Raw genomic sequence first — 56,415 nt, forward strand, 5'->3', positions numbered from 1 at the left:
CGGGGTCGTGGAACCCGGGGTCGTGGAACCCGGGGTCGTGGAACCCGGGGTCGTGGAACCCGGGGTCGTGGAACCCGGGGTCGTGGAACCCGGGGTCGTGGAACCCGGGGTGGTCGAGCCCGGGGTCGTGGAACCGGGCGTGGTGGAGCCCGGGGTTGTGGAGGTGGGGGTTGTGGTGTTCGGGGTGGTGGATGGGGTGTTGGGGATGAGCTGGGTGGGCGGGATTACCTGTGGGTCGGCCGGTGATTGGTGGGTTGATGGGTTGGTGGGGGTTGTGGTGGGGCGGCCGGTTGTGGTGGTCGGTGTCGTGTTTCCGGGGGTGGTGGGATCACCGGGCTTTGTGGTGATGTCCGGAGTCGTCGTACTCGGCGTAGTAGTCGCATCGGGCGTGGTCGCGTTGGGTGTCGTGGGGCGGTCGGGGATGGTTTGGGGGTCGATGTTGCTGGGGGCAACGGGATGGACGGGGCCGCCGTCGTGGATCGGGGCGGTGGGGCGGGGTGACTCGATGTTCGGGAGGTCGAGCTTCGGGGGCTTGGACAGGGGTACGCCGGGATCGAGGCGGACCGACTTCCCGAGCACCGGGATGTGCGAATACCCCTTCAGCACGTCACCGACGACCGGGATCTTCAGCCCGCCCTCGATCGCTCCCGTACGCAGCGTGTCCCGGAAGTCCAGGAACTTGTCCGCAGCATGCGCGGCGACCCGGATCGGCGGCACCTTGGCGGCCAGGCGGCTGACTCGGCCGAGCTTCGATGCGGCGCCGGCCAGTTTGGTCGGGCCGATCGGGATCAGGCCGACCACGCCCATGATCGAGCTGGCCTGGTTGCCGCTGGACCAGTCGTCCCCGATCGTGTCGAGGGTGTCGTCCCAGCGCGCGTCGAGGTCCTCGCTCATGCCCTCGGGAAGCAACTCACCGACGCCGGGAATCTTGTTCGCCAGCATCAGGATGTCGCCGCCCATCTCGGCCCAGGCGTCGAACATCTGGTGCATGTCGGCCGGCGGATGCCCGAAGGCCCCGTTGACGAGCTTGTCGTCCCACTCCCAGCCGGTCGACTGGATCAGCCACTGGATCCCCAGCATCGTGGTCAGGCCGTCGACGACCCCGAGCGCCATGTTGCCGACGTCCGCGATCCACGGTGCGTCGTAGACCTCCGGCGTACCCCACGGCGGCGGATCCGGATTCTCGTCCTTCACCATCGGCGGCTTCTTGTACTCGCCGAAACCGCCCCTGCTCCGCTCCTTGCGCTGGTAGCTGTCCGGCCACCAGCCGAGGCCGCCGATCAGTCCCTCGATCTTGTTCGCGTACTCCACCTGGATGTTCATCATCTGCTGGAGCAGGATCGCGGTGTCCTCGTGGTAGCTGTTCTCCTCCTGGACCCAGTTCTCCCAGCCCTGCCAGTCGTCGCCGTTCGCCTCGGCCTGCTTGCACTTCTGGATGAACCCGCGGGCCTTCGTGAGCAGCCGCTGGAGTTTGTCGTACGGCGGCTTGATCTCGTTCGCGAAGTCCTCCAGCGCCGTACCCATCGACTCGATGTCGGAGCCGAAGTCGTAGGCCAGGATGTACGCCGGTCGCAGCGAGGTGATCAGCGTCTGCGCCTCGGGCGCCTGGTAGCACCCGGACAGACCTTCGAACGAACTGTTCACGTCGTACCCGGTGGACCGGATCGCGGCGCCGACCTTCGTCAACTCGGCGCCGGTGAAGGCGAGTACGTCGGGAGTCGTCCCCGGGAAGAAATCCGGGACACCGTCAGGATTGAACATGTCCCCGCCTCACTCGACGTTGTGCCGTTGACGGGAGGCGTGCTCGGCGTTCGCCTTGGACTCGGCGGCGCGGCGCTTGCCGGGAGCATCGGTCGCGCCGCGCTGGGCGTTCAGCGCCATCTCCTGCTGACCGTTGATGTACGCCATGGTCGCGTCCTTGGCCCCGGTGAGGGACGCGTTGGTCTGATCGATGATGTCCATCCAGGCGTCCTGGTAATGCATCAGGACGTCAGCCACCGCCTGACCGACGAGCGTCGCCTGCGCCTGCCGGACCGCGCGCTCGGCGTAGTCGGCGTAGTTCTTGCCGACCGGCTCGAACCCCGCTGCCTTGTCCGCAGTGGTCTGCAGGACCGTGGCAACCTGGTTGACGTCGATGTCCCAGTCCATCTGACCATCCCTCGCTCCGGATTCCCGATGCTGTCGACGCTAGGGACGCAGGGGCGCACACCCCCTTTCAAAACGCTTTCAACGGCGTCGCGACGGGCCCTGCGAGTCAGGCGACGCGCTGGAGCGCCCGCTCCCGCCGCTCGGCGACCTTCGAGCCGGACTCCCGCCGCGCCATCCGACGCAGTACGACGGGTGCCAGCAGCAGCCCGCCGACCGCCCACACTCCCAGTACGCCGACTGTCTCGAGGTGCCGCCACGAGGCGCCGAGCTCGACCACGACCGTGCTGTCGGGCAGCAGCGCCGATCGCATGCCCAACCCCATCCAGTAGATCGGAGTGAGTTGGCCGATCCACTCCAGCCAGCTGGGCAATGCGGTGATCGGATAGAAGATGCCGGAGATCGCGATCAGCCCGAGCACCGGCAACTGGATCAGGCCCTGTGCGCGGGCGGTGGTGAAGATCGAGCCGAGGATCGCGCCGATCGGGAGCGTCGCGACCAGGCCGAGCAGCAGAACCCAGACGAGCGTCGGCCAGTGCGCCGAGCCGAGGGCGAGGCCGTCGACGATGAACAGCCCTGGGATCAACAGGATGGCCAGATCGGCGAGCAGGCCGCCGGCGACGGAGACGACCTTGCCGACGAGGTAGCCGAGCATCCCGTTCGGGGTGGCCTTGGCGCGCAGCAGCGTGCCGTCCTCGCGGTCGGCGGTGAGTTGCTGGCTCATGCTGACCATGCCCATCGCGGCGTTCATCCCGAGGATGCTCGGCAGAGCCAACGCGCCCAAGAGGAATCCGGTCGACCCGAAGTCGCGGTGCCGTAAGAAGAAGAGTGCGATGAGCATCAGCACCGGCCAGAGGAAGTGCGAGAACAGCTCGGCCCCGTTCGTGAACGACTGCCGCAACTCGATCACCCCACGCTCCCACCCGGCCCGAACAGCCGCCATCCGCGCCGCCCGCGCCCTGTAGTTCATCGCGTGACCTCCTGTCCTCGGACCAGCGCTAGATACGTGTCCTCGAGTGAGGCGCGGCGGACTTCGAGTTCGCGGACGGCGGCGCCGTACTGCGCGAAGAGTGCGCGGACGAACTCGGTCGAGTCGGGTGTCGACTTTCGGAAGCGCTGATTGTCAACAATCCAACGGACTTCGTCCTCCCCGGCGATCAGCGAGGTGAGCTCGGCCGTCGTACCGGCGGCGACGATCCGGCCGCTGGTCAGGATCAGGATGCGATCGGCGAGCTTGCCGGCCTCGTCGAGGTCGTGGGTGGTGAGCAGGATCGTGGTCTCCTGCTCAGCCGCGAGCCGCCGGACCAGGTCGTGGAACTCGTACCGGGCCTCCGGATCGAATCCCGCAGTCGGTTCATCCAGGAACAACACCTCCGGCCGCCCGACGATCCCGATCGCGACATCCAGCCGGCGCCGCTGCCCACCGGACAACGTCTTGATCTTCTGATCCGCGTGCTCGGCGAGACCAACCGTGTCGAGCAACTCGCTCGTATCCCAAGGCCGCTCGACCGTCGAGGTCGAGTACGGCGCGTAGTACGTGCCCAGATGATGCAGCAGTTCCCGCACGCGCCAGTTGCCGTGATCCCGCCATGACTGCAGCACGATCCCGAGCCGCGACCGCCATCGCTCATCGCCCTCGGCCGGATCCACCCCGAGCACCTCGACCTCACCGGCCGACCGCAACCGGAAACCCTCGAGGATCTCGATCGTCGTGCTCTTCCCCGCACCGTTCGGCCCGAGCAGCGCGACCACCTCACCCGCCCGGGCCTGGAACGACACGTCGTGCAGCACCTCGACATCGCCGTACCGCATTCGCAGCCCGTCCACCGTCAGAACCATGCGTCCCTCTCCTTCAGAATCCCTTGAAAGCTACGTTGCATTCATCAATCCTGGAATCTTGATCGCGACAGTGACCGTGTGAATCTCCACAAACTATGGCAATCTGTGCAATGAGACTGAGGAAGAACGCAACTCAGGTTGACAGACGTTGCAATGAGCTGCGGCTGAACGCACGAGAGGACCCGCGATGCCCGGAGGCAGGCTGAGCCACGAGGACCGCCTCGAGATCGCGTCCGGCTTGACCGCCGGCCTCGGGTACGCCGAGATCGCGCGGCAACTGGATCGCCCCACGTCGACGATCAGCCGCGAGGTCGCCCGCAACGGCGGCGCCCACGGCTACCGGGCCGACCACGCCCACTACGCGACCGCGTCCCGAGCCCGCCGCCGCAGGCCGACCGAGCCAACCCCCGACGAGCAGCCGGTCGGTCCGACCAAGGAGTACGTCGAGCGGTTCGCAACGATGATGGTCGAGGGCGGTCTACCGCGGATGGCATCCCGCGTACTCGCACTGCTCTATACGACCGACGCCCGCAGCCTGACCGCGGCGGAACTGGTCAGCGAGCTCCGCGTCAGCCCCGCGTCGGTCTCCAAGGCAATCGGCTACCTCGAACAGGTCGGCATGGTCCACCGCGAACCCGACCCGCGCCGTCGCCTGCAGCACTACGTCATCGCCGACGAGGTCTGGCTGAAGGCCTGGGAGGTGAGCTCCCGGACCAACTTCAACTGGGCCGAGACCGCAGCCGAAGGCGCCGACCTCCTCGGCCGCGACACCCCGGCCGGCGAACGCCTCACGCAGATGGCCGACTTCTTCCACCGGCTCGGCGAAGACATGTCCGGCGGCCTCGGCTCCGAGGTGATCCAGGACGCCGTCACGATCCTCGCCGCCCTCCGCCACGCAGCCGGCCCACTCACCGAAGATCAACTGGCCACCGCACTCGACTGGCCACTGATCCGCGTCACCGACGCGCTCACCTACACAACCGACAACACGCAACTCACGAGCCGCCAGCGAACCGCATTAAGACAGCAGCGAGCGAACCAGCCGACCCGTGATGAGCCCGTCAGCCAGACCTAGCTCCACCAGATCGTCGAAGATCCCCTGATCAGCAGCAGCCGCGCGGATCCCCGCGTCGAGCACCCGACCGGACCGCGTGAGCTGAGCCGTCAGCGCAGTATGCCGAAAATGCCGACCAAGCAAACGAGTCGTCCGACGACGGTACGGCGTACCCGCATCGCGACTGCCAGACCGCAGCGCATCCGCGACCGCACGCCCGGCGAGCAGGCCGGTCGCGACCGCGTAGTAGATGCCCTCGCCGGTCATCGGGTTGATCAACCCGGCAGCGTCCCCCGCCAGCATCACCGGCCCCGCGGCCGGACGCCAAGACCACCCCGACAACGGCAGGTGATGACCCCACCAGGACTCCCCACCGGCAGACGCACCCGGCAGCAACTCCTCCAAATGCCTCAACAACTCGGCGCGCGTCGGTCGCGGACGTTTGCTCGTCAACTGCTCGCCGTACCCGACGTTCGACCAGCCGTCCCCACGATCGAAGGACCACGCGTACGACGGTTGCCGCCCCGGCCCGTACGCGATCACCTGGCTCGCCGCCCGCGCTGCCGGCGTTGGCGCATACCCACGGATCGCCAACGCGACCGGACCAGGCTCGACCCCGAGATCCCGCCGTACGACGGAATGCGCGCCATCGGCACCGACGACGAACCGACCGTGGAGCTCCTCGTCCACCAGCACCGCCTGCGGCTGGACCGCGATCCCCCGGACCCGTCGCCGCACGAGCTGCGCCCCGGCAGCCTGGGCGGCTTCCGCGAGGCGTTGATCGAAGACGGTTCGCGGCACCACCCAGTTCGGCCGGGCCATGTCGCGATCCACTCCGACCTCACCACGAGTCAGCGCGAACCGCCGTACCGGCGTCCAGTCGTCGAGGATCCCGGTGACTCCGACTCCGGCGAGCAGATCGAGCACGTGCGGCGCGATCCCGTCACCACACGCCTTGTCCCGCGGGAAGTCGTGCCGGTCGAGCATCAGTACAGAGAGGCTGGGATCGGCCGCGAGCGCTCCGAGAGCGGCCGATGCCCCGGCCGGCCCGGCTCCGACGATCACCAGATCCCACACGGCCCCAGTGTTGCAGCGGTAGCGCAAACGCGACCTCGGACCGGGTGTCGAAGGCACTGTGGCGGGCTGCGCGGATCCCTAGCGTCAGTGGTGACTTCGAGGAGGACCGATGAAACTACTGATAGCACTGGCGCTCCTGGGCGCGACAACCAGCGCACCGGCAACCGCGCAAGCGAGCCCACCGACCAATGCAGACCCCACGATCCAGTGGCACCAGTGCCAGCTGAACGCGGCAGACACCGAGGGAGCCGCACTGGATCAGGCCGGCGCCGACTGCGGCGACCTGGCCGTGCCACTCGACTACAGCCGCCCGAACGGACCGAAGATCACCATCGCGATGTCGCGACTCAAGGCGACCGGCGATCGGATCGGCGCGATGGTGCTGAACGACGGCGGGCCCGGTGGTCCCGGGCTCAGCATGCCGCTGCGACTCCGGGAGACGATGAAGGCAGCCGGCCCGCGGTACGACCTGATCGGACTCGACCCGCGGTTCGTCGGCCGCAGTACGCCGATCGACTGCAAACTCCCGTTCGCCGGCTGGCCGTGGTCCGGCGGCACCGACCGTACGTCGTTCCTGCGAGTGACCCGGCAGCAAGCCGACTTCGCGGCCCGCTGCAACACCCACGCACGATCGGTGTTGCCGTACGTCAGCACGCGGAACACCGCCCGGGACATCGACCAGGTCCGCAGCGCACTCGGCGAGCAGAAGATCTCGTACCTGGGCTATTCCTATGGCTCCTATCTAGGTGCTGTCTATCTGCAGATGTTCCCGGGCCGCTCCGACCGCGTTCTCCTCGACGGTCCGGTGAACCCGGACACCTACGGCCCACGACTGCTCCAGCAGGTCGGCCCCGCGAACGAGGCGGCGTTGAGGGCCTGGGCGAGCTGGGCCGCCGCCCGGAACTCGACGTACCACCTGGGGGCGAGCACGCGGCAGGTGATGGCCACGGTCGACCGGATCTATCAGGTGGCCGCGAGCAAGGGGCTGAAGGTCGGCAAGTACACCCTCGACGACGGCTCCCTGCCGATGGTGATGTTCGGGCCGCTGGCCGACGACCGCGACCCGGCCCGGGCCGAGTACGCCGGCATCGTGCAAACGTTGCTCAAGGCCACCAAAGGACCGGCTGAGCCGGACGAGAACCTCGGTGCGTACCTCGAGGTGATGATGACCCCGGCCTGGTCACCGCTGGTCAGCGCCCAGACCGCGATCCTCTGCGCCGACGTCGCCGCCCCACGCGATCCGGAGGTGTACTGGCGCGACATCCAGGCGCATCGCAGGTCCGAACCGCACTTCGGGGCGCTGACCCGGATGATCTCACCCTGCGCCTTCTGGCCGACCCGGCCGCAGGAGCCCTCGACGAACATCGCGAACCACCAACGCGCCCTGATCGTCGGCGCCGACGGCGACCCCCGGCTGCTCTACGCCGGTGCCGCCCAACTCCTCGAGCGGCTGCCCGCAGCACGGCTCATCACGCTCACCAACACACGCAAGCACGGCATCTTCGGCGAGTACGGCAACAACTGCGTCGACGACAAGGTCGTCGCGTACCTGATCAGCGGCCGCCTGCCCGCGAAAAACCAGGTCTGTTAAGTCCCCGGGCGCTTGCCCGGTTTGTTGGTACGGCGGGAGCCCGCCCGGCGGGGACGTGGAGAGAGTAGGTCCGCGTGACCGCTCGACCGGTTCAAGGACTCGACCGGGCGGGCCTCGTCGAGATCGACCATCGGCGGGGGCGGCGGGACGAAGACGGGGATCGTCTCCTCGTCGTCCTCGATCGGAGATGGCGGCGGCTCGACCGGGTGGACCGGCTTGGCCCGGGCCGCCGACTCCTTGCTCGCTCGCGCGGCGGCCGCCGGGCGCGCCACCCTGACCGCGGCAACCGGGGCCCGGACCGGGCGGGGCGGCAACTTCGTCCGCAGGTCGAGTCCGAGCCCGGCGATCAGCCTGCGCGCGGCGGCGATCGACACCGCGACCGCGAACACCGTGCAGCCGGCGAACAGCACCGCTTGACCGCCGGCCGCCCAGTTCGACGGGTCGGTCCGGCGCATCGCGGCGATCATCGCCACCACGATCGCGTTGGTGACACCGAGGGCAATGGCCAGGCCGGCCGTACGGAGCAGCACTCGCTGCTCGAGCCCGACGTCATCCGCCGCCGCGACCAGGCCGGCGATCAGGCCGGCCAGCACGGGCACTGTATAGACCAGTGCGAGCGTCAGCCCCGGACTCGCGACGAGATAGAAGACGTCGAACACGAGGGCGGTGCCGCCCAGCGCGGCTCCGAAGCAGATCACCATCGGCGGGTACGACCGCACCACGGTGACCGCATCCGCGGGCACCGTCCGGATCATGCGCAAGGCCAACAGCAACGCTCGTCTCCTCATTCTCCCCCACATTGTGCAGTTCCCTCACACCGTGTGTGACAACCGGTTCAGGCGAGTCGTCACCTAGGTAGGCGGTCCGGGAACTTCAACGTCGTAACGGGCAATTTCGTCACCCATCGCGACCGAACGCCCCGTTCCAACAGGCGTTTGAGGCCGACACGATCACTACACGTAAGGGGGCGGACACAGAGGCCCTAAACGTGTACGATGCAAATGCAAGCCCAAATGCACGTGCATATGCCAAAGACGTACGGAAGGTGCAGCTGATGACTGCTGTCTACAACGGCATGCCCGGCGACTCGATCAGCGAGCTGATCTGGCGGAAGAGCCAGCGGAGTGGCCCCCAGGGCAACTGCGTCGAGGTTGCGAAGCTGCCGGACGGCGGCGTGGCGATGCGGAACTCGCGCCACACCGACGGCCCGGCCCTCGTCTTCACCAAGGCTGAGATCGAGGCGTTCCTCGGCGGTGTTCACGACGGGGAGTTCGACTACCTCGCCTGAACGCAACCCGGAAGCAGAGGCCCCTTCTCCAGGCGAGTGGTGAAGGGGCCTCTTCCTGTGTCCGGAGGTCTGCGGGGGACTGCGCTCGAGCGCAGTCCTGAAGGCGGGCGACAGGCGGTCGGTGGCTGGAAGCCGGCGTACTGACCGGCTCGGGACATAACAAAAGGCCGACCCTCGGAAGAGGGCCGGCCTTGGTGCTTGCCGGAGGGCGCGAACGAGCTACTGGACGGTGAGCGGCCAGAGCTGTTCGCTGGGCAGTTCGGAGGCCTTGCCGGTGGCCGCATTGTCCACGGTGATACGCAATCCGGTGAACTTCGGCGTCATCACCCGCTGGTACCGCGACGCACGGTCGGGTTCGGCGAGATATTCGGCGATCAGGTGGTCTCCCAGCCAGATCCGAACCATCTTTCTGCCTCCTACTGCTCTGTCGGTGGTCATGGAGCCAGGCTCACGATTGGGTCGCCATCCAGTTGGCGAACCCCCCGCAGCCAGCCCTCGAAGGCCCAACGCTGTTGCTCCGGGCAACGCGCAACCAGTTCCTGGATCTCCCGCTCGGTCAGCTCGTCGGGCGCGCGGCCGCCGGACCTCGTGGCGGTCTGCTCAACTGCATCACTTTCGTCGTTCATCGACTCGGGTTCCCCAACCAGTCATGCCAACGGGGAGGGCCGCTGACGGGTCTGTAGGACCGGCCTGCCGGATCACGCGATGTCACGTTTCGCGAGATTCAGCTCACCTTCTGTGCATGAATCAATCATGGCGTCGGCACGTTGCGAATGCAAGCGCCCGATGCACGTGCATCCGCACGTTTTCCATATCGAGACCCTCAGACGCCGGTTTCCGCCTGGGGACGGCCGGATCCAGGCCGCTCGAACGGCGTTCGTGGCACCGCGAGCGAGATATCATGTCCTGACAAATCAACCGGTCGGCAATCGGGTGGTGTTACGCTGCGTGATCGTTGGTGCGGATTCGCCGCGTCTTTGTAAGAACTTCGGCAGATTCCCTCTGCAACGTGCGATGATGTGCACCTGCGGGTGAGGTTGCCGCTTTTCAGACCGCTGGGGGCTGTGGGAGGTGAGTGTGTCCGAGTCGGGTGCGCAGAGCGGACCGACCGCGCTTCGCATCATCCTCGGAGCGCACCTTCGCAGGATGCGGGACGCGGCCGGGATCAGCCGGTCCGACGCGGGGTGGGAGATCCGTTCTTCGGAATCCAAGGTCAGCCGGATGGAGCTGGGCCGCGTCGGCTTCAAGGAGCGCGATGTCAGCGACCTCCTGACGCTGTACGGCCTCGACGACGGCGAGGAGCGCGAGCGGCTGCTGGCGCTGGCCCGCGAGGCGAACAACCCCGGCTGGTGGCACCGGTACGGCGACGTGCTGCCGAGCTGGTTCCACTCTTATCTGGGTCTCGAGGCAGCCGCCGCACTGATCCGTACTTATGAGCTCCAGTTCGTGCCCGGCCTGCTGCAGACCGAGGAGTACGTGCGCGCTGTCGTCCAGCTCGGTCGTGGTCTGATCCCGGCCGATGAGGTCGACCGCAGGGTCGCTCTGCGGGTGAGCCGCCAGGACGTGTTGACCCGGACGAACAACCCGGTCCGGCTCTGGGCGGTTGTGGACGAATCGGTGCTGCGCCGGCCGATCGGTGGCGTGAAGGCGATGATCCAGCAGCTCGATCGGCTGATCGACGCGACCCACGAGCCGAACATCACGCTCCAGGTGATGCGGTTCAACTCCGGCGGCCACGCGGCGACCGGCGGTGCGTACAGCATCCTGCGTTTCCCGGAGCAGGACCTGCCGGACGTCGTCTACATCGAGCACCTGACCAGCGCGCTGTACCTGGACAAGCTCGAGGACCTCGACCAGTACACGGCCACGATGGAGGCCCTGTGCGTCGCGGCCCCGCCGCCGAACCAGACCCGCGACATCCTGCTCAACATCCGCAAGGACTACGAGAGCGAGTAGTCAGCTGTTGTCGGCGAGCCAGGTGATCAGCGGCTTGGTGGCCTGCCAGTCGGCGCGGATCTGACCGGCCAACTCGGGCTTGTGGATGATCGGCTCGAATCCGTAGGACTTGCTCACCGTCAACGACTTGTGCCGGAGCAGCTCGATCCGCGGGTGCTCGGCGTCGTACCCGCGCGGGCTGGTCTTCAGCCGGTCGCCGCCGACGGTCCAGCCGGCCCGGGTGAGTTTGGCCAGCAGCTTCTCGAGTTGTTTGCCACGCCGGTCCTCGTCGATCGCGTTCCGGACCCGGGCCAGCCGCTCCGAACTCGCCTCGTAGAACCCGGCCGCCACCCGCACCCCCGGCGCCCCGATCTGTACGTACCACCCGGTCGAGGGCGCCACGTCGATGAACGCGCCCTGATGCGTCTTGTACGGCGTCTTGTCCTTGGCGAACCGGACGTCCCGGTACGGCCGGAAGAGCTTCGCCGGACCGAACTCCGCCTCGAGCTCGCCCAGCAGCGCGGACATCGGGATCCGGACCGACTCCTCGTAGACGTGCTTGTGCTCCGTCCAGAAGGACTTGGTGTTGTCCATTTCGAGATCGTCGTAGAAATCCAGCGCGGCGGCGGGAAAACCGGTAAAACTCATGCGGCAACGATAGTTCCCCTACCGAACGGATCTTCATGCGCGCCATTCAGGTCACCGAGTTCGGCGGTCCCGAGGTCCTGGTCCCGGCCGAGCTCGACGCTCCGGTCGCCGGACCGGGCCAGCTCCTGGTCGAGGTCAGCGCGGCCGGCGTGAACTTCGCCGACACGCATCGCACCGACGGCTCGTACCGCGGCGGCGTCACCCTCCCCTTCGTCCCCGGCGTCGAGATCGTCGGCCGGACCGAGGACGGTCGCCGGGTGCTCTCCCCCATCTTCGCGACCGGAGGTGGCTACGCCGAGTACGCCGTCGCGCCGGTGGACCGGGTGGTCGACGTACCGGATGGGGTGAGTGATGGGCAGGCGCTCGCGTTGCTGATCCAGGGGCTGACGGCGTGGCACGTACTGCGGAACAGTGCGCGGCTCGCGCCGGGTGAGACCGTGCTGGTGAATGCGGCCGCGGGTGGCGTCGGGTCGTTGGCGGTTCAGCTCGCCAAGCACTTCGATGCGGGCCAGGTGATCGCCACCGCGTCGACGCCGGCGAAGCGTGAGCTGGCGTTGGAGCTCGGTGCTGATGTTGCGGTTGACAACGATCCGGACGGGTACGTCGATCGGATCCGGGCCGTGAGCAACGATCGCGGGGTGGACGTCGTACTGGATTCGACCGGTGGGGCGACGATGCTGGCTGGGCTCGAGTGCCTGGCCGGGTTCGGGCGGTTGGTCAACTACGGGAACGCCGGCCGGGAAGGTCGGCCGTCGGTAGATCCCAGTGCACTTGCCGAGCGCAACCTTTCGGTCGCGGGCTTCTGGTTGGTCCCGGCAATGGACCTGCCGGGCGGGTACGCCGAACCGTTGACCGAGCTGCTCGCGTTGACCGCGGCGAAGGAGCTCCGTCCGTTGGTCGGCGCGGAGTATCCGCTCGAGGACGCGCGCCGGTCGCACGAGGATCTGCTCGCCCGCCGGAGCACCGGCAAGCTGGTGCTCAAGATCTGAGCGAGCTGAAGAACGCGCGGATGTCGGCGACCAGGACTTCCGGTTGTTCGAGGGCGGCGAAGTGGCCGCCGTCGGGGTGGGAGGTCCAGCGGACGATGTTGTCGGTGCGGTCGACGATGTGGCGGAGCGGGATGAAGTTCTCGTGGGCCAGGTCGAGCAGCGCGGTCGGTGTCGTGGACGGCTCGGTCGGCTGACCGGCGTACGGCGCGTGGGCGCGCTCGTAGTAGGCGCGCGCGGACGAGCCGGCGGTGCGGGTGAGCCAGTACAGCATCACGTTGGTGAGCAGGTGGTCGCGGTCGATCTCGGAGGCCGGATCGGACCACATCGCGAACTTCTCCGCGATCCAGGCCAGCTGCCCGACCGGTGAGTCGGTGAGCGCGTAGGCCAGTGTCTGCGGCCGCGTCGCCTGCAGATCGGCGTACCCTTGGCGGTCCTTCGACCAGGCCTCGAAGCGTCGCCACGACGCCCAGGTGCGGTCGCGCTCGGCCTGGTCGAGCGGCTCGAGCTCGGCCGCCGTCGGTTCCGAGGTGGCGCCCGCGCCGGGGATGAGGTTGAGGTGTACGCCGATCACGCGCTCCGGCTGGATCCGGCCGAGTTCACGGGAGATCGCCGCACCCCAGTCGCCGCCCTGTACGCCGTACCGCTCATAGCCCAGGCGCTCCATCAGGGTCGCCCACGCTCGCGCCATCCGGGTGAACTCCCAGCCGCGTTCGCGGGTCGGCCCGGAGAGCCCGAAGCCGGGGATGCTCGGGATGACCAGGTGGAACTGATCGTTCAGCGGGCCGGTGATCTTGCTGAACTCGACGATCGAGCCGGGCCAGCCGTGCGTGATGATCAGCGGCGTCGCGTCCGGGTTCGTCGACCGGAGACGCGCGAAGTGGACGTTCGCCCCGTCGATCGTGGTGGTGAACTGCGGCCACTCGTTGAGCTCCGCCTCGGCGGCCCGCCAGTCGTAGCCGTGACGCCAGTACTCGACCAGGTCCTGCAGGTACGCCAGCGGTACGCCGTACTCCCAGCCGGTGCCGGGGAGTTCGTCAGGCCAACGTACCCAGTCGAGCCGGGTGCGCAATTCGTCGAGTTCCGACTCGGGTACTTCCAGCCGGAAGGGTTCGATCGCCGCCACTCAGGCGCTGACCTTGTCGCGAACGACCTTGGCGTGAACCACCTTGACGGCCAGTGCGGCGAGCAGGCACAGCGCGCCCACGCCGATGAAGATCGTGACCAGCGTGCTCGAGCTGTTCAGCGCGTTGTCGCACGCCATCGGCGTGATGCCCGCGGCCGGCTGGAACGCGGAACCACAGTCGATCTTCGCCGCCGAGACCGACCGGAATCCGAGCAGCACTCCGGCCGCCACCAGCAGCGCTCCGGTGATGGCAAGGATCTTGTTCAGCATCGTCACGGCGTAACCGGCTCCGCTGATCGTGGGCATGCCGAGGGCATACCCCGTGAGCCCCGTTGCACTTCGTTCACTCCTGACGTCGTCGGACCACCCGCATCGAACTTACGGTCCGGTGCCGGATGATCCCCAGTCGGGCGGCGGGTCAGGACTGATTCTTCACATACTCCTTACTCAGGACATGACCCGCTGTGACGACGATCTCACATCGCGAGCAGGTTCAGCCAAGGCGTTCGTCGAGATGAACGGTGATCTCGTCACCCGGGTCCTTGCCGATCAGGTCCCGGAGGTCGCCCTTCACGGGCAGCTTGTGGGTGCCGTCGCCGAGCGCCATGAACGAGCTCTCGAACGGGTGCCCGTCCATCGTGCCGCGGACCTTGACCAGCCCACGGGTACCGAAGTACTCCGCCGAGCCCGGCATCTTCACGTAGGTCCAGCCGCCCTTGGCGTCGCTCTTCAGCAGCGGCGCGGTGAACGTCTTGTCCAGCTTTCCGGTCTTGTTGCTCACGGTGAGCTCCTCTCTACACGCCTAGGTAGAGACTGAACGGCGGCTTTCGACATCACTGGTCAAACTATTCTGAGCACGTGCAGATGACTATCCGCCGGGCCGGGCGGGACGACGTGGCGGCGGTGCTGGGGTTGCTCGACGGGGCGACGGAGTGGCTGGTCGCGCGCGGACGGACCGATCAGTGGGGTACCGAGCCGCATTCGACCAGCCCTCGGCGGGTCGCGCAGATCACCGGGTTCGCCGATGAGGAGGACGGGTTGTGGGTCGCGGAGGCGGACGGCCGGGTGGTCGGGGCGCTCGCCGTCGGAGCCGCGATGCCGTATGTGCCGGCGCCCGAGGAGCCCGAGTTGTATGTGCGGCTCTTGGTGACGGACCGTGCTTCCGCCGGTCAGAACCTCGGCGGTCTGCTGCTCGATCACGCGCGGAAGCTGGCGCGTGCGGCCGGGGTCGGGATGCTGCGCGTGGACTGCTTCGCGGGCGGCGACGGGGCGCTGGTCCGGTATTACGAGAAGCAGGGATTCACCCGGGACGTCGAGTTCGGCGTACCGCGGGCTAATGATTCGGACTGGCCGGGTCAGGTGCTCGTCCAGCGCCTGTGACATCGGCTATGACCGAGCGGTGCACGGTGCCGTGCGCGTCGCTGCAGTGGGCCGATCGTTCGTCGCCGGTGGCGTGGTCGACCTGGAGGGTCGAGTGCGTGAGGTGGTGACGGTCCGCGAGCAGGCCCTCGATCTTGACCCTGATCTGGTGGCAGTCGAGCCCTTCGGCGACCAGGATGTGCGCGGACGCGGCCGGCTCGCCGGAGGTGATCTCCCAGACGTGCAGGTCGTGGACCTCGATCACGCCGTCGATCGCGCACAGTTCGGCGCCGAGGGCCTGCGGGTCGATCGCGGTCGGCGCGGCCTCGAGGAAGATCCGGCCCGAGTCGCGGACGAGTGAGATCCCGGCCTTCAGCATCAGTACGGCGACCACGAGCGCGGCGATCGCGTCCGCCCGGGCGAAGCCGGTGAGCAGTACGACGAGACCGGCGATCGCGGTCGCGATGAACGCGAACAGGTCGTTGAGGATGTGCTGGAACGCACCCTCGACGTTGAGGCTCGAGCGGTTGGCCTTGCTGATCAGCCAGGTGGCGAACAGATTGACCACGATGCCGACGACACCGGTGATCAGGACCAGCGCACCCTTCACCTCCGGCGGGTCGATCATCCGGTTGACCGCTTCGTAGACGAAGTACGCCGCGAGGAGCAGCAGGGTGATGCCGTTCGCCTGGGCCGACAGGATCTCGACCCGCTTGAAGCCGTAGGTGAAGCCGCCGGCCGGTGGGCGGGCGGCAAGGCGGATCGCGATCAGCGCGAGCAGGATCGCGATCGCGTCGGTGAGCATGTGCGCGGCGTCGGTGATCAGCGCCAGCGAACCGGCCGCGACGCCGACGATCACCTCGGCGACCATGAAGCCGAGGATCAGCGCGAGCGCGCCGCCGAGCAACTTCCGGTCCGCGTCGGCACTCGTCTGGTGGCCATGCCCATGTCCATGCCCGTGCCCGTGGCTCATGACTCCGACCTCTCCGGGTGGATCGCGTCGGTGTGCTCGGTGTGGGCGACGGCGAGATCGAGCAGCATCCGCACATGTGCGTCGTCCAGGCGGTAGAACGCGTTCCGGCCATCACGGCGTACGGCGACCACTCGGTGGGCGCGCAGCAGCCGGAGCGCATGTGAGGTCGCGGACTCGCTCAGCCCGGTGATCGCGGCGAGGTCGCAGACACACAGTTCGCCGTCGAGCAGGGCGACCAACAGCTTCAGCCGCCGCGGATCCCCGAGCAGGCTGAACACGTCGGCCGTGTCGACGATGTCGTCGGCACCGGGCATCCTGGCGTTGACGCTCGCCACCCGCTCAGGATCAACCAGCCGCACGTTACATTCATCAACACCCTGCACATCTGCAGAACTGTTCATACGTCCACGGTAGTCGAGACCCCCTGCGCATCGCAATCACGGCTGGGAGTGGGCGGTCCACTTCTCCTCGATGCGCCCGTACTTCCAAATGGCCTGGGCGGTCAGCCAGGTGAGGAGGAAGAGAGCGACGATCGCGTAGCCGACCGAGTTGAGGTCGACGGCGGCGATGGTGGCGAGGGGGCCGTGGGTGATGTGCAGCTTATCGGTCAGGATCGAGTCGAGTTCGATGCTGCCGATCACCAGGGCGACGGCGACGGACAGGCCGGTGATGGTGATGTTGTAGTAGACCTTCCGGACCGGCTTCGCGAAGGCCCAGCCGTAGGCGAAGTTCATCAGGTAGCCGTCGATCGTGTCGAGCAGACTCATGCCGGCGGCGAACAGGATCGGCAGGGTGAGTACGGCGTACCAGGGCAGGCTGAACGCGGCGGCTCCACCGGCGAGCACCAGCAGGCTCACCTCGGTCGCGGTGTCGAAGCCGAGGCCGAAGAGCAGACCGATCGGGTACATCTGCCAGGGCTGCGTGACCGCCTTCGTCGCGCCGCGGAGGATCCGGTTGAGGAGGCCGCGGTTGTCCAGGTGCTGTTCGAGCGTGGCCTCGTCGTACTCGCCGGTGCGCATCCGGCGGAAGACCTTGATCACCGCTACCAGGATGACGAGGTTGAGGGCGGCGATCAGGTACAGGAAGATGCCGGAGACCGCCGTACCGATCAGGCCGGTGAGTTGCTGCAGGCGGGACGAGTCGTCGGCGACCTGGCCGGCGAGCGCGCGAACGCCGATCCCGAGCAGGAAGCACAGCCCGAACACGACCGTCGAGTGCCCGAGCGAGAACCAGAACCCGACCGACAACGGCCGCCGCCCGTCCGTCATCAGCTTCCGGGTCGTGTTGTCGATCGCGGCGATGTGATCCGCGTCGAACGCATGCCGCATCCCCAGCGTGTACGCCGTCACCCCGAGCCCGACCCCGAACACCCCGGCCGACCCGAGCAGATAATGCCGAGGGGCCACGATCAGCCCCAGGACTCCCCACCCGACCACATGCAACAGCAGCACGAACGCCGCCATCCCCCAGACCGAACCCCACTCCCGCCCACTCAACCCAACATGCCTCACGATCCGCCAGTAAACGCCCACCCCTCCCCCACATGCAACCCAGTCGCAGGAGGCGTCTCCACGACCTCGCGGTGCGGGGACGGTCGTCAGGCGAGGCCGTGGCGGTAGGCGTAGGCGACTGCTTGGGCTCGGTCTCGGAGGTTGGCTTTGGCGAAGAGGTGGTTGATGTGGGTTTTGACGGTGGCTTCGCTGACGACGAGGTGGCGGGCTATCTCGGTGTTGGAGAGGCCGTCGGCGATCAGGCGGAGGACCTCGATCTCACGTGGGGTCAGGCCGGTGTCGGTCGGGTCGGCGGGCTTGGGGGCGGCGGCGCCTTCGATCAGGCGGCGTTGTACGTCGGCGTCGAGGATGGACTGACCTGCGGCCGCCGCCTGCAGGGCTCGGCCGATCGACTCGGCGTCCGCGTCCTTCGTCAGGAAGCCGCGCGCACCGGCCCGCAGTGCGGACAGGACCGAGTCGTCATCGCTGTACGTCGTGAGTACGACGACTTCCGTCCGCGGGTGGTCCGCGCGGACCCGGCGGGTCGCCTCCACCCCGTCGCAGTTCGGCATCCGGAGATCGACCAGCAGGACGTCCGGGTTGTGCTCGGCAACCAACCGGACGGCCTCCTCACCATCCGCCCCGGCCGCGACCACGTCGATCCCGGGCAGCAACTTGAGCAACGTGACGAGCCCGTCCCGCACCACCCGCTGGTCGTCCGCGACGACCACCCGCACCGCACTCATCCCGGCACCTTCAGTTCGACTCGCCAGCCCTCCGCGGTCGGGCCGGCTTCCAGTGAGCCGCCGACGAGGTCGGCCCGTTCGCGCATTCCGAGCAGACCATAGCCGCCAGGTGTGGCCCGGCCCGGACGCCTCCCCGGCCGGTCCTCGATCGCGAGCCGGACGTCGTCGGCGTACGAAAGCTTTACGCAAACCGGAGCACCCGGCGCGTGCTTCCGCGTGTTCACCAACGCCTCCTGCAGGGTCCGGTACAGCGTGCTCATCACGTCCGCCGACAACTCCCGCTCCGCACCAATCACCTCGAAGTCCGCGGCAGCCCCACTCTCCACCCGGTACGCCGTGACCAGATCGCTCAACGCCCGTACGTCGGGAACCGCATCCTCCCGCAACGCCGCCACAGCCCGCCTGGCCTCGGCCAGCCCTTCCGCTGCCAACCCCTGCGCCCGAGTCACCTGCTCGATCGCCTCCTCCGAAGCACCATCCCGCACCAGCATCAGCCGCGCACCCTGCAGACTCAACGACAGTCCGGCCAAGGAATGCGCCAGTACGTCGTGAACGTCGCGAGCGATCCGGGCCCGCTCAGCCAAGGCCGCAGCGCGACCGTGCTCCTCGATCACCGCCTGCTTCCGGGCCAACGAGACCTCGAGCTCGTCGAGTTGGTCCTCCCGGTTGCGCCGGTTCAGCGCGGCCAGCGTTAACGCCACGACCCCGAACGCGGACCCGAGCGCACCGGCGAACGACCGCGTGTTCACGTAGATCGGCACACTCGCACCAACCACACCGACCGCGACCACGACGTACTGCAGCCAGCCCGGCCGGTGATACCGGACCGCGGCGCGCGTCACCCAGAACGGCAGCACGATCAGCACGCTGCCGGGCAGCGCCCACCACAGCACGGAACCCGCGACCGCGAACGCGAGCAGTCCATACGTCGCCCTCCCCAGCGGCTCGCCGTATCGCAGTGGGAGCAGCGAGAGGTTGCTGAGGACAACGATCAGGCCGAGGACGAGGAGGACCGGATACGGCAGCCGGCGCAGGTCGTCGTCGCCGGCCACCAGGACCAGCGTGATGATCGTGAGGAGGGTTGGGATCGAACGCAGCAGGAAGCCGGGCACGGAGGTCCGTACCCGGCTGTCGAGCGTCCGACTCATACCGTCATCATGCCCGCTCGGCGGCCAGCGGGATGTTCATCCCGAGCGCCCGGCGGTAGATCATCGCGTTCTGCGCGCCGATCGTGAGCCCGATGGTCAGCACGATCGAAGCGTGACTCAGGGCGCCGTGCGGCCAGATCGCCGCCGAGGCGAACGCGCCGCCGATCCGCAGGCCGATCGTGATCAGCCAGAGCGCGAGCGTGGCGCCGGTGCCCTTCTGGTACAGCCCGTCCGGGGTTTGGCTCAGTCGCACGCTGGTGCCCCGGGCCAGGCCGAGGCCGACCAGGATCACGCAGTCCAGCACGAGGAACGCGAGCTCCCCGCTGGTGGCGGTGTGCACCGCAGACGACACCGACAGCAGCCCGATCAGCAACAGGATCGTCGGCATCAGCACCAGTTGCCGCTGCGACACCAGCGATCCGGTGACCTGCCGGCCGACGACCCGGAACAGCACCCACAGTCCTACCAAGATCCCGATCACGAGTCCGGCCGACATTTTCGTTCCTTTCCGAGGGTTTCGTTGTTGGTCACAACACTCCTCGGAAAGCGCCGCCGGAACGTCAGCCCGCAGTTCGCACCCAGGTGGAACCCGGGCCTCAACCCGTGGGTTGAGGCCCGGGTCCGATCAGGCCAGCGAGACCAGATCCAGGTACTCGTCGGACCACAGATCCTCGCTCGCGTCCGGCAGGATCAGCACCCGGTCGGGGCGCAAGGCCTCGATCGCGCCCTCGTCGTGGGTGACCATGACGATCGCGCCCGGGTAGCTGCCGACCGCGCCGAGAACCTCGTCCCGGGAGGCAGGGTCCAGGTTGTTGGTCGGCTCGTCCAGCAGCAGCACGTTGGCCCCGGAGTGGACCAGCCCGGCGAGTGCCAGGCGCGTCTTCTCCCCACCGGACAGCACGTGGGCCGGCTTCTCCGCGTCGTCACCGCTGAACAGAAACGAGCCGAGCACGTTCCGGACCTCGCCGTCGGTCAGGCCGGGCGCGACCGACGCCAGGTTCTGCCGGACGGTCCCGGCCAGGTCCAGGGTGTCGTGCTCCTGCGCGAAGTACCCGAGCCGTAGCCCGTACCCGGGCACGACCTCGCCCGCGTCCGGCTCCTCACGACCCGCGAGCAGCCGGAGCAGGGTGGTCTTGCCCGCACCGTTCAGCCCGAGGATGACGACCCGGCTGCCCCGGTCGATGGCCAGGTTGACGCCGTCCAGCACCTGCAGTCCGCCGTACGCCTTCTTCAGGCCGACGGCGGTCAGCGGGGTCTTGCCGGACGGCGCCGGCTCGGGCAGCCGGATCCGGGCCACGCGGGCGGAACGGCGTACCGGCTCGAGGTCGGAGAGCAGCTTGTCCGCCCGCCGCGCCATGTTGCGCGCGGCAACGGCCGTGGTGGCACCGGCCTGCATCTTCTGCGCCTGGGCGTGCAGGACCGCGGCCTTGCGCTCGGCCGTCTTGCGCTCCCGGGTACGGCGACGTTCGTCCGTCTCCAGCTGTTCGAGGTACTTCTTCCAGCCGGTGTTGTGGATGTCGATCGTGAGCCGCAGCGGGTCCAGGTGGAAGACCCGGTTGACCGTTGCCTTGAGCAACTCGCGGTCGTGGCTGATCACGATCAGGCCGCCGGGGTACGACAGCAGGAACGAGCGCAGCCACAGCACCGAGTCGGCGTCGAGGTGGTTGGTCGGCTCGTCGAGCAGCAGGGTGTCGTGCTGCGCGAACAGGATCCGGGCCAGCTCGACGCGACGGCGCTGCCCGCCGGACAGTTCGCCGACGGGCTGCTCGAGCGCGCGGGTGGGCAGGCCGACACCGGCCGCGAGCCGGGCCGCCTCCGCCTCGGCCGCGTACCCACCGCCGGCCTGGAACTCCGCGTCGGCACGGGCGTACGCCGCCATCGCCTTCTCCTGTGCTTCGCCGGTCGCGGTGCTCATCGCGGCCTCGGCCTGACGGAGCTTGCGTACGGCGACATCCAGGCCGCGCGCGGACAGGATGCGGGCGGTGACGGTGACGGCGGGATCGGCGGCGCGCGGGTCCTGCGGCAGGTAGCCGACGGAACCGGACACGGTGATCGACCCGGTGGCCGGGCGGTCCTCGCCGGCCAGGGTCTTCATCAGCGTGGTCTTACCGGCGCCGTTGCGGCCGATGAGCCCGATGCGGTCACCCGGGCTGACGTGGAAGGACAGATCGGTCAGCAGCAGCTGGGCGCCGACGCGAATATCTACACCGCGAACGGTGATCATGGTTACTCTCCGTGATAGCTAAAGGACACACTTCTGGCGCGGAAGCGGGTCCACAGCTAGACACAGAGGCAAGTAGCCATGCCTCCACGATAACGGGAGCCTGAAGAACCGTCAGCTGGTTTTCGCCGGCAGCTCGACGACGAAGCGGGCACCGCCGCCAGGGCGGGTGACGACCTGGATGGTGCCTTGGTGCCATTGGACGTGGCGGGCGACGATGGCCAGGCCCAGACCGACGCCGCGACCGCGGCCCGAGGTCTCACCGCGGCCGAAGCGCTCGAAGATCCGGGTGCGGTCCTCGACAGCAATTCCTGGACCGGCGTCGTCGACGGTGATGATGACGCCCAGCCCACCGGCTTCCACACCGACGCCCTTGCAACCACCGGCGTGGTCCTCGGCGTTCTCGACCAGGTTGGCGATGACCCGCTCGAGCCGGCGCTTGTCGGCTTGCAGCGTGAGACCCTCGGCGTCGGGCTCGACCGTGGTCAGCTCGCGTCCCGCCGTGGCATCGGCCGCGGCCCGGACCAGGTCGGCGATCCGGACGATCTCCCGGCTGCCCTGATCGCCACCGTCGTCGCGGGAGATCTCCAGCAGGTCGATCACCAGTCGCCGGAACCGATCCAGGTCGTACCCGAGCAGCTCGACCGGCTCCCGCACCGCCGCAGGCAGTTCGGCCCGGTGGTTCTGGATCAGCTGCATCGAGTTCAGCATCGTCATCAACGGCGTACGCAACTCATGGCTGACGTCTCCGGCGAACCGCGCGTCCGCCGCGACCCGACGCTCCAGGTCGGCCGCGGTCTGGTTGAACGACCGGGCCAACCCGCCCAGGTCGCGGTCGTTCTCGGCCTGCAGCCGCGCATCCAGCTTCCCGCGCGCGACCGCATCCGCCACTCGGGTCAGCTCGGCCAACGGCCGCAACGCCAGGGTGCTCGCCAGCCGGCCGACTGCCAACCCGATCAGCGCAGTCACGATCGCCGCCACGACCAGCGTGATCTTCAGCGTCACGAGCGTGCTGTTCAGCTTGGCGAGCGGATGCCACTCGAAGAACGCCTCCCCCGGCCGGGTCAGCGGTACGCCGACAGCGAGCACCTCCTGACCGTTGACCATGATCCGGCGGTGGTCGGTGCTGCCCGCCTTGACGTTGGCGACCAGGTCGGGCGGGAGATCGGACGGCTTCCCGGTCAGCGAGTACCACTCGCCCTGGAAGTACAGGATCGCCGCCGCCGAGTCGGTGGACGGCAGCGTGGCCAGCAGGCTCATCACGCTCACGTTCTCCTGCGGGATCGGGCTGCCGCACTCGACCCGCTCCCGCGCCGGCAGGCATGGCTCGGGCGCGCCGAAGATCCCGTAGTGCAAGGCGGCCGCGTTGTCCTGGGTCTCCACGATCGCGGACGACTCCCGCTGGTCGGTCAGATAGTTCGAGACCACGCCCCAGGTGACGAGTGCGAGCACCGTCGACAACCCGAGCGCCAGCAGGCCGTACGCGACCATGACGCGCCCGCGCAGGCCGAGCCTGAGTCCTTCGCCACCCCACCACCGCGGTCGCCGGCCCGGCAAATCAGCTCACCAATCGGTAGCCCAGACCGCGGGCGGTGACGAGGTGCTTCGGGCTGGCCGGGTCGTGCTCGATCTTCAGCCGGAGCCGGCGGATGTGGACGTCGACGATCCGGCTGTCACCGAAGTACCCGTACCCCCACACCTTCGACAGCAGCTGCTCGCGGCTGAGCACCTTGCCCTCGGCGCCGGCCAGCTCGGCGAGCAGCTTGAACTCGGTCCGGGTCAGCGGGAGCACCTCGCCGTCGCGGGTCACCTCGGCTCCCGGTACGTCGATCCGCAGGTCGCCGACCTCGATCAGATCGGGCTGCCGCGCGTTGGCCGGCTCGACCCGCCGCAGCAACGCCCGGATCCGGGCCGACAGCTCCTTGGCCACCAGCGGCTTCGTCACATAGTCGTCAGCACCCGCCTCCAGCCCGGCGACCACGTCGTGGCTGTCGGTCCGCGCGGTCACCATGATCACCGGTACGTCGCTGGTACGGCGGATCTCGCGGCAGACCGTGAATCCGTCCCGGTCCGGCAGCATCAGATCCAGCAGGACCACGTCCGGCTGGACCCGGCGCAGCGCGGCGAGCGCGTCGTACCCGTTGGCCGCTTCCGCGACCTGGTACCCCTCGTCTTCCAGGGCGAGGCGCAGTACCCGCCGGATCCGGGGCTCGTCATCGACCAACAGCAGGCTGTGTGCCACGGGACCAGTGTCGCTCACCACCGGGCCGGGTGCCGGTTACGCCTGTCATGAAGCTGTCATGTCGCCACGCGCCGACGGTGACAACCTCTTGACGCTTCGGTGACCCGGGTTCCGGCCGGAGCCGGAAGTCCTAGCTTCGGCGCTATCGAGTCCCGGAGGAGGACCAATGGCCAGAAGACGGCTGGCGGCAGTATCCCTTGCCGCCGTGGCGAGCGTCGTGCTCGCCGCTTGCAGCAACGGTGGTGGAACGACATCCGGATCCGGAGGCACCGCCGCCGAGCCGGTCACCGGCGGAACCCTGAACATGCTCGGGGCCGGCGATGTCGACTACATGGATCCCAACGTGAGCTACTACGCGACCGGCTACCTGAACCTGCGGCTGTGGAGCCGGCAGCTGTTCACGTATCCGGCCGATCCCGGCGGCAAGAACACCGCACCCGTCGCGGATCTCGCGACCGACATCCCGACCGCCGCGAACGATGGGGTCAGCGCGGACGGCAAGACGTACACGATCAAGATCCGCCCCGGCGCGAAGTGGGACACCTCCCCGGCCCGGCAGGTGACCGCCGCCGATGTGGTCCGCGGCGTCAAGCGCACGACGAACCCGGTCCAGCCGTTCGGCGGCATCCCGGACTTCGCCGACCTGATCGTCGGTTACAAGGCGTTCGCCGACGGCTTCAACAAGGCGCCGAAGACGGTCGCGGGCATCCAGGAGTACATCGAGAAGACGCCGCTGCCCGGGGTCGAGGCCAAGGACGACACCACCGTCGTCTTCCACCTGACCCATCCGGCCACGTACTTCGTCGACATGCTCACGATGCCGGCCTTCTCACCGGCTCCGGTCGAGGCGCTGAAGTACCTCCCGGCCAGCACCGAGCTCGGTAACCACTACCCGTCCGACGGCCCGTACAAGGTCGACTCGTGGGTGCCGACCAAGTCGGTCAACTACTCCCGCAACCCCGCCTGGGACGCCGCCACCGACCCGGTCCGCAAGGCGTACGTCGACAAGATCGTGGTCAACGAGACGGTCAGCCAGGACTCGATCCAGCAGCAGCTGCAGACCGGTACGCCGACCGCCGACATGGAGTGGGACGTCGCACCGCCGCCGTCGCAGCTACCCGCGCTGCAGGCGAAGAAGGACCCGAACCTGAACATCGGCGACACCGCGAGCACCAACCCGTACGTCATCTACAACACCGTCTCGCCGAACAACAACAAGGCACTGGCGAACCCGAAGGTGCGGCAGGCGCTCAGCTACGCGATCAACCGGGACCACGTCCTGCAGGTGCTCGGCGGCAAGACGCTGAACCCGCCGCTCACGCACGTCCTGCCCGATGTCATCACCGGCTCCAAGCAGATCGACCCGTACCCGTACGACCCGGACAAGGCCAAGCAGCTGCTCGCCGAGGCCGGGTATCCGAACCTGACGCTGAAGTTCCTCTACCGCAACGCGAGCGAGGGCAGCAGCAAGAGCTTCCAGACGATCCAGCAGGACCTGTCCAAGGCCGGCATCACGGTCACCGGCGTACCGTCGCCGAACGCGGACTTCTACGTGAAGTACCTGCAGGTGCCGGACGTCGCGAAACGCGGGGTCTGGGACCTGTCCCTGTCCAGCTGGGGCGCGGACTGGTACGGCAACGGGGCGCTGTCGTTCTTCAACCCGCTGTTCTCGGGTGAGCCGTCGTTCCCGCCGGTCGGCAGCAACTTCGGCCTCTACAACGACCCGGAGACCAACACGCTGATCCAGCAGGCGATCGCCGCACCGACGCAGGACGCGGCCACGGACCTGTGGGCCAAGGCCGACGCCCGGGTGATGGACCAGGCCGCCTTCTACCCGCTGACCAACAACAAGCAGGCCAACTACCACGCCGCCCAGGTCCACAACGCCGTCTACGTCCCGACGTTGCAGAACTTCGACCCGGCGAACGTGTGGCTCGACAAGGCCAAGCAGGGCGGCTGAGAACCTCATGGCCTTGCTTGAAGTAAGGGACCTCAAGGTCTCCTTCGACACCCCGGACGGCACCGTCCGTGCCGTCCGGGGGTTGTCGTTCGACGTGGAAGCCGGTCAGACCCTGGCGATCGTGGGCGAGTCCGGTTCCGGCAAGAGCGTCTCCACCCAGACCATCGTCGGGCTCACCCGCGGTGCCCAGGTCTCCGGTACGGCGTTCTTCGACGGAACGGACCTGATCACCGCCGACCAGTCGACGCTGCGGCGGTTGCGTGGCGCGCAGATCGGGATGATCTTCCAGGACCCGCTGTCCAGCCTGCACCCGCAGTACCGGATCGGCTGGCAGATCGTCGAGATGATCCGCGCCCACGATCGCGTGATCAGCAAGCAGGCGGCCCGGAAACGGGCCGCCGAGCTGCTCACCCTGGTCGGTATCCCGCGGGCGGCGGAACGGATCGACGACTATCCGCACCAGTTCTCCGGCGGGATGCGGCAACGGGTGATGATCGCGATGGCGATGGCACTCGACCCGGCGCTGCTGATCGCGGACGAGCCCACCACCGCCCTCGACGTGACCGTGCAGGCCCAGGTGCTGAACGTGATGCGCCGCCTGCAGGAGCAGTTCGGTACGGCGATCATCCTGATCACCCACGATCTCGGGGTGGTCGCGGAGATGGCCGACGAGGTGGTGGTGATGTACGCCGGCGCCGTGATGGAACGGGCTCCGCGTCGCGACATCTTCTACCGCAACCATCACCCTTATACACAAGGGCTGCTGGCCTCGCTCCCGGCGCGCAGCGGTGATCGGCTGACCCCGATCCCGGGCACGCCGCCGAGCCTGATCAGCCTGCCGGCCGGGTGCCCGTTCGCCGCCCGTTGCCCGCAGGTGTTCGACAAGTGCCGGACCGAGGCGCCGCCGTTGACCGACGTCGCCCGCGATCCCCGGCACCAGTCGGCCTGCTGGCTCCCGCATGAGCAAAGCGAGGCGATCGCGTCATGAGCGACGACGTACTGCTGAAGGTCGACAACGTTCGCAAGGAGTTTCCCACTGGCTCGAAGGAGGTGGTCCGCGCGGTCGACGGGGTCTCCCTCGAGGTCCGCAAGGGCGAGACGCTCGGCCTGGTCGGCGAGACCGGCTGCGGCAAGTCCACACTGGCCCGCTGCATGTCCCATCTGTACGACGTGACGTCGGGGTCGGTGTGGTTCGACGGGGCCGAGATCAGCACGCTGTCACGCCGGGCGATGCGCCCGATCCGGCGTGAGGTCCAGGTCATCTTCCAGGACCCGTACGGCTCGCTCAACCCGCGCCGCCGGGTCGGCTCGATCATCGGCGACCCGTTTGCGATCCACAACATCGCATCGGGGGCGGAGCGGAAGAAGAAGGTCCAGGAGCTGATGGAGCTGGTCGGGCTGAACCCCGAGCACTACAACCGGTTCCCGGCCGAGTTCTCCGGTGGCCAACGGCAACGGATCGGGGTGGCCCGGGCGCTGGCGTTGCGGCCGAAGCTGGTCATCTGTGACGAGCCGGTGTCCGCGCTGGATGTGTCGATCCAGGCCCAGATCATCAACCTGCTGGCGGATCTGCAGCACGAGTTCGACCTGACCTATGTGTTCATCTCGCACGACCTGTCCGTGGTCCGGCACGTGAGTGACCGGATCGCGGTGATGTACCTGGGCAAGATCGTCGAGCTCGCGCCGACAAGCGAGCTGTTCGGGGAGACCCGGCATCCGTACACGCGGGCGTTGCTGTCCGCGTTGCCGGTGGCCGATCCGGACACCGCCGACAGTCGCGAGCAGATCATCCTCGGCGGCGACATCCCGTCCGCGACGAACCCGCCGGAGGGGTGCAGGTTCCATACGCGATGCCCGAAGGCGCGAGCCGATTGCGCGTCCGGCGAACCACCACTCCAGCCAGTGCTGGAGGACACCGGCGATCACCGGACCGCCTGCTTCTACCCATTGACCCTGGGCGAGGACCTGTCCACCGCCGTACCCAACTTGAAGGCATCATGACCGCCGCCATCGAAATGATCGACGTAGTCGACGAGCCGCGGGCGATTGAGGGGCGTAGTCCGTTCGTACTGGCGTTGCGGCGGTTGCGGCGGGACAAGGTGGCGATGATCTCGCTGGCCGTGATCCTGCTGATCGTGCTGATGGCGATCTTCGCGCCGGTGTTCTCCGCCATCACGGGACACCCACCGAACGAGCAGTACCGGGACATCGGGCTGACCCCGGACGGCCTGCCCCGCGGGCCGAACGGGACGTTCTGGCTGGGCACCGACGACCTCGGCCGGGACATCCTGGTCCGGATCGCGTACGGCGCTCGCGTGTCACTGCTCGTGGGTGTCATCGCGACCGCGATCACCGTGGTGATCGGCGTCGTACTCGGGCTCGCGGCAGGGTTCCTCGGGGGGATCACTGACACGGTGCTCGCCCGGCTGATCGACGTGGTCCTGTCGGTGCCGTTCCTGCTGGTCGCGATCGCGCTGGTCTCGGTCACCGGGCCGAGCCTGACTGTGACCGTGCTGGTGATCGGCTGCTTCAGTTGGGCGTCGGTGGCCCGGATCGTCCGCGGGCAGGTGCTGACGTTGCGCGAACGCGAGTTCGTCGAGGCGGCCCGGTCGCTCGGCGCGGGTGACAGCCGGATCATGTTCGTCGACATCCTGCCGAACGTGCTCGCACCGGTGATCGTCTACACCACGCTGCTGGTCCCGGTGGTGATCGTGACCCAGGCGACGTTGTCGTTCCTCGGGCTCGGACTGCCGCCACCAACGGCCGACTGGGGCGGGATGATCAGCACGTCGCAGAACTACTACACGACCGCGTGGTGGTTCATCCTGTTCCCCGGTCTGGCGCTGCTGATCACGACCCTGGCGTTCAACCTGTTCGGCGACGGCGTCCGGGACGCCTTCGACCCACGAGCGGATCGGACCTAGTCATGGCACTCTTTCTCCTTCGCCGGTTCGGTCACGGCATCCTGGTCCTGTGGCTGATCACCATCGCGGTCTTCGCCCTGTTCTTCGTTGCCCCCAGCAACGTGGCGCAGACGCTGGCCGGCCGGCAGGCGACCCCCGAGACGATCGCCCTGATCCAGCACCGGCTCGGACTGGACCTGCCGGTCTGGAAGCAGTACCTGCACTTCGTCGAGAACGCGGTGAAAGGCAACCTCGGCTACGACTACTACCACCAGGTGCCGGTGACAACCATCATCGGTACGGCGCTGCCGATCACGGTCTCGCTCGCGATCGGAGCCGCCGTACTGTGGTTGCTCCTCGGGGTGTTCAACGGCGTGATCTCGGCAGTGCATCCGCGGTCGCTGGCTGACCGTGGGCTGACGCTGTTCTCGTTGTTCTTCTACTCGTTCCCGTCGTTCCTGCTCGGCTTGTTGCTGCTGTACTTCCTGTACTTCCGACTCACGCTGGCCGGGTACCACTGGTTCCCGGCAGGCGGGTATTCGGCGCTCACGGCCGGGGTCGGGCCGTGGTTCCAGCATCTGTTCCTGCCCTGGATCGCGCTGGCTTTGTTGCTGGCGGCAACGTATACCCGGTTGACCCGCGGTTCGATGCTCGACGTACTGGGCGAGGACTACATCAGGACCGCTCGGTCGAAGGGGATCCGGGAGAGCCGCGTGATCGTCCGGCACGGTCTGCGCAGCGCGCTCACGCCGGTGGTGACCCAGTTCGGGATCGACCTCGGCCAGCTGATCGGTGGCGTGGTCGTGATCGAGACCGTGTTCAGCCTGCCCGGGCTCGGCCAGACGGCCGTGGTCGCGATCAACCAGCAGGATCTGCCGGTGATCATCGGTATCGTGCTGTTCGCCTCCGCGGCGGTCGTGGTCGCGAACATCCTGGTCGACATCGCGTACGCCGTACTGGATCCGCGGGTCCGGCTCCACTAGATATGGGTAGTTCTTGCCGATGAGCGGCGATAGGCATCGCCGTACAAACAGAGGCATGGATGAATTACGTGAACTGATAGACGGCCCGGTCGTGTTGCCGGGCGACTCGGGCTGGGACGCCGCGCGGGGTGCGTGGCACCTGCTCATCGACCAGCAACCCGTCGCCGTGGTGCAGGCGTCCGGACTTGACGACATCGTCGCCACAGTCCGGTACGCCCGCGACCACGGTCTGGCGGTGACGACTCAGCCGACCGGGCACGGGGCATCGTCGGCCGTGAACGGGACGATCCTGCTCCGTACCGGTGCGCTCACCGCGATCGACGTCGACCTCGAGGCCGGTGTGGTTCGGGTCGGCGCCGGTGTGCAGTGGCGAGACTTGAACGAAGCGCTGACCGGCACCGGGCTGACCAGCCTGCCGGGCAGCAACGGCGACGTCACTGTCGTGGGCTACACGCTCGGCGGCGGGGTCGGCTGGTTCGGACGAAAGTACGGGCAGGCGGCCCAGCGGGTCCGTTGGGTCCGGCTCGTCACGGGCGCCGGCGAGGTCATCGACGTCACGCAGGAGTCGGACCCGGACCTGTTCTGGGCCGTGCGTGGTGGCGGCGGCGACTTCGGGATCGTCGTGGCGATGGAGCTCGAACTGCTGCCCGCCATGGAGATCCAGGGCGGCCGGATGATGTGGCCGATCGAGCACGCCCGCGACGTACTGCGTGCCTTCACCGAGATCTCGGCCACCGCGCCGGACGAGCTGTCGCTGTGGGCGTGGCTGCTGCACTTCCCGGATGTTCCGTTCGTGCCGGAACCCGTACGTGGCAAGTCGTTCGCGGCCGTCGACAGCACATTCCTCGGTACGCCGGACGACGCGGACAAACTGCTCGCTCCGCTCCGGGCGGTCGCCGCGCCGGTGTCGGACGACGTCGCGGCGATCCCGCTGAGCATGGTCGGCAAGATCGCCCAGGAGCCGGAGGACCCGACGCCAGGTTTGATCAAGAGCGTGCTGCTGTCGTCCTTCGACGACGCGGCGATCGACACGCTGCTGAAGGTCGGCGCAGCGGATTCGCCGCTGTTCATCTTCGAGGTGCGGCACCTGGGCGGCGCGTTCGCCCGGCCGGACGAGTCGCACGGTGCGGCCGGCGTGATCGAGGATCCGTACCTGTTCCTGTTCGGCGGCATCGTTGCGGACCCGGCGCTGGCGCCGGTCATCGGCGGCGCGATCGAGCACGTGCAGACGGCGATGGAGCCATGGATCAGCGGCCGGGTCCTGCCGAACTTCTCGGTCGGCGAACCGAACGCCCAGCTCTACCCCGCGGCGACGCAGACCCGGCTCGCGGAGATCAAGAGCCGGGTCGACCCGAACGGGGTGATCCGCAGCAACCACCCCGTCAGCGGCAATCAGCCGACCAGCAATCAGCCGGTCAGCACTCGGCCGGCCGGCTCTCAGCCGGTCAGCTGAAGGTCGAGGTCCCGGGCGATGGCGGCGGCCTGCCGCCTCGTCCGGGCGTTCAGGCGGGACAGGATCGCCGAGACGTGATGGTCGACGGTACGCACCGAGACCACCAGCTTCTCGGCGATCTCCGCGTTCGTCATGCCGTCCATCAGCAGCATCAGCACATCGACCTGCCGATCGGTCAGGCCGGCCGGGTTCTTCCGGGACCGGGCCTGCGCACCACGCGGGATCCGCTGCATCCCCAGCTCCTTCAGCCGGCGCCGCAGCATGCCGGCCGCCGGTGCGGCACCCAGCTCGAGCAGGATCTGCAAGCCTTCCAGCGTCGCCTCCCGGCTCATGGACAGCGCGAGGACGAGCGCTCGCTCGTACGGCGTGTCCTCCCAGGCGTCGAGCCCCTCCTCCAGGCAGCCGCCCCGCCAGCACACGTCGGCGAGCGACAGGTACCGGGCGAGCTCGCGGAAGGCCGGCTCGTCGAGCGTGTGCCCGCCGAGGCTCAGGCGGATCCGGTCCGAGATCTCCGGACGAGCATTGAGCCAGGCCCATTCGGCGTACGACGTTGCGGCGTACGCGAGACCGAGGACGGAACGCTGGGCCTGCGCACGCTGCCAGGCATCGGCCAGCAGGGACCGCGCCTCAGGGTCACCGCGCCGGGCGAGCACCCGGCCGAGGCTCGACGCGCTGAGGACCGACAGCATGCCCGGCTCGTCGACGGTGTCGATCAGCCAGCGCAGGTGCTGCTCGGCGCCGGCCAGGTCGCCCCGGCGCATCAGCAGCAAGGCCCGGTGCGTCTCCAGGTTGTACGTGTGCGAACCGAAGCCACGCTCCTGGGTGAACTCCAGCCCGGCCGCGATGGTCTCGGCCAGCTCGTCCCAGCGGCGGGCGCGGTACAGCATCTCGACTAAGTTCGTGTAGCCCCGCGCGACCGCTTCATGGTCGCCGGTAGCCAGTGCGGCGTCGATGCTGATCCGCAGGTTCTCCAGTCCGCCCGGCTTGCCGAGATCGCACCAGGCGAGGCCGATGTAGTTGAGGCACAACGCGGCGATATCGGTCCGCCCGGTCGCGACCGCGAGGGCATGCGCCTGCGCGAGGTCCGGTGCGGCTTGTTCCGGTGAACCGGTCAGAACCAGCATCATGCCCCGGCACGCGACCGCCGCCGGCCAGACCTCATCGTTGCCCTTAGCAACTTTGAAGGCGCGGTCGACCGCAGCGAGAGCCGCGTCGGTGGCGCCCGCGAGGTAGCAATGCCGCGACTGCTGCAGCAGTGCCTCCGTCAACGGCACGACCTCACCCAGGTGTTCGAACAGTTTCACGGCCTCTGCGCAGCGCGCGACCGCCTCCGGGAAACGGTGGGCGATGTGCAGCTCCCAGGCGAACCCGGCCAGCACCTCGGCCTGCTCGGCCGCCGGCAACCGGTCGACGTACGGGATCACCGCCTCGTACTGCGCGAGCGCCTGGCGGTGCGAGCCCGCCGCGGTCGCGTCGCGGGCGGCCCGGGGCGCGTACTCGACGACCGTGTCGACGTCACCGGCGCGTACCGCGTGGTGCACCAGCGGGTACAGCAGCCGCTCGTGCCCGTAGTCGAGGATCAGCTCCACGATGCGCTTGTTCAGCGCTCGCCGCTGGATCGCCGGCAGCGCTTGCTCGATCGCCCGCCGGGCCAGCTCGTGCCGGAACGCGACAGTGCCGTCGCGGGCCTCGAGGATGCCGCGGAGTTCGGCCCGGGTGATCGCCTCACTGTGGCCGGCCATCAAGATCTCGGCGTACCCGAGGCCGAGCGGCCGCGGGATCACGGAGAGCAACTCGACCGCACTGATGCTGTCGTGGTCCAACGTGTGCAGCCGGGCCAGCGTCGCGTCGACCACGGTCGCAGGTACGGCGTCAGCGGGACCCGCGAGCGCCTCCGTCACGAAGAACGGGTTCCCGTTCGTCAGCCGGTACAACTCGTCGGAATCCCAGCCGGCTTCGGCGGCCATCGACCGTACGGCGTCCTCCGACAACGCCGGGAGCGCGAGCCGATGGACGGTCACGTCGGACAGCGCACCGAGCAGGAGCCGGAGTGGATGCCGAGCATCGATCTCGTCATCACGGAAGGTGAGAACCACGACCAGCCGCAGCTGATCCACCCGCCGCGCCAGGTACCTGAGCAGATCCAGGGTGGCGTCGTCAGCCCAATGCACGTCCTCGATCACCAGCACGGTCGGCTTCGACCCGGCGAACTCCTGGATCACCGGCTCGTACAGATCCCGGTGATCGGCCAGGGCTCGCGCCAACGGCCCGTCGGACCCACGTACGGCGTCACGCAGCGGCTGGAGCGGCGGTGGCGCGAGCATGTCGTCACACGCACCCCGCAGGATCCGGACGGACGGACCGAGCCGACCGACCACTTCACGGACCACGCTGGTCTTCCCGATCCCCGCTTCGCCGGTCAGCAGTACGACGGACCCGCGGTCCGCGTGGACTGCAGTCTGGATGGCGCGGACCGCCCAATCTCGTTCATGTAATCGCATCAGTGAACCCCCGAGCTAGACACAAATGTCCCCGAACCAACTCTGCTGGGACCTGCTGTGGGAAGTGCTTGGGGTCAGCTCAGAAGCGCTGTGGTCTGCGGGCTCGGGGTGGTCTGGAGCTCGGTGGCGAGGAGCTCGGTCAGGGCCTTGTACTGGCGGACCGCGGCGGCGCGGTCGCCCTGGATCAGGTGCAGGGAGATGATCGCGCGGTGGGCCGATTCGAGCAGTGGGTCGTGGCTGACCGCCCGTTGGTAGAGGTCGATGCTCTCCTCGACCCGCCCGTCCGTGGCGCGGGCGTCCGCGAGGGCGAGCAGCGACCGCTCGAACGTCTGCCGGAGGGTCTCCCGGCGCTCGTCGATCCACGCGGCGCCGGCGACGTCGATCAGGTAGTCGCCCTGATAGATCGCGATCACCCGGGCCAGGTCCCCGGCCTCGGCGGCGCCCTCCAGGTCGGCCACGTCGTACGTGTGCTCGAGGGTCCGGTTGAACTCGTACCGTCCGCCGCGGAACGTGATCCAGTCCGAGCGCCCGAGCGTACGGCGGACCTGGTGCAGGCAGGTGTGGAAACTGTTCCGGAGCGTCTGGGCGGAGGCGTCCGGCCAGAGCTCGGCGCCGATCTGGTCCTTCGTGACCGGGCCGGACCCGAGCAGGTAGAAGAACAGCTCGCGGGGTTTCGCATAGCCCCAGGCCGCAGCGTCGAGCACCGTGTCGTTCCGGCGTACCTCCGAGGAGCCGAGGGCCTGGATGTGGAGTGACTCGATCCGGGTCTCCACGATCGTCAACGGCAGCGCGTTCCGGCGGACGTTGGGCTCGACCCCGGCGACCTTGTCGACGGTGAACACCTCGCCCTCGGTCCACGCCGTACGAAAGACCTCCGGCGTCAACGCTGCGCGGGCTGCGTCCAGGGTGGACGCGACCTCGGCTGCCTCGACGGCGGGGACCGGCGTGCCCAGCTTGGTCCGGATCGCGGCCGCGTGGCTCAACAGCCGCACGGCCTTGGCCTGATCGTCGGACAGTGCTGTGGTGGCGAGGGATTCGAGCAGGCTGGCCACCCGCCAGCGGTTGCCGGAGTTGAGGTGGAGCTGGAGGCTCTGGATGAGGAGGTCTGCAGACTCGGTCAGCCGACCTGCCTTGCGCGCCTCCAGGCCCAGTAGGTGCAGAGCCCAGGCCAACGTGACGGTCTGGTGCGCGGGCTCGGCCAGTTGGCGAGCTTGACCGAGGAGGATGTTCGCCGCCGCGGAGTCGCCGCGGTAATGCTCGACAGCGCCCAGCAGTGCAGTCGACCAGGCCAGCCCCTCCCCTGCGCCGTCCTGCTCGTAGCGGGCGCGGGCTTCCCGCAACAGCTCGTCCGCGTGGTCCAGCTCGCCGGCGAGCAGTTCACGCATGCCCAGGTAGTCGATGGCGCGGGAGAGCTTCCACTCGACACCCAGCTCCCGCCACAGCTCGATGCACCGCAGGCCGAGCCGCCGTGACTCGTCGTACTCGCCCCTGCGCATCGCGACGCCACCGAGCCAGTGCAACTCACGCGCCTCGGCGGTCGGATCGCCGGCGGCCTTCTGCGCGGTGAACAGGGCGCGCAGATGTGTGGCGGCCAACTCGGCGTCACCTTGCAGGTGGGCCAGTGTGCCGAGTGCCATCTGCGCATCGGCTCGCAGCTCGGCGGGGACCGGACCGGGTAACGCCAGTACGCGTTCCAGCATGTCCCGCGCGTCCTGGTACCAGCCGAGCAGGTACGACGGCCACCACAACCCGACCACGAGCCGGGTCGCGGCCTCCGCCTCATGGCGCTCGATGTGCCCGATCACTGCAGCCCTGATGGTGTGGCGCTCGACGAACAGCAGATCAAGCCAGTCCTGCTGTTCCTCGCCCTCCAACCGATCCGCCGCGCGCTCGACCAGATCGAGTGCGTACGCCGCCAGCCGCTGGACCGGACCGGTGTCCGAACCGAGCCGGTACGCCGCGTACTGCCGGACCACGTTGAGCAGGCGGTACTGCACCTCGTCGCCTTGTTCCACCATCACCAGCGAGCGATTCACCAACCGGGACAGGGATTGCAGCACATCGTGTCCGCGCAGTACGGCGACTGCCTCGACCGCGTCGACACTGAAGTTCGCCGGAAAGACGGACAGCTGCGCCAGCAACTCCTGCTCCGGCGGATCCAGCAGACCCCAGCTCCAGTCCAAGGCGTCACGCAAGGTCCGATGTCGCGGCATCGCCTCCCGATCGCCACGCGTCAGTACGGCGAGGCTGTCGTCCAACCGGCTCGCGATCTGCGCCGGCGACAAGGTCGGGATCCACGCCGCCGCGAGCTCGATCGCCAGTGGTACGCCGTCCAGCCGGGCACAGATCTCCGCGATATCCGACGCATTCGCCTCGGTCCGTTCGAACGTGTAAGACGCCGCCTGCGCCCGATCGACGAACAATCGGGTCGCCGCCTCGGCCAACGGCGGTACGGCGAAGGCCAGCTCACCCGCGATCCCCAGCGCCTCCTGGCTGGTCGCGAGCACGGTGAGCTTCGGGCAGCTCCGCAGCAGCTCACCGATCAGCGGGGCGATCGGCTCGAGTACATGTTCGCAGTTGTCCACCACCAGGAGTGACGGGCCGCCGGACAGCCGCCGCATCACCGCCTCACTCGTTGCCTCGGGCAACTCAAGCACATCGGCCAGGGCGGTCAGCACCCCCGCGGCGCCGTCCATCGGCCCGGTCGTGGCCAGGCCGACCCACCGGACCGCGGCGTACCGGGGGCGCAACCGATCGGCCAGCGCCACCGCCAGCCTGGTCTTGCCCCCACCCCCGGGTCCGGTCAGTGTCACCAGCCGATGTGCTCGGACCAGCTCCGCCAGTTCGGCCAGCTCACTCTCCCGGCCGACAAAACTCGACAACCGAACGGGGAGATTCCCCTCCGCCACGGCCTCAGACTAGCGGGCAAGGAGCCGATTCCATCAGCACTTCAGGAGCGAGAACCGGTCGTCGCACTCGACCACCTCACCCGGCGTCAGCCCCGCGGCCGCGGCCAGCGCCATCCATTCCTGCTCGGTCCGGTCCGCCCCGCCGGCGACCGCCATCATCTCGATGTCGTCGAACTTCGAGTAATGCCGCCCGTTCCCGGCCGGGATCATGGTCTCGGCGATCAGCACCGGCCGACCGGGAGCCGCGAGTACACGCAGGATCTCGATCGCCTGCTCGTCGGCGAAGTTGTGCAGGCAGCTCTTGATCAGATACGCGTCACCGGGCGGAACCTCGACGAAGAAGTCACCGGCCACCAGCTCGACGCGATCGGTCAATCCGGCTGCTTCGAAGGCCTTTGCGGCATCCGGAAGTACCTCGGGCAGCTCCAGCAGCACTCCCCGCAGCTTCGGATACGCGCGGAGTAGCTCGATCAGCAACGCCCCGGATCCACCGCCGACGTCGACAACAACGTCGTACGCCGAGAAGTCGTGCGCGCGGACGATCGGTCCCATCGCCTGACCATGGAAGGCCGTGGCCGCCGCACCGAAGATCTTGGCGTCGTCCGGGTGCTCGGCGAGGTGCTGGTAGATGGTCCGCCCGAAGATGTGGTCGAACGCGGGCTCGCCGGTCCGCACGGTGTGCGTGAGGTGCGCGTACGGCGTCCAGAACGGCTCCAGCGCGAACATCCTCGCCGCTTCCCGCAGCGACCCCGGTACGCCGGAACGCAGCAGGCCGGCCGTCTCCGTCAGACCGAATCGGCCGTCCGGGTCCTCCTCGAAAACGCCGACGCTCGCGGCCGCACGGAGCAGCCGGTAGAGCGCTCGCGGTTGCGCGCCGACGCGCTCGGCCAGCTCGGCCGGGGTCAGCGGTTTCTCCGCCACCTCGTCGGCCACGCCCAGCTCGGCGAGCGTCGCGAGTACCGGCGGGATCCATTTCGCGGTCAGGAACCCCATCAGCTCCTGCCTGGCTGTCGTCGTCACCCTTCCCCCTTAGTCAGGTTGCCTGACCATGAAGGTAAGGTAACCTGACCGTCATGTCAACGCCAAGGTACTTCGGGCTGCTCCGACTCGCCTTCGACCAGGCGCTCGCCACGGTGCTGGCCGAGGTCGGCCCGCAGCATCCGGAACTGCGGCCCGCGCACCTGCAGTTGTTCCGGTTCGGTGGGATCGACGGCTCGCACACCGCCGAGCTCGCGGCGCACGCCGGGATGACGAAGCAGTCGATGCACGAGCTCGTCACGCACCTCGAGCGGCACGGCTACCTGGTCCGCGAGGCTGACCCGGTCGACCCGCGGGCGAAACGGGTCCGGCTCACCACGGCCGGCCAGCAGTTGGAGCGGCAGATCAACGCCGCGATCGCGGACCTGCTCGACAGCTGGGAGAAGCGCCTCGGCACCGAGCGGTTCGATCAGTTGTGGAACACCCTCCAGGAGCTGACCGGGGAGACCGCCTTGCCGGATCGTGCGCGGATCCGCGTACCGAAGAACGGGTAGTGGTGGAGGGCGACCGGCGGCGCCGGTAGTCGCTAGGCGTGCGTCGACTCACGGGAACTGACTACTACCCGTCCTTGCGTACAGTGTCTGAGGCCTGAAGGAGGTTGCGGTGCGGATCGTCGTTTATGGCGCGGGTGGGATCGGGTGCTATGTGGGCGGGCGGCTCGCGGCGACCGGGGCTCCGGTGACGTTTGTCGGGCGGCAGCGGATGGCGGACGAGTTGGCCGAGCATGGTCTGCGGCTGACCGACTACCTGGGCGCGGAGCTGCGGGTCGAGCCGGATGAGATCCGGTACGAGACGAGTCCGGTGGCGGCCGCGGAGGCGGATCTTGTACTCGTCACCGTGAAGTCGGCCGCGACCGAGGGTGCGGCCGACGAGTTGGCCGGCGTACTCAAGCCGGGCGCGATCGTGGTGAGCTTTCAGAACGGCGTACGCAATGGGGAGATGTTGCGGGCGCGGCTGACGGATCAGGTCGTGGTGACCGGGATGGTCCCGTTCAACGTGCTGAACCGGGGCGGCGGGGTGTTCCACCAGGGCACCGAGGGCGCGCTCGATGTCCAGGCTCATCCCGGACTGGCGCCGTACCTGGAGGCCTTTGCGAAGGCCGGGCTGCCGCTCGCGCAGCACGACGACATCCTGCCGGTGCAGTGGGCGAAGCTCCTGCTGAACCTGAACAACCCGATCAACGCGCTCTCGAACCTGCCGCTTCGCGACGAATTGTCCCAGCGCTCCTACCGCCGCTGCCTGGCCGCAGCCCAGGCCGAGACGCTCGGATTGCTGGCCGCGAAGGGCATCGAGCCGGCCCAACTGCTGCCAGTGCCGATGCGCCGCTTCCCGATGATCCTGCGTCTGCCGGACTTCTTGTTCCGGCGCCTGGCGAGCAAGATGCTCGCGATCGACCCACTCGCCCGTACGTCGATGTGGGAGGACCTCGAGGCCGGCCGGGTCACCGAGATCGACTACCTGAACGGCGAAGTCGTCCGGCTCGCCGAGTCCCTCGATCGGCCCGCTCCGGTCAATCGCAAGCTCGTCGCGTTGATCCGCGAGGCCGAGGTCGACCGCCGCGCGTGGTCGGGCGCCGATCTACTCCGCGAGCTTCAGCGGTAGCTGCGCGCGGACGTCGATGCCAACCAGGCCGTACGTGAAGCCGAGGTGCTCGTTCAGCCGCCGCATGTTCTCGTTGCCTTCCTGGGTCCACGTGTAGATCTCCGTGATCCCATGCTCCGCGGCCCAGGCCATGCTCGACCGCTTGAGCGTCGACGCGACCGCCTTCCCCCGCCATTCCCGACGTACGCCGGTGTACGCGACCTCGGCCCGCTCCGGCCGGTCGGTGTCGAGCATCAGGCCCGCCACCCCGATCACGTCATCGCCGGCAACCGCGAGGAACATCGCGGCCGGATCGTTGATCCACTCGGTCGCCCACTCCTCGGCCGAGACGTCCAGCGGCTTCGGCAGGTCCATGTCCGGGAACGTCGGCAACGCCACCTGCTCGTACGCCGCCGCCCACAACTCCGGCCGCTCCGCGACCGTCACGATCCGGTACTCCGAGGGCGCGGCCGGCCAGGCCTCGTCCCCGATCGGGCGGACCTGCTCGACCTGACGCTTGACCTCCGCGAACCCGAACCGGTGCGCGAACGCGAGCGACCCCTCGTCGTCCACGCTGGCGCCGGCAACGTCGTACCCGAGCCCGGCGGCATGCTCGGACAGCGCGAGCAGCATCCGTGTGCCGACACCCTGCCGTCGCCTCTCCGGACGCACTCTCGCGGCAACCGAGGCCCGGCCACCTTCGCTGGACCGGTCGGACAGCCCGCTGCCGACGACCTCACCGTCCACCTCGGCCAGCAGGAGCAACCGCTCCGGGCTCTCCATCGCCCGCATCTCGGCAACGCTGGGACACCGCTCGTACGGCAGCACCGCGATCCGCACCTGGCGCCAAGCTTCGTAGTCCGCGTCGGTCTCGACGGCCCGGATCTCGATCATGCCCTCAGCATGCCTCACCGGAGGGCAATCTGCTCACCATTTGTTGTCTCAATATATGAGCAAGAAAGTCTCGTATACTGAGCGCATGGCGAACTACGACGTAGCGGTGGTGGGTGGGAGCGTGGCGGGGTTGCAGGCCGCGCTGACGTTGGGACGGGCTCGGCGGCGGGTGGTGTTGTTCGATGACGGGAAACCGCGGAATCGGGCCGCAGCCCACGTGCACAACTACCTGGGAGTCGAGGATCCGGCGCCGGACAAGCTGCTGGCGGTCGGGCGAAGGCAGGCACAGGAGTACGGCGCTGAGGTGCGGGACAGCCGGCTCGAGGACATCGACGCGGACGGCGAGGGCTTCGTCGTTGCCGGGGATCGGGTCCGGGCCGTCGTACTCGCGACCGGGTTGTGGGATGAGCTGCCGGATGTGCCTGGGGTGAAGGAGTCCTGGGGACGGCAGGTGGTGGCGTGTCCGCACTGTCATGGCTGGGAAGTGCGGGATCAGCCGTTGGTCCAGCTCGGGATGCGCGGGATGCCGGAGCGGTCAGTTGCCCGGGCGTTGCTGCTGAGTCGGTGGAGCAGTGCGGTCACGCTGTGCACGGACGGCGATGAGCTGGGCGAAGACCAGGTGGCGCGGTTGGGCAAGGCGGGTGTGACGGTCCGGACCGAGAAGGTCGAGGCCGTGGACGAACAGGTCCGGGTGCGGTTGGCGACCGGCGAGACGCTGGCACCGCGGTCGGTGTTCGTGGTGGTTCGGCAGCATCAGCAGAGTGACCTTGCTGAGCGGATCGGCTGCCGGATCGTCGACAAAGCAGTCGCGACCGACGAGAGCGGACGGACGAGCATGCCTGGTGTCTGGGCAGTCGGTACGACGGCTGTGCCGGCCCTATTCGCGATCGGCGCGGCCGGTCACGCGAGTACTGCGGCCATTGCCCTCCACGCCGACCTGCTGGAGCAGGACCTAGAGACGAGCAGCGGGCGGTAGCAGACTCGGGTCGGCGACCGGCCAGTCCCCGGGAGTCGACCCGAGCCTGTCCAGCTCGTCCAATTGCAACAGGCACCAAGGAGACAGACCGGGAACGTCACGTACGGACGCCCAGTCGACCCAGCGGTACGCCGCAACCTCCGCCGGGTTGAGTGTGGGCTCACCGGACCACACGGTCCGGTAGACCGGGCACAGCTCGTTCTCGACCACTCCGCTCGGCATCTCCGCGCGGTACCGGAACTCGGGCAGCACCAGCTCGAGCGACTCCACCTGGATCCCGAGCTCGTCGACCAGCCGCCGCCGGACCGCGTCCGCGACCGGCTCGTCCGGCAATGGGTGCCCGCAGCAACTGTTGGTCCAGACGCCCGGCCAGGTCGGCTTGTCCGCAGCCCGCTGGGTCAGCAGCACCCGTCCGGCCGGGTCGATCACGTAACCGGAGAAGGCCAGATGCAACGGTGTCGCCGCGTGATGAACCGTCGCCTTCGCCTCGGTCCCGATCGCCCGGCCATCGTCGTCCAGCAGTACAACCCGCTCCTCCGTCACACCCAGGAGCCTAATCGGGATAGGCAATTCCTACCGATGTGGGCATGGCCCCGCCGTCCGTACAACAGATGGTATGGACCTCAGCAGCCTGGAACCCGTCCCGTACGACGTGAGCTCGCCAACCACCGCCGGCCTGTACCGCGGTGACGGGCGGTTCGTGAAGGTCCTGCGCTCGTACCGCGACTGGCCCATGCTCCCCCTCCTCCCCGAGGACTTCCGCCGCATCGCGCTCGACACCGACCTCTGGCGTTACGAAGCAGACGTCTACCTCGACGGACTCGCCGATTCACTCCCGACCGGCCTCCGGCTCCCCGTCCTCTACGACGTCCAGGAGCCGGACCCGGATCACGTCGTCATGGTGCTCGAGGACGTCGAGACGACCGACGCGCCCTGGGATCACGACCGCTACGGCCTGGCCGCCGAACTCCTCGCTCGTGTCAACGTCCGCCTGACCAAGAACGACGCCCTCCCGGCCCCGGTCGGCCGGACGCCGGAACGCCTGACCCGGGCGATGGTCGACGGATTCGTCCGCCGCCTCGTCCTCCCGGCGCTCCTCGATGACGACGCGGTCTGGACGCATCCACTCCTGGTCGACGCGCACGACGTACGCCACGGCCTGGCCGAGCTCGCCGCGCGCATTCCCACCATCCTGGACGACCGCGCCGGGCGGCCGCAGCTCCTCAGCCACGGCGACGCGTGCCCGCAAAACCTTCTCCTGCAGGGCGATGGGTTCGTCGCGGTCGACTGGTCCCCGAACGCAATGGTTGCCGCAGGCGACGATCTCGGCCAGCTACTGATCGGCCGGGCGCATCAGGGCGAGCTCGGCGTCGAGGAGTTCGCCGTACTGCGGGAGCTCGTCGTCGACCGGTATCACGCCGGGTTGGTCGCCGAGGGATGCGAGTCGATCGGCGTGGACGACGTACGGGCCGGCATGGACGGGTCCTTGCTGCTGCGGAGTGCGTTCCTCTCGCTGCCGGTCGGGCGCCTGACTTGGCCGATCACGCCGGAGCTGGCCGGGTTGATGAAGGACCGGCTCGATCTAACCCGATTCCTGCTGGGACTCGAGACTGCTAATCTGACCGCGTGATCAGGCGAGGCGTGACGTATCGACCGGCTCTGGGAGGAGCCGGTATTCGGTAGTCCGCACAACTCGCTCCACCCAGAGCCTCCGAGGCAGGAACCATCCGGTTCCTGCCTCTTTCCGTTGTTCGGAGGCGCTGGCGAGGGTGCCTCCCCTGGTGAGAGGAACCCCATGAACACGGTCGTCGACCGGTTACGGCGTACCACCGACTCCATCATCGGCGAGGCCGATCTGCGCGAACGACTGGCGTCCGGGCGGCCGCTGCGGATCAAGTACGGCGTCGACTGCACGGCACCCGATCTCCATCTCGGGCATGCGGTCAACCTGTGGATGATGCGGCAACTGCAGGACCTCGGCCACCGGGTCGTGTTCCTGCTCGGCGATCTGACCACGCGGGTCGGCGATCCGACCGGCCGCTCGGAAACGCGACCGGTGCTCACCCCGGCGGAGATCGACGCGAACGCGGCGTCGTTCCTCGAGCAGGTGTCGCTGGTCCTGCGCACCGATCCCGAGGTGTTCGAGGTACGGCGCAATTCCGAGTGGTACGACGGGATGCGGGTGGCGGAGCTGCTGGGGCTGTTCGGCCAGGTCACACAGGCCCAGCTGATGAGCCGGGACATGTTCCGGGACCGGGTCGCGGCTGGGCGGGAGATCGCCGTCCACGAGCTGGTCTACCCGGTGCTGCAGGGGTACGACAGCTTCGCGATGCAGAGCGATCTGACGATCGTCGGTTCGGACCAGCTGTTCAACGAGCAGCTCGGGCGGCACTTCCAGCAGCGGTTAGGTGCGCCGCCGCAGGTGGTGATCACGACGACGATCACGCCGGGCATCGACGGACGCGCGAAACAGTCGAAGTCGCTGAACAACTACATCGGGCTGACCGACAGCCCACGGGACAAGTTCGGCAAGGTGATGAGCATCCCGGACTCGCTCGTCGAGCCGTACGCGCGGGTATACACCGAGCTGCCCGCGGACACGGTCGCCGCGCTCGGATCCGCTGCCACGCATGCCGGCCCGGCTGCTCGTGACGCGAAGCTCCGGCTGGCCGCCGCGGTGGTGACGCGCTACCACGGCGCGGGTTCGGCGAAGGCCGAGCTGGACGCGTTCCGGCGTACCTTCTCCGAGCGCGGCGAGCCGGCGGACATCCCGGTGATCACCGTGACCGGGACGACCACGCTCGACCTGTTGCGGGCGGCACGGCCCGATGACAGCAATTCGGAACTCCGGCGGCTGATCCGGCAGGGCGCGGTCAGCATCAACGGCGTCCGCGCGGACGATCCGGCCGGAACCGTTGACCTCACGACCGACGTAGTGCTCAAGTCAGGCGCACGGACCTGGCACCGGATCAGAGGACATTGATCACTGTGGACACAAAGACCGTCGAGGCGTTGATCAGCGTCGGCGACAGATTCGTGGGACGGGCGCCGGCATTCGAGGTGGAACCGCCCTGGTGGCAGGAAGTCGAGGGAATCACCCGGCACCTCGACGAACTGCTCGGCGTACCGACGATGGTGCTGCGACTGCTGCACGCGGACGAGGCCGTGATCGGACGTGGCGGACGGGCCGTCTACCACGTGCAGGCGCTGGCTGAGCCACGGGCCGGTGTGCTCAACGAGACGCCGTACGACGATTGGGACGCGATCCTCGCGCCGCACCCGCTGCGGGCGACGTGGGCCGAGGTCGACGGGCCGAGCCGGCTGATCGCCTGGGCGCAGGACACCATCGGCCCGCTCGATCCGGTCCAGGTGAAGAGCTGGAATCTGTCGAGTTTGATTCGCTTCAAGGGCGCGTGGGCCAAGGCCACGAGCCGCTTCGGCAGTGTCGACGCGGACATCATCGAGCACATCCATCGGTACGACGAAACCCTCGCACCGACCGTACTGGCGACATCTGCCGCGGACCGTTGGTCGCTCCTCGCCCACGCACCCGGGATCGACTGCTGGGAACCGGATCGGCCGACGGTCGAGGACGTCGTGAGCCGGTGGGTCGCTGTCCAGGCTGCACTCGCTCTTGAGGTTGACGAGCTGAACGCACCCGCTTCGCGACCGGAGGACCTGGGTGACGAGGTGTCCCGGCTGCTGACCGTCGTACCGCTGTCCGACGACGACGTACTCGACGTCAAACGGCTGCTGTCGACACTGCCCGCGATCCTCAACGAATTAACGGCTTCGGGCTTGCCGATCACGCTCGTGCACGGCGACTTCCATCCCGGGAACTGGCGTTCGGATGGCACGAACCGCGCGATCGTCGACTGGGCCGACAGCTTCATCGGGCATCCGGCCGTCGACATCCAGCGCCTCCACGGCTGGTTGCCCGCGGACAAGGGCGAGCATGCCGTCGAGGTGTGGGCAGCGGCCTGGAAACGTGCGCTCCCAGGCAGCGACCCACTCCGCGCGCTCCGGCCGATGACAGTGCTGGGCCGCCTGGTCTATGCCTGCATGTACCAGCGCTTCCTGGACAACATCGAGCCCTCGGAGTGGATCTACCATCAGGACGATCCACGTCACGAACTCCAGGCCGCCGTCGAAGCTACGCGGGCTTCCGGGTGGTGACCAGCCAGGCCGCGGAGGGGAAGGTGACGCCGCCTGCCGAGTAGTGCGAGACCAAGGTCCGGCGCAGGTTGGTCATCGCCCGGGTGAGCTCGTCGGGATCGAGATCGTCGAGCAGCCAGCCCAGCACGCCCAGGACGAAGTCCACAGCGGTCGGTACGTCGGGACCCCAGTACATGCGCTCCTTGACCGGCTCACATTCGGGCGTGGCGAAGCCTGCGGCCGTGAGGATCTGCGCGATCCGCGCCGGGTCGGCGAGGGCGAACGGGCTCGGTGCGTCCGGCGGCGGGGACGGGAGGGTCCGGCCGACCGCGAGGGCGGTGGTGAGTTCGGTGAACCACGGGTTCTGGCTCGGCGGCTGCCAGACGAGCAGGGACAGCCGTCCGCCCGGCTTCACCGCGCGCGCGAGGTTGGTGAAGGCCTCGACCTGGTCGCCGAAGAACATGCAGCCGGTCCGGCTGAGGAGTACGTCGTACGCCTCCGGCTCGAACGGGTGCACCTGGGCGTCGGCCTGGAGGTACGTCGCATTCCCGGTACCCGCATCGCGGGCCCGCAGGGCGGCCACGGTGAGCATGGGAGACGAGAGGTCGACGCCGAGCGCCGTACCCGATCCGGCCAACCAGGCGGCGGACCGCGTCGTGCTGCCGGTTCCGCAGCCGACGTCGAGCACCTGGTCACCGTCACGGATCCCGGCCGCTCGGAGCAGCCAGTCGTCGTACCGCTGCAGGCTGTGCTCGAACAGTTCGGCATGCTCCGCCCAGAACACACCTTCCGCGGTGTCCCAAGCGGTCAACTGGTCCGCGTTCGCCGGGGCGACCCACGCGGTGTCGGTGCTGGTCATCCTGATCCCCTCTCGTTGCTGTGCTCTACGGATCAATCCGCAGTCCGGTTCACGGCACCTTTTCCCCGTAGTGTTCGGACCCATGAGGATCTTGGTGACGGGCGCGACCGGGAACGCCGGTGGCGCGGTGGTGCAATCGCTGGCGGCGCAGGGGATCCCGGGGCGCGCACTGATCCGGTCAGAACGGGAACTGCCGGCCGGCATCGAGCCTGTGTACGGCGACCTGAACCGGCCAGACACGTTCGTCGACGCGTTGGCCGGGGTCACCGGGATCTTCCTGCTCAGCGGCTACGAGCGGACCGATGAATTACTCGCCAATGCGGTGCAGGCCGGTGTCCGGAAGGTCGTGCTGCTGTCGAGCAGCTCGTTGGACAGTGCGGACACGTCGAACGCGGTCGCCGCTTACCACCAGGCTGCCGAGAACGCCGTTCGGTCGTCGGGGCTGGAGTGGACCTTTCTGCGGCCGAATTCCTTCATGTCCAACACGTTGCGCTGGCTCGACCAGGTGCGCGCGGGTGATGTCGTCCGCGTCCAGTTTCCTGAGGTACCGATCTCGACGATCCACCCGCGCGACATCGCGGACGTCGCAGTCCGCGCGTTGCAGGGTGAGCGGGACGGCGAGATCCTGCGGCTCACGGGGCCGGTCGCACTGACCCCCGGCGAGCAGGTGGAGATCCTGGGTGCGGGCATCGGGCGGACGTTGACGGCGTACGCGATGAGCCGTGCGGAGACCCACGACGACCTGTTCGCGTCGATGCCGGAGCCGTATGCGCAAGCGATCGAGGGCTTCTTCGGTGATGGCCTGGTCGACGAGACCTCCGTCACCGACACGGTCGCCCAGGTCACCGGCAACGCACCACGGACCCTGCAGGACTGGGTCCGCGAGAACGCCGCTCTGTTTGCTTAAAGCGTGGGGCTGAGGGCGGCGATGTACTCGGTGCCGGAGCAGGTCGTCCCCAGCCGCGGGAACAGCTTCGCGACCGCGAACTCGTGCGCCTCCTGGGTCAGACCCGTCATCGCGTCGGTGATGTAGAGGGTGTTGTAGCCGAGGTCGTCTGCGGCGCGGCCGGTGGATTCGACGCCGAAGTTCGTCGCGATCCCTGCCAGGGCGACCGTTTCGATGTCGCGGGCCTGGAGCTCCGCGTCCAGAGTCGACCGGCCGAACGCGCCGATCGAACGCTTCACGATCTCCAGGTCACCTGGCTGCGGATCCACCTCCGGCGCGAACCCGCTGCCCTCCGGCTGGACGTGCACGCCCGGTCGTTCGACCCGGACGTTCACCACCAGACCGCCGACCGATCGCGTCGCCTTCGCCAGCGCGACGCAGCGCTCGAGCACCACCGGGCCGGCCAGCGGGGCGGTGTCGAGCGCGACGATCCGCGGCATCAGATCGATCAGAACGAGTGCGGTACGACGAGGGTCCAGGCTGAGCGAGGTCACACAACGACACTAGTTCAAGCCCGAGGCCAGGGTGTCCGCGAAGGTGACGTCCCGTTCGGTGCCGGAGAACCCGATCCGCCACCGGCCGGCGTCGTACGTCCCAGGTGGGAGCGCCCGGCCACCGGGTTGCCAGAGCGGTTGCCAAGCCACGCCGCCGGTGGACGGGTCGTACCAATGGTTGTCCGCCGACCACGCCGAGCCCTGCTGGTACGCCGTGACGACGCTCAGCCCGGGGCCTGTCGCCATCGACCAGTTGGGCAGTCCGGCAACATCACCGTCCCGGTTGAAGCCGCCCGGGTCGCCCTGGTCGGGTAGCGCCGAGTCAACGTTCAACGCGGCCTCCCAGACCGGTGCGGTCGTGGCGCCACGCACGGTCCAGGTGAGTCGGAGGTCGAACGTGCGAGTGCCGAAGCCGAACGACCAGTCCGCCGTCACGGGCTCGTCGCCGAAGGGGATGCCACGCAGGGATAGCGACGTACTGCTGCTCTGCACCCGACTGGCCGCGCCACTGAGATCGGTGGCGCCGAAGTTGCCGACTGCCAGGTACGGCGCTGTCGAGCGGCCGGTCGAGTCGAGGGCTGGGCGGTAGTCGCGATGGCCGTTCGGGTCGACGTCCAGACTGGTGAGGGCCGCGTGTGGACTGGTCTCGATGTTCGCGCGGTAGTACGGCGTACTCACCACTCGGCCCTTTGTCACTTGGAGCTTGGCGAAGTCGAGCGGGGCGATGTACAGACCGCCCTTGCCCCAGCCGGCTCCGGTGACGTACCACTTCTGGCCGTCCTGCACGACCTCGGCCGCATGCGCGGGGATCGTCCCGGCGAGCTGGTCGATGGTGAAGTGCAGGGGGTCCTTGCTCTTGTAGACCTTGGTCGACTCGTAGCCGCCGTCGCAACAGACGAACAGGTACCAGTCAGATCCGCGCTGGACGACGAAGGGCGACTCGGTCGGGCCTCCGAACGTGCCGGTCGACGGGTGCTGGAACGCCGTCTGCCGGTCACTCCAGTGCTTCAGGTCGGTGCTGGTGCGGTAGGCAACGATGTGGTTGCCACCGGCCGGAGTGGAGTTGGCCGTGTAGTACATGACCCACTGATTGCCGACCTTGCGGACCATCGGGTCCCGCCCGTCGAAGCCGTCGGTGAACAGTGGGTTGGCCGCGTCCCGGGTCCAGTGCACGAGGTCGGTCGAGGTCGCGAGATGCATCCGGTACGCCGTGTGGTCCGGCGTGCCGGCGGCGTAGAACATGTAGTAGGTGCCGGCGTCGTACATGACGTACGGCGCCCAGATGTGACTCTCGCCCGCCGCCGGGTCCGCGACCAGGGCCGGCGGCTGCTTGGTCCACGGGCCGTTGGGTGTCGGCGCGGTCGCGTGCCCGAAGCTCTTCTCGTCGAGCGGGTTGGCCGGCTCGGCGTGAGTGATCGCGTACACGTGCCAGGTGCCGGTAGCCCGGTCCTGCACCAGCGTGTGGTCGTTGTAGTACCAAGGCCCGGTCTCACCCACACTCGGGTCGTAGACCTTGGCGAACTGGCCCGCCGCAACCACCTTGCCGACCTTCACGTACGGCGTGATCCGCACGCGACTGGGTGACGCGACGGACTGCAGGGGTGCTGCGAGGACGGTGAGGCCGACCAGGGCGGCGAGCATTTTGCGGATCATGAGTTGAGCACCAGGTCGAGGACGTCGAGTCCGACGAGATAGCCGATGGCGGCTGGATTCTTGCCGGTCAGCGTGATCGACAGTTGGTGATTGCCGGCGGTCAACTGCGACGTCCCGAGCTCGACCTTCTGCGTACTGACGCCGGACGCCGCGTAGCCGTCGAAACTGACCGGTGCATTGCCATCAATCTGAATGTCGACAATCCCATAGTCGGCGGCCTTCGTCAGCACGGTCGAGAGGTTGTACGACCCGGTGGTCGGGACCGTGAATCCGAAGACGGTCTTGTCGCCGGCCTTGGTGCCGTGGATCCAGGCTTGGGCGCCACCGGACCAGCTCACCCCACAGCAGTTGCCCTGTGGGTCGACAGCCACGGTCGACGACACCGGCGGCAGCATCGCCTCACCCTCCAGTCGGAGGGTGCTGCCGCTGGTTGCTTGCGCGGCTGCCGACTTGGGCCCGGTGTTCCCGGCCAGGTCAACCGCGGCGATCCGGTAGGTCCAACTCTCGTGCAGCCCGAGGTTGCGATGCAGGAAACCGGGCAGCGGGCTCGTGCCGATCAGCTTCTCCTGGGCTCCGGCCTTCTTCGCGTAGATGTTGTAGTGCGCGATCCCGCTCTCATCGGCGGTGTCCGCCCACGTCACGTTGATCGCGTTGTCGGACCGCCCGGTCGCCGTCACACCGCTGACCGCGCCGGGCGCGCGCCGGTCGTCGTACGGGAGGACGAGGGACTGGACGACGTACGACGATGCGGTCCAGCTCGGGCCGGTCGGGCCGGTCGGGCCGGTCGGGCTGGTCGGGCGCAGCTCGATGTCGAGCTTGGTGCGGCCGAAGGTGAGTGCCGCGGGCAACTGGTAGTTGTCGTCGAGCCAGCGCTGGTGGCTGTTGCCGAGTGGCTGCAACCAGGTCCCGGCATCCTTGCCGTTGACAATCACCTGCGCCGACTGACCCGCCGTGTTCTGATCACTCGTCCGGCGCAGCGTCACGCCACGGTTGATCGGATCGGTCTTCACGGTGAAGCGGATCGGCTGCGTCGTCGACCGGACCTGGTCGGTCAGAGCGGTGTCGTCGTGGTCACCTTCGTAGACCGACGTCAGGTCGGACGTCTGCGCACCGGTGTCGGCGTACGCATGTTGCTGGCGACTGGCCGACGATCCGACATCGATCCGGTCGGTCTCGCGGGCCCCGAACTTCGCCGCGGTGTAGAGAAACGCGGTCGAGCCGTAGATCGCCGGGTGGTCGTCCTGCTGACCGTGCTCGATGCCGAAGTCGAGCTGGTTCTGGAAGGAGACCGAGTCGGTGATGTGGAGTCGCCAGGCGCCGTCGCACTCGTTCGTGCAGAAGCCCGCGCGGACCTCGTGGGCGGAGTTGCCGTGGAAGGGTGTCGAGTAGGTGCCGGCGTTGAAGTACCAGCCGGACTCGTAGTAGTCCTCGGTGCCGGTGCCGTGGATCGCGGGGGTCCGCTCGCTGTCGACGTACACGCGCTCGTCGCCCTCGAGGTAGCCGCGAGTATTGCCGTCCGCAAGCAGTCCCTCCATCGTCGACGAGACGCCGACGAACTTGCCGCGGCCGGCCACGTTCGCGAAGTTCCAGTCGCTGCCCTGCGTGGTCTCGCCGCGCTGGGAGATCGCGGTGAAGTACCCGGTCTTCCCGGTCGCCAGCTCGATCGCCTTGCGCGCGTCCCGGCTCGCCGTCACCTCGGCCTGACCGGTCAGCGGGTACGCCGACGTGTTCACCAGGGTGACCTTGGCGCGGGCGACGTACGGCATCGGCCACCAGGACGAGTACCAGCCGTCTGGGTCCATCGCGAAGAACAGTGAGCGGACCGGGTTCTCGCCGAGGCCTGAACCGAAGAACTCGCCGATCGGGGCGTCGACCCGCTTCACACCGTCGATGGTCACCTGCACCCGAACACCGGCGAGCAGGGAGTCGGACGGCTTCACCCGGGCGGCGTCCGCATCGGTTGCGGCGTACGCCATCGCGTGCGATCCGCTCCAGTTCTGCTGGGTGATCGAGTACCCGTGCGCCTGCTCATCGGCGACATGGTCGGGGCCGACGTCGAGGGTGTCGGTGCGCTTCGTTTGATTGTCGACAATCGAATCCGCCCAGTAGGTGAACTCGTTGAAGTCGAGATCCGACGAGACGAACTCGTTCGTGATCGTGATCTGCGACTTGCCGGCCGTGGCACTGGCCGGCAGGTCGACAACCTGGTCGAGCCACTGGGCGCCTTGGGCCTTGAGTGGCGCCCACTCGCCGACCTGAACGCCGTCGACGAGGACCTTCGCGCGCTGGTTGCCGATCCGCAGATCCATCCGGCGGATCAGCTTCACGCCGGTGTTGGCCGGGTCGATCTTCATCGTGAACTTGCTGCCACCGAGGAATGCGCGTCCGTCGTCCGCGAAGCTCTGCAGGTCGAGACCGACCACCTCGGGGAGTTTGAGCCGCAGCGCGCTGAGTTCGCCCGGGCCGTAGCTGTCGGCCAGTGTGATTTGTTTGCCGGGGGCAAGCTTCAGCGGGGTCGTCTTGGTTGTGCTGTTCGGCTGGGCCGGCTTGGGATCCTTGGTTCCGGCCGCGTTGAGGAGTGCGATGACGTCCTCGGCCTTGTCGCTCGGATCGAAGGTACGAATGCCGTTCGCGTCGGGGAACTGGCGGTAGTCGACGTGGTAGAAGAGCGGATTGGTCTGGGTGGTGATGCGCATCGACGTGCGGTACGGCATCGGGACGCGGATGTACACGCCGCCACTGGTCTGCACCGCATTGGCGACGAGCGGGTAGCTGAAGGGCGCGCCGAGTTTGCCGTCGACGATGTCCTGCAGACTCCCGTGCAGGACCTGCTTGCCGTCGAGCTCGACGGTGATCGTGCCGGTCTTGGTGACGTTGCCCTCGTCGCGGGTGAACCAGATCGACGCGACCTCACCCGGTCCGGAGTCTTCCGCGATCACGCAGCCCGCGTCCGTCGTACGGAGGCACGAGTAGGTGCCGTCGAAGCCGTCGTTGTTCGTGCCGTCCCGGCCGAAGCTGGAGAACTGTTTCGTCCGTACGCCGGTCTGCAGCTCAGGCAGTCGGTCCAGGTTCCGGTAGACGTCCCAGCCGACGGGTCCGTTGTCGTTGCCGGCGTACGTCGTGGCTGAGGCTGCAGCCGCGGGTGTGGTTGCGGCTGTTGTTGCGACGGGCAGGACGAGCAGGGCGCTGACGAGCAGCGCGGCGACACGACGGAGCATGGGGCGGCCTTCCGACTTCGTGGCGGGAAATCGATTTCTCAGATGTCTACCATCGATTCACCGTGGTTGAGAAGAGCTCGCCGCCGGTGACTTCGGCTGTCCGCAGGTCGGGCCGGTGGTTGCGGCGCCGGCCCGGAGGGCCAGACTGGGTCCGGCATACAACTTGAGACTGCGGGAGATTCGATGAGTTCTGCCAAAGCCCAGATCGGGGTCACCGGCCTCGCGGTGATGGGCCGCAACCTGGCCCGGAACCTCGCGCGCAACGGATTCAGCGTCGCGCTGCACAACCGCTCCCAGGCGCGCACGGACTCGCTGGTTGCGGAGTTCGGCTCCGAGGGTGACTACGTCCCGTCGACAGACCTGGCGGGCTTCGTCGAGTCGCTGGAGCAGCCGCGCAAGATCATCGTCATGGTCAAGGCCGGCGCCCCGACCGACGCGGTCATCGACGAACTGGTGCCACTGCTCGACGAGGGCGACATCGTCGTCGACGCCGGCAACGCGCACTTCGTCGACACGCGGCGCCGCGAGAGCGCGCTGAAGGAGAAGGGCCTGCATTTCGTCGGCAGCGGCGTGTCCGGCGGCGAGGAAGGCGCGCTGAACGGCCCGAGCATCATGCCGGGCGGTTCCCCGGAGTCGTACGCCGCGCTCGAGCCGATGCTGACCAAGATCTCCGCGCACGTGAACGGCGAGCCGTGCTGCGTGCACGTCGGTCCGGACGGCGCGGGTCACTTCGTGAAGATGCTGCACAACGGCATCGAGTACGCCGACATGCAGCTGATCGCGGAGGCGTACGACCTGCTCCGGCACGTGCTCGACCTGTCCCCCGCCGAACTGGCGGACGTGTTCCGGGAGTGGAACACCGGCGACCTCGAGTCGTTCCTGATCGAGATCACCGCCGAGGTGCTCAGCCAGACCGACCCGACCACGGGTGGCTCGTTCGTTGACGTCGTACTGGATCAGGCCGAGCAGAAGGGCACCGGTCGGTGGACCGTGCAGTCCGCGCTCGACCTGGGCATCCCGGTGAGCGGTATGGCCGAGGCGGTGTTCGCGCGGTCGCTGTCGGGCGACGTCGTACGGCGTGAGGCCGCGGCCGGTGTACTTCCGGGTCCGGCGACGCCGAAGGTGGACGTCGATCGGGACGCGTTCGTGGACGACGTACGGCATGCGCTGTACTCGTCGAAGCTGGTCGCGTACGCGCAGGGGTTCGACGCTATCCGGGCCGCCAGTGAGGAGTACGACTGGAACATCGACCTGGGTGCGATGGCGACGATCTGGCGTGGCGGGTGCATCATCCGGGCCCGCTTCCTGGACCGCATCAAGGAGGCGTACGACCGCAACCCGGACCTGCCCTCGCTGCTCGTCGACGACTACTTCAAGGAAGCCGTCGCCAACGGCCAGGAGGCCTGGCGTCGTGTCGTCGCGACCGCGGCCACTGTCGGCGTCCCGGCGCCCGGCTTCTCGGCGGCCCTGTCGTACTACGACGGCCTCCGCGCCGAGCGCCTCCCGGCGGCCCTGATCCAGGGTCTCCGCGACCTCTTCGGGGCCCACACCTACAAGCGGGTCGACCGCGAAGGCACCTACCACCTCGAGTGGTCGGCCGACCGCTCGGAAACCCGGTCCTGACCTGCGGATCGCCGTGTGGCGGGTTGGTGTAAGCGTCGAACGTATGTTCTAATAAGACGCCCAGCGCCAGCCCGCTTCGGCGGGCGATGTTCTTAAGGAGATCGCCGCAACGATGACTGTAGACACTCTGGCAGCAGAAGCGCCGTCCACTGACGCCGACACTCCCGATGTAGTGGCCCCGTCTCTCGACAGCACGCCGGCGCCCGACGCGTCCACGGCGCAGGTCGACGAGAAGGCACAGCTCGACGAGAAGGTGTCCGCCGAGGTTCCGGGCGAGGACGAGCCGGCCGCGAAGCCGAAGAAGGCGCCGGCGAAGAAGGCCGCCGGCAAGAAGACCAAGACCCTGGAGCTGACCCTCACGGTCACCGGCACCGCCGATGGTGAGTGGCACGCCGAGCTCAAGCAGGGCAACACCTACCTGGCTCGCAACCTCGCCGTCGCCGCCGCGGCCGTCTCCCGCGCCGCGAAGGAACTGCACGAGGACCTCTCCACGCCGATCGACGAGGTCATCGAGGCCGCCCGCGAACAGCAGGCCGCCAAGGTCGCCGCCCTCGAAGCCGAACTGGAAGCCGCGCGCCAGGCCCTGGCCGACCTCGAGAACTAGCCCCCGAACCACACGCACCCCGGCCGAGCGTCTCGCCACGCCCCGGGGTGCGTGGCTTTACCTGTAGCTCGGAAACCCTTGTGGCTCAGGAAATGTGATGTAACCGGCGCGCCGGGTTGCTGGGCGTGGTGGGGATTGAGGCCTTACCGTGTTTTTCTGGGCCGATCCCACCAGGCCCTGACCGCTCCGAACCGAAGGGGTCAGATGAGTACCTTCCAGGACCTGGGATCGCTGCTGCTGGTGCGCGGCGCGGATGAGCTCGAGCACGCGGGCGGGACGCTGTACGTCCATCTCCACCGCGTTGCCAAGCGCCTGACCTCCCTCGGCGCCTCCGACACCCTCGTCCTGGCCGGCCTCGCCCACGCGGCGTACGGGACCGACGGTTTTCCGACGCACCTGTTCGACTGGCAGACCGAGCGCCCGGTCCTGGAGTCCGTGATCGGTCCCGAGGCGGAGCTGATCGTCTATCGGTATGGCTCCTGCGACCGCGAGACCACCTGGCGCGACCTCGCCGAGCACTGCACGGTCGCGGACCGCTTCACCGGTACGTCGGAGGAGCTCTCCACCGCGGACCTCCGTGAGTTCGTCGACCTCACCATCGTCAACGAACTGGATGTCCTCGAGCACGCCCCGGCCCTGGCCCCCAAACTGCGGCCGTTCCTCCAGGAACAGGTCCCGCGCTGGCAGTCCCTGGCCTCCCCCGCAGTCCTCGCCGACGCCAACCGGATGCTTCAGGTCTAGATCGTTAAGCTCTACCTGCGACTGTGAACTAGGCAGCGCGTCCCTTCCCGTGCCACGCTGCGGAAATGACTGCAGGGGGCTGGAGATCACAGGGGTGGGCGGCCTTGGCCGCGTCGGTTGCTCTGGTGCTCGGCGCGGTGGTGGCTCCGGCCGCGAGCGCCGTACCAGCGAAGGTGAACTCGCCGGATCCGGCGCTGACCATCACCAACGTCACACTCGGACGTACGTCGGTCGCCGTCTCCGGACTCAACACCGTCGCAGTGCCTGTCACCGTGGTCGGCGGCTACGCCACGACCGACGCGAACCCCATCTATCTCAACGTGTTCCTGAACCGCAGCGGCGGCAGCGGACCGGTGCGGCAGATGGTCGCGGGCCTGCTGACGCTGGACTCCGGAACCGTCCAGAGCGGCACCTGGAAGGGCTTCCTTTACGTGCCGTCGACAGCGAACGGAACGTTCACGGTCACCGGGGTGATGAGCGGCCAGATCATCGACGGCTCCGACGGCAGCATGACGACGCCGACCCCGTTCGCCGGCCCGAACCTCGCCGTCACCGGTCTCCACCTGCCGAAGATCGGCGTCTCGATCATCCCGAAGGTGGTCCCGTTCGGATCGGCGTACACAGCCCGGGTCGCGATCACCGACTCCGCGACCGGCAAGGCGTACGGCAGCCGGATCAACGTCCAGATCACCTGGGACAACCTCTGCGTCGAGCACGACGGCGACCGCTACCTCACCAACACCTCCGGCATCGTCGACCGCGCCTACCCGGCTGCCGCCGGAGATGCTCTGAACTGCGTCCGGCTCCGCGGCCGCTCGTTCGACACCGCAGGACTGGGCTGGTCGGTCAGCCGTCCGGGCATCGTCAGCGCAGCGCCGTCCAAGACCAGTGCCCGGGTCGGCACCATCGTCCCGGTGAACGGCACCGTCGCCGGCATTGCGTCCGGCTGCCCGGTCATCCTGCAGCGCCTGTACGGCGCGACGGCGTGGCGCGCGGTCAGTCAGGACGTCGTGCGGCAGAGCGGACGGTTCACAGTGCTCGCCCAGCCGCCATACG

The 56,415-nt window shown here is 68.2% G+C and carries 52 protein-coding genes and 1 pseudogene (1 of these 53 only partly in view); 24 read left to right on the top strand and 29 right to left on the bottom strand.

Going from position 1 to position 56,415, the window contains the following annotated elements; translation table 11 throughout:
* A pseudogene (locus tag AB0L70_RS25840) lies at nt 1-209 on the top strand (hypothetical protein); the annotation flags it as partial.
* 1,561 nt (nt 210-1,770) lie between these two features.
* On the opposite strand, the gene AB0L70_RS25845 reads toward AB0L70_RS25840, so the two are convergent.
* From AB0L70_RS25845 to AB0L70_RS25855, 3 genes are all read right to left on the bottom strand, one after another.
* Nucleotides 1,771-2,148, bottom strand: coding sequence for a DUF6507 family protein (locus tag AB0L70_RS25845; RefSeq protein ID WP_363688387.1), 378 nt, complete (start codon nt 2,146-2,148; stop codon nt 1,771-1,773).
* A gap of 106 nt (nt 2,149-2,254) precedes the next feature.
* Nucleotides 2,255-3,115: an ABC transporter permease gene (locus AB0L70_RS25850; RefSeq protein WP_363688389.1), complete on the bottom strand. Its 861-nt coding sequence runs from the start codon at nt 3,113-3,115 to the stop codon at nt 2,255-2,257.
* Nucleotides 3,112-3,984, bottom strand: a complete 873-nt coding sequence (locus tag AB0L70_RS25855) for an ABC transporter ATP-binding protein (RefSeq protein ID WP_363688391.1) — start codon at nt 3,982-3,984, stop codon at nt 3,112-3,114. Before AB0L70_RS25855 ends, AB0L70_RS25850 begins: the two co-directional genes overlap by 4 nt.
* A gap of 187 nt (nt 3,985-4,171) precedes the next feature.
* Here AB0L70_RS25855 and AB0L70_RS25860 point away from each other — a divergent pair, with 187 nt between their 5' ends.
* Nucleotides 4,172-5,059 carry a helix-turn-helix domain-containing protein gene (locus AB0L70_RS25860; RefSeq protein ID WP_363688394.1) on the top strand — a complete coding sequence of 296 codons (888 nt, stop codon included), beginning with the start codon at nt 4,172-4,174 and terminating at the stop codon, nt 5,057-5,059.
* Here the strand turns inward: AB0L70_RS25860 and AB0L70_RS25865 are convergent.
* Nucleotides 5,003-6,115, bottom strand: coding sequence for an NAD(P)/FAD-dependent oxidoreductase (locus tag AB0L70_RS25865; RefSeq protein ID WP_363688396.1), 1,113 nt, complete (start codon nt 6,113-6,115; stop codon nt 5,003-5,005). The genes AB0L70_RS25860 and AB0L70_RS25865 overlap by 57 nt on opposite strands.
* A gap of 109 nt (nt 6,116-6,224) precedes the next feature.
* Between AB0L70_RS25865 and AB0L70_RS25870 the strand changes: the two genes are divergently transcribed.
* The gene (locus tag AB0L70_RS25870) at nt 6,225-7,706 is read left to right on the top strand and encodes an alpha/beta fold hydrolase (protein WP_363688398.1); all 1,482 of its coding nucleotides are present in this window, start codon (nt 6,225-6,227) and stop codon (nt 7,704-7,706) included.
* On the opposite strand, the gene AB0L70_RS25875 is transcribed toward AB0L70_RS25870, so the two are convergent.
* A complete protein-coding gene (locus AB0L70_RS25875) occupies nt 7,703-8,494 on the bottom strand; it encodes a hypothetical protein (protein ID WP_363688400.1) in 792 nt (263 codons plus the stop codon). The two genes, AB0L70_RS25870 and AB0L70_RS25875, sit on opposite strands and share 4 nt — an antisense overlap.
* A gap of 266 nt (nt 8,495-8,760) precedes the next feature.
* Between AB0L70_RS25875 and AB0L70_RS25880 the strand changes: the two genes are divergently transcribed.
* Nucleotides 8,761-8,994, top strand: a complete 234-nt coding sequence (locus AB0L70_RS25880) for a DUF397 domain-containing protein (RefSeq protein ID WP_363688402.1) — start codon at nt 8,761-8,763, stop codon at nt 8,992-8,994.
* 219 nt (nt 8,995-9,213) lie between these two features.
* Here the strand turns inward: AB0L70_RS25880 and AB0L70_RS25885 are convergent, their stop codons facing one another.
* A complete protein-coding gene (locus AB0L70_RS25885; protein WP_363688404.1) occupies nt 9,214-9,399 on the bottom strand; it encodes a hypothetical protein in 186 nt (61 codons plus the stop codon).
* Nucleotides 9,400-9,428: 29 nt separating this feature from the next.
* Nucleotides 9,429-9,620 (bottom strand): hypothetical protein, encoded by a 192-nt coding sequence (locus AB0L70_RS25890; RefSeq protein ID WP_363688406.1) that lies wholly within the window; start codon nt 9,618-9,620, stop codon nt 9,429-9,431.
* Between the two features lie 451 nt (nt 9,621-10,071).
* Here AB0L70_RS25890 and AB0L70_RS25895 point away from each other — a divergent pair, with 451 nt between their 5' ends.
* Nucleotides 10,072-10,950, top strand: coding sequence for a helix-turn-helix transcriptional regulator (locus tag AB0L70_RS25895; protein WP_363688786.1), 879 nt, complete (start codon nt 10,072-10,074; stop codon nt 10,948-10,950).
* On the opposite strand, the gene AB0L70_RS25900 is transcribed toward AB0L70_RS25895, so the two are convergent.
* Nucleotides 10,951-11,577: a DUF2461 domain-containing protein gene (locus AB0L70_RS25900; protein ID WP_363688408.1), complete on the bottom strand. Its 627-nt coding sequence runs from the start codon at nt 11,575-11,577 to the stop codon at nt 10,951-10,953.
* Between the two features lie 35 nt (nt 11,578-11,612).
* Between AB0L70_RS25900 and AB0L70_RS25905 the strand changes: the two genes are divergently transcribed.
* On the top strand, nt 11,613-12,566 hold the full coding sequence (locus AB0L70_RS25905; RefSeq protein WP_363688410.1) for a zinc-binding dehydrogenase: 954 nt from the start codon (nt 11,613-11,615) through the stop codon (nt 12,564-12,566).
* On the opposite strand, the gene AB0L70_RS25910 is transcribed toward AB0L70_RS25905, so the two are convergent.
* The 3 genes from AB0L70_RS25910 to AB0L70_RS25920 all read right to left on the bottom strand — a co-directional run bounded on the left by AB0L70_RS25910 (nt 12,556) and on the right by AB0L70_RS25920 (nt 14,470).
* Nucleotides 12,556-13,689, bottom strand: a complete 1,134-nt coding sequence (locus AB0L70_RS25910) for an epoxide hydrolase family protein (protein WP_363688413.1) — start codon at nt 13,687-13,689, stop codon at nt 12,556-12,558. The two genes, AB0L70_RS25905 and AB0L70_RS25910, sit on opposite strands and share 11 nt — an antisense overlap.
* Nucleotides 13,690-13,995: a hypothetical protein gene (locus tag AB0L70_RS25915; protein WP_363688415.1), complete on the bottom strand. Its 306-nt coding sequence runs from the start codon at nt 13,993-13,995 to the stop codon at nt 13,690-13,692.
* A gap of 187 nt (nt 13,996-14,182) precedes the next feature.
* Complete coding sequence (locus AB0L70_RS25920; protein ID WP_363688417.1) at nt 14,183-14,470, bottom strand: DUF1905 domain-containing protein; 288 nt, start codon at nt 14,468-14,470, stop codon at nt 14,183-14,185.
* Between the two features lie 83 nt (nt 14,471-14,553).
* On the opposite strand from AB0L70_RS25920, the gene AB0L70_RS25925 reads away from it, so the two are divergent.
* A complete protein-coding gene (locus tag AB0L70_RS25925; protein ID WP_363688788.1) occupies nt 14,554-15,069 on the top strand; it encodes a GNAT family N-acetyltransferase in 516 nt (171 codons plus the stop codon).
* Here the strand turns inward: AB0L70_RS25925 and AB0L70_RS25930 are convergent.
* From AB0L70_RS25930 to AB0L70_RS25970, 9 genes are all read right to left on the bottom strand, one after another.
* Nucleotides 15,023-16,021, bottom strand: coding sequence for a cation diffusion facilitator family transporter (locus tag AB0L70_RS25930; RefSeq protein ID WP_363688419.1), 999 nt, complete (start codon nt 16,019-16,021; stop codon nt 15,023-15,025). The two genes, AB0L70_RS25925 and AB0L70_RS25930, sit on opposite strands and share 47 nt — an antisense overlap.
* Nucleotides 16,018-16,422 carry a metalloregulator ArsR/SmtB family transcription factor gene (locus AB0L70_RS25935; RefSeq protein WP_363688421.1) on the bottom strand — a complete coding sequence of 135 codons (405 nt, stop codon included), beginning with the start codon at nt 16,420-16,422 and terminating at the stop codon, nt 16,018-16,020. The genes AB0L70_RS25930 and AB0L70_RS25935 overlap by 4 nt, the downstream gene beginning before the upstream one ends.
* 36 nt (nt 16,423-16,458) lie before the next feature.
* Complete coding sequence (locus tag AB0L70_RS25940; RefSeq protein ID WP_363688423.1) at nt 16,459-17,532, bottom strand: HoxN/HupN/NixA family nickel/cobalt transporter; 1,074 nt, start codon at nt 17,530-17,532, stop codon at nt 16,459-16,461.
* Between the two features lie 86 nt (nt 17,533-17,618).
* Nucleotides 17,619-18,257 carry a response regulator transcription factor gene (locus AB0L70_RS25945; RefSeq protein ID WP_363688425.1) on the bottom strand — a complete coding sequence of 213 codons (639 nt, stop codon included), beginning with the start codon at nt 18,255-18,257 and terminating at the stop codon, nt 17,619-17,621.
* Nucleotides 18,254-19,405: a histidine kinase gene (locus tag AB0L70_RS25950; RefSeq protein WP_363688427.1), complete on the bottom strand. Its 1,152-nt coding sequence runs from the start codon at nt 19,403-19,405 to the stop codon at nt 18,254-18,256. Before AB0L70_RS25950 ends, AB0L70_RS25945 begins: the two co-directional genes overlap by 4 nt.
* A 7-nt stretch (nt 19,406-19,412) precedes the next feature.
* The gene (locus tag AB0L70_RS25955) at nt 19,413-19,901 is read right to left on the bottom strand and encodes a hypothetical protein (RefSeq protein WP_363688429.1); all 489 of its coding nucleotides are present in this window, start codon (nt 19,899-19,901) and stop codon (nt 19,413-19,415) included.
* Nucleotides 19,902-20,030: 129 nt separating this feature from the next.
* Complete coding sequence (locus AB0L70_RS25960) at nt 20,031-21,629, bottom strand: ABC-F family ATP-binding cassette domain-containing protein (RefSeq protein ID WP_363688431.1); 1,599 nt, start codon at nt 21,627-21,629, stop codon at nt 20,031-20,033.
* A 111-nt stretch (nt 21,630-21,740) separates the two neighbouring features.
* Nucleotides 21,741-23,183 carry a HAMP domain-containing sensor histidine kinase gene (locus AB0L70_RS25965; RefSeq protein WP_363688433.1) on the bottom strand — a complete coding sequence of 481 codons (1,443 nt, stop codon included), beginning with the start codon at nt 23,181-23,183 and terminating at the stop codon, nt 21,741-21,743.
* Nucleotide 23,184: 1 nt separating this feature from the next.
* Nucleotides 23,185-23,868 carry a response regulator transcription factor gene (locus tag AB0L70_RS25970; protein ID WP_363688435.1) on the bottom strand — a complete coding sequence of 228 codons (684 nt, stop codon included), beginning with the start codon at nt 23,866-23,868 and terminating at the stop codon, nt 23,185-23,187.
* Between the two features lie 166 nt (nt 23,869-24,034).
* On the opposite strand from AB0L70_RS25970, the gene AB0L70_RS25975 reads away from it, so the two are divergent.
* From AB0L70_RS25975 to AB0L70_RS26000, 6 genes are read left to right on the top strand one after another with little or no spacing between them, the layout of a single operon-like run.
* Entirely contained in the window at nt 24,035-25,828 is a 1,794-nt protein-coding gene (locus tag AB0L70_RS25975) for an ABC transporter substrate-binding protein (protein ID WP_363688437.1), read from the top strand.
* A 7-nt stretch (nt 25,829-25,835) separates the two neighbouring features.
* Nucleotides 25,836-26,816: an ABC transporter ATP-binding protein gene (locus AB0L70_RS25980; RefSeq protein ID WP_363688439.1), complete on the top strand. Its 981-nt coding sequence runs from the start codon at nt 25,836-25,838 to the stop codon at nt 26,814-26,816.
* Complete coding sequence (locus AB0L70_RS25985) at nt 26,813-27,829, top strand: oligopeptide/dipeptide ABC transporter ATP-binding protein (RefSeq protein WP_363688441.1); 1,017 nt, start codon at nt 26,813-26,815, stop codon at nt 27,827-27,829. The genes AB0L70_RS25980 and AB0L70_RS25985 overlap by 4 nt, the downstream gene beginning before the upstream one ends.
* A complete protein-coding gene (locus AB0L70_RS25990) occupies nt 27,826-28,752 on the top strand; it encodes an ABC transporter permease (RefSeq protein WP_363688443.1) in 927 nt (308 codons plus the stop codon). The genes AB0L70_RS25985 and AB0L70_RS25990 overlap by 4 nt, the downstream gene beginning before the upstream one ends.
* Nucleotides 28,753-28,754: 2 nt before the next feature.
* Complete coding sequence (locus tag AB0L70_RS25995; RefSeq protein WP_363688445.1) at nt 28,755-29,714, top strand: ABC transporter permease; 960 nt, start codon at nt 28,755-28,757, stop codon at nt 29,712-29,714.
* A 55-nt stretch (nt 29,715-29,769) separates the two neighbouring features.
* Nucleotides 29,770-31,167: an FAD-binding oxidoreductase gene (locus AB0L70_RS26000; RefSeq protein ID WP_363688447.1), complete on the top strand. Its 1,398-nt coding sequence runs from the start codon at nt 29,770-29,772 to the stop codon at nt 31,165-31,167.
* Here the strand turns inward: AB0L70_RS26000 and AB0L70_RS26005 are convergent.
* The 3 genes from AB0L70_RS26005 to AB0L70_RS26015 form a co-directional block, all read right to left on the bottom strand.
* A complete protein-coding gene (locus AB0L70_RS26005) occupies nt 31,152-33,668 on the bottom strand; it encodes an AAA family ATPase (protein WP_363688449.1) in 2,517 nt (838 codons plus the stop codon). The two genes, AB0L70_RS26000 and AB0L70_RS26005, sit on opposite strands and share 16 nt — an antisense overlap.
* A gap of 74 nt (nt 33,669-33,742) precedes the next feature.
* Nucleotides 33,743-36,577 carry a BTAD domain-containing putative transcriptional regulator gene (locus tag AB0L70_RS26010; RefSeq protein ID WP_363688451.1) on the bottom strand — a complete coding sequence of 945 codons (2,835 nt, stop codon included), beginning with the start codon at nt 36,575-36,577 and terminating at the stop codon, nt 33,743-33,745.
* A gap of 33 nt (nt 36,578-36,610) precedes the next feature.
* Nucleotides 36,611-37,597: a methyltransferase gene (locus AB0L70_RS26015; RefSeq protein ID WP_363688453.1), complete on the bottom strand. Its 987-nt coding sequence runs from the start codon at nt 37,595-37,597 to the stop codon at nt 36,611-36,613.
* A gap of 53 nt (nt 37,598-37,650) precedes the next feature.
* Here AB0L70_RS26015 and AB0L70_RS26020 point away from each other — a divergent pair, with 53 nt between their 5' ends.
* On the top strand, nt 37,651-38,109 hold the full coding sequence (locus AB0L70_RS26020; RefSeq protein WP_363688455.1) for a MarR family winged helix-turn-helix transcriptional regulator: 459 nt from the start codon (nt 37,651-37,653) through the stop codon (nt 38,107-38,109).
* A gap of 109 nt (nt 38,110-38,218) precedes the next feature.
* A complete protein-coding gene (locus AB0L70_RS26025) occupies nt 38,219-39,217 on the top strand; it encodes a 2-dehydropantoate 2-reductase (protein ID WP_363688457.1) in 999 nt (332 codons plus the stop codon).
* Here the strand turns inward: AB0L70_RS26025 and AB0L70_RS26030 are convergent.
* Entirely contained in the window at nt 39,194-40,090 is an 897-nt protein-coding gene (locus AB0L70_RS26030) for a GNAT family N-acetyltransferase (RefSeq protein WP_363688459.1), read from the bottom strand. The genes AB0L70_RS26025 and AB0L70_RS26030 overlap by 24 nt on opposite strands.
* Nucleotides 40,091-40,175: 85 nt before the next feature.
* Between AB0L70_RS26030 and AB0L70_RS26035 the strand changes: the two genes are divergently transcribed.
* Complete coding sequence (locus AB0L70_RS26035) at nt 40,176-41,066, top strand: NAD(P)/FAD-dependent oxidoreductase (RefSeq protein WP_363688461.1); 891 nt, start codon at nt 40,176-40,178, stop codon at nt 41,064-41,066.
* Here the strand turns inward: AB0L70_RS26035 and idi are convergent.
* Nucleotides 41,043-41,609 (bottom strand): isopentenyl-diphosphate Delta-isomerase, encoded by a 567-nt coding sequence (gene idi / locus AB0L70_RS26040; RefSeq protein ID WP_363688463.1) that lies wholly within the window; start codon nt 41,607-41,609, stop codon nt 41,043-41,045. The genes AB0L70_RS26035 and idi overlap by 24 nt on opposite strands.
* A gap of 73 nt (nt 41,610-41,682) precedes the next feature.
* Between idi and AB0L70_RS26045 the strand changes: the two genes are divergently transcribed.
* The 3 genes from AB0L70_RS26045 (at nt 41,683) to AB0L70_RS26055 (ending at nt 45,242) form a co-directional block, all read left to right on the top strand.
* On the top strand, nt 41,683-42,696 hold the full coding sequence (locus AB0L70_RS26045) for a hypothetical protein (RefSeq protein WP_363688465.1): 1,014 nt from the start codon (nt 41,683-41,685) through the stop codon (nt 42,694-42,696).
* A 165-nt stretch (nt 42,697-42,861) separates the two neighbouring features.
* A complete protein-coding gene (tyrS, locus tag AB0L70_RS26050; RefSeq protein ID WP_363688467.1) occupies nt 42,862-44,049 on the top strand; it encodes a tyrosine--tRNA ligase in 1,188 nt (395 codons plus the stop codon).
* Nucleotides 44,050-44,054: 5 nt separating this feature from the next.
* On the top strand, nt 44,055-45,242 hold the full coding sequence (locus AB0L70_RS26055) for an aminoglycoside phosphotransferase family protein (RefSeq protein ID WP_363688469.1): 1,188 nt from the start codon (nt 44,055-44,057) through the stop codon (nt 45,240-45,242).
* Here the strand turns inward: AB0L70_RS26055 and AB0L70_RS26060 are convergent.
* Nucleotides 45,220-46,080, bottom strand: a complete 861-nt coding sequence (locus tag AB0L70_RS26060) for a methyltransferase domain-containing protein (RefSeq protein ID WP_363688471.1) — start codon at nt 46,078-46,080, stop codon at nt 45,220-45,222. The two genes, AB0L70_RS26055 and AB0L70_RS26060, sit on opposite strands and share 23 nt — an antisense overlap.
* A gap of 82 nt (nt 46,081-46,162) precedes the next feature.
* On the opposite strand from AB0L70_RS26060, the gene AB0L70_RS26065 reads away from it, so the two are divergent.
* The gene (locus AB0L70_RS26065; RefSeq protein WP_363688473.1) at nt 46,163-46,987 is read left to right on the top strand and encodes an NAD(P)H-binding protein; all 825 of its coding nucleotides are present in this window, start codon (nt 46,163-46,165) and stop codon (nt 46,985-46,987) included.
* Here AB0L70_RS26065 and AB0L70_RS26070 read toward each other — a convergent pair.
* Genes AB0L70_RS26070 through AB0L70_RS26080 form a run of 3 tightly spaced genes read right to left on the bottom strand, consistent with a single transcriptional unit; the run spans nt 46,984 to nt 52,391 of the window.
* Nucleotides 46,984-47,520 carry an isochorismatase family protein gene (locus AB0L70_RS26070; RefSeq protein WP_363688475.1) on the bottom strand — a complete coding sequence of 179 codons (537 nt, stop codon included), beginning with the start codon at nt 47,518-47,520 and terminating at the stop codon, nt 46,984-46,986. The two genes, AB0L70_RS26065 and AB0L70_RS26070, sit on opposite strands and share 4 nt — an antisense overlap.
* A 9-nt stretch (nt 47,521-47,529) precedes the next feature.
* The gene (locus tag AB0L70_RS26075; RefSeq protein WP_363688477.1) at nt 47,530-49,173 is read right to left on the bottom strand and encodes a family 43 glycosylhydrolase; all 1,644 of its coding nucleotides are present in this window, start codon (nt 49,171-49,173) and stop codon (nt 47,530-47,532) included.
* On the bottom strand, nt 49,170-52,391 hold the full coding sequence (locus AB0L70_RS26080) for a DUF2961 domain-containing protein (RefSeq protein WP_363688479.1): 3,222 nt from the start codon (nt 52,389-52,391) through the stop codon (nt 49,170-49,172). The genes AB0L70_RS26075 and AB0L70_RS26080 overlap by 4 nt, the downstream gene beginning before the upstream one ends.
* A 183-nt stretch (nt 52,392-52,574) precedes the next feature.
* On the opposite strand from AB0L70_RS26080, the gene gndA reads away from it, so the two are divergent.
* From gndA to AB0L70_RS26100, 4 genes are all read left to right on the top strand, one after another.
* A complete protein-coding gene (gndA, locus tag AB0L70_RS26085; protein ID WP_363688481.1) occupies nt 52,575-54,014 on the top strand; it encodes an NADP-dependent phosphogluconate dehydrogenase in 1,440 nt (479 codons plus the stop codon).
* 112 nt (nt 54,015-54,126) lie between these two features.
* The gene (locus tag AB0L70_RS26090; RefSeq protein WP_363688482.1) at nt 54,127-54,618 is read left to right on the top strand and encodes a DUF6319 family protein; all 492 of its coding nucleotides are present in this window, start codon (nt 54,127-54,129) and stop codon (nt 54,616-54,618) included.
* A 204-nt stretch (nt 54,619-54,822) separates the two neighbouring features.
* Entirely contained in the window at nt 54,823-55,359 is a 537-nt protein-coding gene (locus AB0L70_RS26095; protein ID WP_363688484.1) for a DUF6817 domain-containing protein, read from the top strand.
* A 65-nt stretch (nt 55,360-55,424) separates the two neighbouring features.
* A protein-coding gene (locus AB0L70_RS26100) for a hypothetical protein (RefSeq protein WP_363688486.1) crosses the window boundary here: on the top strand, nt 55,425-56,415 show its 5' portion. The gene runs 89 nt beyond the window's last position; only the first 991 of its 1,080 coding nucleotides appear in the window; it begins with the start codon at nt 55,425-55,427; its stop codon lies off the right edge, out of view.

The sequence above is a fragment of the Kribbella sp. NPDC051952 genome (genome assembly GCF_040680855.1).
Taxonomy (GTDB): domain Bacteria; phylum Actinomycetota; class Actinomycetes; order Propionibacteriales; family Kribbellaceae; genus Kribbella.

Bases quoted from the DNA above. Each gene is read 5' to 3' on its own strand.
- AB0L70_RS25955 (WP_363688429.1), bottom strand. From the start codon at position 19,901: ATGTCGGCCGGACTCGTGATCGGGATCTTGGTAGGACTGTGGGTGCTG.
- AB0L70_RS25860 (WP_363688394.1), top strand. From the start codon at position 4,172: ATGCCCGGAGGCAGGCTGAGCCACGAGGACCGCCTCGAGATCGCGTCC.
- AB0L70_RS25845 (WP_363688387.1), bottom strand. From the start codon at position 2,148: ATGGACTGGGACATCGACGTCAACCAGGTTGCCACGGTCCTGCAGACC.
- gndA (WP_363688481.1), top strand. From the start codon at position 52,575: ATGAGTTCTGCCAAAGCCCAGATCGGGGTCACCGGCCTCGCGGTGATG.
- AB0L70_RS25855 (WP_363688391.1), bottom strand. From the start codon at position 3,984: ATGGTTCTGACGGTGGACGGGCTGCGAATGCGGTACGGCGATGTCGAG.
- AB0L70_RS25995 (WP_363688445.1), top strand. From the start codon at position 28,755: ATGGCACTCTTTCTCCTTCGCCGGTTCGGTCACGGCATCCTGGTCCTG.
- AB0L70_RS25885 (WP_363688404.1), bottom strand. From the start codon at position 9,399: ATGGTTCGGATCTGGCTGGGAGACCACCTGATCGCCGAATATCTCGCC.
- AB0L70_RS25950 (WP_363688427.1), bottom strand. From the start codon at position 19,405: ATGAGTCGGACGCTCGACAGCCGGGTACGGACCTCCGTGCCCGGCTTC.
- AB0L70_RS26035 (WP_363688461.1), top strand. From the start codon at position 40,176: ATGGCGAACTACGACGTAGCGGTGGTGGGTGGGAGCGTGGCGGGGTTG.
- AB0L70_RS26090 (WP_363688482.1), top strand. From the start codon at position 54,127: ATGACTGTAGACACTCTGGCAGCAGAAGCGCCGTCCACTGACGCCGAC.
- AB0L70_RS26095 (WP_363688484.1), top strand. From the start codon at position 54,823: ATGAGTACCTTCCAGGACCTGGGATCGCTGCTGCTGGTGCGCGGCGCG.
- tyrS (WP_363688467.1), top strand. From the start codon at position 42,862: ATGAACACGGTCGTCGACCGGTTACGGCGTACCACCGACTCCATCATC.
- AB0L70_RS25990 (WP_363688443.1), top strand. From the start codon at position 27,826: ATGACCGCCGCCATCGAAATGATCGACGTAGTCGACGAGCCGCGGGCG.
- AB0L70_RS26065 (WP_363688473.1), top strand. From the start codon at position 46,163: ATGAGGATCTTGGTGACGGGCGCGACCGGGAACGCCGGTGGCGCGGTG.
- AB0L70_RS25935 (WP_363688421.1), bottom strand. From the start codon at position 16,422: ATGAACAGTTCTGCAGATGTGCAGGGTGTTGATGAATGTAACGTGCGG.
- AB0L70_RS25925 (WP_363688788.1), top strand. From the start codon at position 14,554: ATGACTATCCGCCGGGCCGGGCGGGACGACGTGGCGGCGGTGCTGGGG.
- AB0L70_RS25890 (WP_363688406.1), bottom strand. From the start codon at position 9,620: ATGAACGACGAAAGTGATGCAGTTGAGCAGACCGCCACGAGGTCCGGC.
- AB0L70_RS26080 (WP_363688479.1), bottom strand. From the start codon at position 52,391: ATGCTCCGTCGTGTCGCCGCGCTGCTCGTCAGCGCCCTGCTCGTCCTG.
- AB0L70_RS26005 (WP_363688449.1), bottom strand. From the start codon at position 33,668: ATGCGATTACATGAACGAGATTGGGCGGTCCGCGCCATCCAGACTGCA.
- AB0L70_RS25875 (WP_363688400.1), bottom strand. From the start codon at position 8,494: ATGAGGAGACGAGCGTTGCTGTTGGCCTTGCGCATGATCCGGACGGTG.
- AB0L70_RS25960 (WP_363688431.1), bottom strand. From the start codon at position 21,629: ATGATCACCGTTCGCGGTGTAGATATTCGCGTCGGCGCCCAGCTGCTG.
- AB0L70_RS25905 (WP_363688410.1), top strand. From the start codon at position 11,613: ATGCGCGCCATTCAGGTCACCGAGTTCGGCGGTCCCGAGGTCCTGGTC.
- AB0L70_RS25945 (WP_363688425.1), bottom strand. From the start codon at position 18,257: ATGAGTGCGGTGCGGGTGGTCGTCGCGGACGACCAGCGGGTGGTGCGG.
- AB0L70_RS26045 (WP_363688465.1), top strand. From the start codon at position 41,683: ATGGACCTCAGCAGCCTGGAACCCGTCCCGTACGACGTGAGCTCGCCA.
- AB0L70_RS25980 (WP_363688439.1), top strand. From the start codon at position 25,836: ATGGCCTTGCTTGAAGTAAGGGACCTCAAGGTCTCCTTCGACACCCCG.
- AB0L70_RS26000 (WP_363688447.1), top strand. From the start codon at position 29,770: ATGGATGAATTACGTGAACTGATAGACGGCCCGGTCGTGTTGCCGGGC.
- AB0L70_RS25900 (WP_363688408.1), bottom strand. From the start codon at position 11,577: ATGAGTTTTACCGGTTTTCCCGCCGCCGCGCTGGATTTCTACGACGAT.
- AB0L70_RS25880 (WP_363688402.1), top strand. From the start codon at position 8,761: ATGACTGCTGTCTACAACGGCATGCCCGGCGACTCGATCAGCGAGCTG.
- AB0L70_RS25850 (WP_363688389.1), bottom strand. From the start codon at position 3,115: ATGAACTACAGGGCGCGGGCGGCGCGGATGGCGGCTGTTCGGGCCGGG.
- AB0L70_RS25975 (WP_363688437.1), top strand. From the start codon at position 24,035: ATGGCCAGAAGACGGCTGGCGGCAGTATCCCTTGCCGCCGTGGCGAGC.
- AB0L70_RS25870 (WP_363688398.1), top strand. From the start codon at position 6,225: ATGAAACTACTGATAGCACTGGCGCTCCTGGGCGCGACAACCAGCGCA.
- AB0L70_RS25930 (WP_363688419.1), bottom strand. From the start codon at position 16,021: ATGAGCCACGGGCACGGGCATGGACATGGGCATGGCCACCAGACGAGT.
- AB0L70_RS26020 (WP_363688455.1), top strand. From the start codon at position 37,651: ATGTCAACGCCAAGGTACTTCGGGCTGCTCCGACTCGCCTTCGACCAG.
- AB0L70_RS26075 (WP_363688477.1), bottom strand. From the start codon at position 49,173: ATGATCCGCAAAATGCTCGCCGCCCTGGTCGGCCTCACCGTCCTCGCA.
- AB0L70_RS25985 (WP_363688441.1), top strand. From the start codon at position 26,813: ATGAGCGACGACGTACTGCTGAAGGTCGACAACGTTCGCAAGGAGTTT.
- AB0L70_RS25915 (WP_363688415.1), bottom strand. From the start codon at position 13,995: ATGCCCACGATCAGCGGAGCCGGTTACGCCGTGACGATGCTGAACAAG.
- AB0L70_RS26060 (WP_363688471.1), bottom strand. From the start codon at position 46,080: ATGACCAGCACCGACACCGCGTGGGTCGCCCCGGCGAACGCGGACCAG.
- AB0L70_RS26030 (WP_363688459.1), bottom strand. From the start codon at position 40,090: ATGATCGAGATCCGGGCCGTCGAGACCGACGCGGACTACGAAGCTTGG.